Annotated in this window: 52 protein-coding genes, 2 tRNA genes and 2 riboswitches (2 of these 56 cut by a window edge); of the genes, 15 read left to right on the forward strand and 39 right to left on the reverse strand. The window is 63.4% G+C overall.

What is annotated here, in order from left to right; translation table 11 throughout:
- Positions 1 to 183 carry the start of a response regulator transcription factor gene (locus JY96_RS02010; protein WP_035034535.1) on the reverse strand. The gene continues 444 nt to the left of window position 1, outside the view, so 183 of the gene's 627 nt are visible here — the first part of the coding sequence; it begins with the start codon at positions 181 to 183; its stop codon lies off the left edge, out of view.
- Positions 180 to 2,204: a sensor histidine kinase gene (locus JY96_RS02015; protein WP_052162039.1), complete on the reverse strand. Its 2,025-nt coding sequence runs from the start codon at positions 2,202 to 2,204 to the stop codon at positions 180 to 182. Before JY96_RS02015 ends, JY96_RS02010 begins: the two co-directional genes overlap by 4 nt.
- A gap of 127 nt (positions 2,205 to 2,331) precedes the next feature.
- On the opposite strand from JY96_RS02015, the gene JY96_RS02020 reads away from it, so the two are divergent.
- The 7 genes from JY96_RS02020 to JY96_RS21865 all read left to right on the forward strand — a co-directional run bounded on the left by JY96_RS02020 (position 2,332) and on the right by JY96_RS21865 (position 13,409).
- A complete protein-coding gene (locus tag JY96_RS02020) occupies positions 2,332 to 3,360 on the forward strand; it encodes a TRAP transporter substrate-binding protein (RefSeq protein WP_200883423.1) in 1,029 nt (342 codons plus the stop codon).
- Positions 3,361 to 3,431: 71 nt separating this feature from the next.
- The gene (locus JY96_RS02025; RefSeq protein WP_035034539.1) at positions 3,432 to 4,031 is read left to right on the forward strand and encodes a TRAP transporter small permease; all 600 of its coding nucleotides are present in this window, start codon (positions 3,432 to 3,434) and stop codon (positions 4,029 to 4,031) included.
- Positions 4,032 to 4,042: 11 nt separating this feature from the next.
- Positions 4,043 to 5,323 (forward strand): TRAP transporter large permease, encoded by a 1,281-nt coding sequence (locus JY96_RS02030; protein ID WP_035034541.1) that lies wholly within the window; start codon positions 4,043 to 4,045, stop codon positions 5,321 to 5,323.
- 86 nt (positions 5,324 to 5,409) lie between these two features.
- A riboswitch (glycine riboswitch) is annotated at positions 5,410 to 5,522 on the forward strand.
- 26 nt (positions 5,523 to 5,548) lie between these two features.
- Positions 5,549 to 5,686, forward strand: a riboswitch (glycine riboswitch).
- A 96-nt stretch (positions 5,687 to 5,782) separates the two neighbouring features.
- Entirely contained in the window at positions 5,783 to 6,910 is a 1,128-nt protein-coding gene (gene gcvT / locus JY96_RS02035; RefSeq protein WP_035034542.1) for a glycine cleavage system aminomethyltransferase GcvT, read from the forward strand.
- Positions 6,911 to 7,011: 101 nt separating this feature from the next.
- Positions 7,012 to 7,386 carry a glycine cleavage system protein GcvH gene (gene gcvH, locus JY96_RS02040; protein ID WP_035034544.1) on the forward strand — a complete coding sequence of 125 codons (375 nt, stop codon included), beginning with the start codon at positions 7,012 to 7,014 and terminating at the stop codon, positions 7,384 to 7,386.
- A 110-nt stretch (positions 7,387 to 7,496) separates the two neighbouring features.
- Entirely contained in the window at positions 7,497 to 10,403 is a 2,907-nt protein-coding gene (gene gcvP, locus JY96_RS02045) for an aminomethyl-transferring glycine dehydrogenase (RefSeq protein WP_035034547.1), read from the forward strand.
- Between the two features lie 279 nt (positions 10,404 to 10,682).
- The gene (locus JY96_RS21865; protein WP_052162040.1) at positions 10,683 to 13,409 is read left to right on the forward strand and encodes an ATP-binding protein; all 2,727 of its coding nucleotides are present in this window, start codon (positions 10,683 to 10,685) and stop codon (positions 13,407 to 13,409) included.
- On the opposite strand, the gene JY96_RS02055 is transcribed toward JY96_RS21865, so the two are convergent.
- A complete protein-coding gene (locus tag JY96_RS02055) occupies positions 13,403 to 14,221 on the reverse strand; it encodes a pyruvate, water dikinase regulatory protein (protein WP_035034550.1) in 819 nt (272 codons plus the stop codon). The two genes, JY96_RS21865 and JY96_RS02055, sit on opposite strands and share 7 nt — an antisense overlap.
- Before the next feature lie 241 nt (positions 14,222 to 14,462).
- Here JY96_RS02055 and ppsA point away from each other — a divergent pair, with 241 nt between their 5' ends.
- From ppsA to dnaB, 6 genes are all read left to right on the forward strand, one after another.
- Complete coding sequence (ppsA, locus tag JY96_RS02060) at positions 14,463 to 16,877, forward strand: phosphoenolpyruvate synthase (protein ID WP_035034552.1); 2,415 nt, start codon at positions 14,463 to 14,465, stop codon at positions 16,875 to 16,877.
- A 195-nt stretch (positions 16,878 to 17,072) separates the two neighbouring features.
- Complete coding sequence (rpsF, locus tag JY96_RS02065; protein WP_035034554.1) at positions 17,073 to 17,438, forward strand: 30S ribosomal protein S6; 366 nt, start codon at positions 17,073 to 17,075, stop codon at positions 17,436 to 17,438.
- A 43-nt stretch (positions 17,439 to 17,481) separates the two neighbouring features.
- Positions 17,482 to 17,772: a primosomal replication protein N gene (gene priB, locus JY96_RS02070; RefSeq protein WP_035034557.1), complete on the forward strand. Its 291-nt coding sequence runs from the start codon at positions 17,482 to 17,484 to the stop codon at positions 17,770 to 17,772.
- A 30-nt stretch (positions 17,773 to 17,802) separates the two neighbouring features.
- Positions 17,803 to 18,096, forward strand: a complete 294-nt coding sequence (gene rpsR, locus JY96_RS02075) for a 30S ribosomal protein S18 (RefSeq protein ID WP_035034561.1) — start codon at positions 17,803 to 17,805, stop codon at positions 18,094 to 18,096.
- Between the two features lie 13 nt (positions 18,097 to 18,109).
- Complete coding sequence (gene rplI, locus JY96_RS02080) at positions 18,110 to 18,562, forward strand: 50S ribosomal protein L9 (RefSeq protein WP_035034564.1); 453 nt, start codon at positions 18,110 to 18,112, stop codon at positions 18,560 to 18,562.
- 204 nt (positions 18,563 to 18,766) lie between these two features.
- Positions 18,767 to 20,206, forward strand: coding sequence for a replicative DNA helicase (gene dnaB, locus JY96_RS02085; RefSeq protein WP_035040807.1), 1,440 nt, complete (start codon positions 18,767 to 18,769; stop codon positions 20,204 to 20,206).
- 63 nt (positions 20,207 to 20,269) lie between these two features.
- Here the strand turns inward: dnaB and trxC are convergent, their stop codons facing one another.
- The 19 genes from trxC to rnr form a co-directional block, all read right to left on the reverse strand.
- Positions 20,270 to 20,710 carry a thioredoxin TrxC gene (gene trxC / locus JY96_RS02090; RefSeq protein ID WP_035034568.1) on the reverse strand — a complete coding sequence of 147 codons (441 nt, stop codon included), beginning with the start codon at positions 20,708 to 20,710 and terminating at the stop codon, positions 20,270 to 20,272.
- A gap of 72 nt (positions 20,711 to 20,782) precedes the next feature.
- Complete coding sequence (locus tag JY96_RS02095; RefSeq protein WP_052162041.1) at positions 20,783 to 21,481, reverse strand: Bax inhibitor-1/YccA family protein; 699 nt, start codon at positions 21,479 to 21,481, stop codon at positions 20,783 to 20,785.
- Between the two features lie 195 nt (positions 21,482 to 21,676).
- On the reverse strand, positions 21,677 to 22,504 hold the full coding sequence (locus JY96_RS02100) for an RNA methyltransferase (RefSeq protein ID WP_035034569.1): 828 nt from the start codon (positions 22,502 to 22,504) through the stop codon (positions 21,677 to 21,679).
- 30 nt (positions 22,505 to 22,534) lie between these two features.
- Positions 22,535 to 23,239 carry a ribonuclease HII gene (gene rnhB, locus JY96_RS02105; RefSeq protein ID WP_081960960.1) on the reverse strand — a complete coding sequence of 235 codons (705 nt, stop codon included), beginning with the start codon at positions 23,237 to 23,239 and terminating at the stop codon, positions 22,535 to 22,537.
- A complete protein-coding gene (gene lpxB, locus JY96_RS02110) occupies positions 23,208 to 24,359 on the reverse strand; it encodes a lipid-A-disaccharide synthase (protein WP_081960961.1) in 1,152 nt (383 codons plus the stop codon). Before lpxB ends, rnhB begins: the two co-directional genes overlap by 32 nt.
- 5 nt (positions 24,360 to 24,364) lie before the next feature.
- The gene (gene lpxA / locus JY96_RS02115; RefSeq protein ID WP_035034571.1) at positions 24,365 to 25,153 is read right to left on the reverse strand and encodes an acyl-ACP--UDP-N-acetylglucosamine O-acyltransferase; all 789 of its coding nucleotides are present in this window, start codon (positions 25,151 to 25,153) and stop codon (positions 24,365 to 24,367) included.
- 7 nt (positions 25,154 to 25,160) lie between these two features.
- Positions 25,161 to 25,601 (reverse strand): 3-hydroxyacyl-ACP dehydratase FabZ, encoded by a 441-nt coding sequence (gene fabZ, locus JY96_RS02120; RefSeq protein WP_035034573.1) that lies wholly within the window; start codon positions 25,599 to 25,601, stop codon positions 25,161 to 25,163.
- A complete protein-coding gene (lpxD, locus tag JY96_RS02125) occupies positions 25,598 to 26,626 on the reverse strand; it encodes a UDP-3-O-(3-hydroxymyristoyl)glucosamine N-acyltransferase (RefSeq protein ID WP_035040819.1) in 1,029 nt (342 codons plus the stop codon). The genes fabZ and lpxD overlap by 4 nt, the downstream gene beginning before the upstream one ends.
- 56 nt (positions 26,627 to 26,682) lie before the next feature.
- On the reverse strand, positions 26,683 to 27,192 hold the full coding sequence (locus tag JY96_RS02130; RefSeq protein WP_035034575.1) for an OmpH family outer membrane protein: 510 nt from the start codon (positions 27,190 to 27,192) through the stop codon (positions 26,683 to 26,685).
- Positions 27,193 to 27,194: 2 nt separating this feature from the next.
- A complete protein-coding gene (gene bamA / locus JY96_RS02135; protein WP_052162042.1) occupies positions 27,195 to 29,483 on the reverse strand; it encodes an outer membrane protein assembly factor BamA in 2,289 nt (762 codons plus the stop codon).
- A 26-nt stretch (positions 29,484 to 29,509) separates the two neighbouring features.
- A complete protein-coding gene (rseP, locus tag JY96_RS02140; RefSeq protein ID WP_035034577.1) occupies positions 29,510 to 30,919 on the reverse strand; it encodes an RIP metalloprotease RseP in 1,410 nt (469 codons plus the stop codon).
- Between the two features lie 58 nt (positions 30,920 to 30,977).
- Positions 30,978 to 32,183, reverse strand: a complete 1,206-nt coding sequence (gene ispC / locus JY96_RS02145; RefSeq protein ID WP_035034579.1) for a 1-deoxy-D-xylulose-5-phosphate reductoisomerase — start codon at positions 32,181 to 32,183, stop codon at positions 30,978 to 30,980.
- Positions 32,176 to 33,099, reverse strand: coding sequence for a phosphatidate cytidylyltransferase (locus JY96_RS02150; protein WP_035034582.1), 924 nt, complete (start codon positions 33,097 to 33,099; stop codon positions 32,176 to 32,178). The genes ispC and JY96_RS02150 overlap by 8 nt, the downstream gene beginning before the upstream one ends.
- Before the next feature lie 14 nt (positions 33,100 to 33,113).
- Positions 33,114 to 33,899, reverse strand: a complete 786-nt coding sequence (gene uppS, locus JY96_RS02155) for a polyprenyl diphosphate synthase (RefSeq protein WP_081961550.1) — start codon at positions 33,897 to 33,899, stop codon at positions 33,114 to 33,116.
- A 113-nt stretch (positions 33,900 to 34,012) separates the two neighbouring features.
- On the reverse strand, positions 34,013 to 34,573 hold the full coding sequence (frr, locus tag JY96_RS02160; RefSeq protein ID WP_035034584.1) for a ribosome recycling factor: 561 nt from the start codon (positions 34,571 to 34,573) through the stop codon (positions 34,013 to 34,015).
- 88 nt (positions 34,574 to 34,661) lie between these two features.
- Positions 34,662 to 35,372 carry a UMP kinase gene (pyrH, locus tag JY96_RS02165; protein ID WP_035034586.1) on the reverse strand — a complete coding sequence of 237 codons (711 nt, stop codon included), beginning with the start codon at positions 35,370 to 35,372 and terminating at the stop codon, positions 34,662 to 34,664.
- Between the two features lie 202 nt (positions 35,373 to 35,574).
- Complete coding sequence (gene tsf / locus JY96_RS02170) at positions 35,575 to 36,471, reverse strand: translation elongation factor Ts (protein ID WP_035034589.1); 897 nt, start codon at positions 36,469 to 36,471, stop codon at positions 35,575 to 35,577.
- Between the two features lie 107 nt (positions 36,472 to 36,578).
- The gene (gene rpsB / locus JY96_RS02175) at positions 36,579 to 37,325 is read right to left on the reverse strand and encodes a 30S ribosomal protein S2 (protein WP_035034590.1); all 747 of its coding nucleotides are present in this window, start codon (positions 37,323 to 37,325) and stop codon (positions 36,579 to 36,581) included.
- Positions 37,326 to 37,487: 162 nt separating this feature from the next.
- A complete protein-coding gene (rnr, locus tag JY96_RS02180) occupies positions 37,488 to 39,845 on the reverse strand; it encodes a ribonuclease R (protein WP_035034592.1) in 2,358 nt (785 codons plus the stop codon).
- Positions 39,846 to 39,980: 135 nt separating this feature from the next.
- Between rnr and JY96_RS02185 the strand changes: the two genes are divergently transcribed.
- Positions 39,981 to 40,065: transfer RNA gene (locus tag JY96_RS02185), tRNA-Leu, on the forward strand.
- A 425-nt stretch (positions 40,066 to 40,490) separates the two neighbouring features.
- Positions 40,491 to 40,575, forward strand: a tRNA-Leu gene (locus JY96_RS02190).
- Positions 40,576 to 40,734: 159 nt separating this feature from the next.
- Here the strand turns inward: JY96_RS02190 and JY96_RS02195 are convergent.
- The 17 genes from JY96_RS02195 to ndk form a co-directional block, all read right to left on the reverse strand.
- Complete coding sequence (locus JY96_RS02195; RefSeq protein WP_035040827.1) at positions 40,735 to 41,256, reverse strand: phosphoribosyltransferase; 522 nt, start codon at positions 41,254 to 41,256, stop codon at positions 40,735 to 40,737.
- A 62-nt stretch (positions 41,257 to 41,318) separates the two neighbouring features.
- Positions 41,319 to 42,674, reverse strand: coding sequence for an adenylosuccinate synthase (locus JY96_RS02200; protein ID WP_052162044.1), 1,356 nt, complete (start codon positions 42,672 to 42,674; stop codon positions 41,319 to 41,321).
- A gap of 36 nt (positions 42,675 to 42,710) precedes the next feature.
- Positions 42,711 to 43,904: an ATP phosphoribosyltransferase regulatory subunit gene (locus tag JY96_RS02205; protein ID WP_035034598.1), complete on the reverse strand. Its 1,194-nt coding sequence runs from the start codon at positions 43,902 to 43,904 to the stop codon at positions 42,711 to 42,713.
- 123 nt (positions 43,905 to 44,027) lie between these two features.
- Entirely contained in the window at positions 44,028 to 44,222 is a 195-nt protein-coding gene (locus tag JY96_RS02210) for a DUF2065 family protein (RefSeq protein ID WP_035034600.1), read from the reverse strand.
- A 24-nt stretch (positions 44,223 to 44,246) separates the two neighbouring features.
- Positions 44,247 to 45,137, reverse strand: coding sequence for a protease modulator HflC (gene hflC / locus JY96_RS02215; protein WP_035034604.1), 891 nt, complete (start codon positions 45,135 to 45,137; stop codon positions 44,247 to 44,249).
- Positions 45,138 to 45,169: 32 nt separating this feature from the next.
- The gene (gene hflK / locus JY96_RS02220) at positions 45,170 to 46,369 is read right to left on the reverse strand and encodes an FtsH protease activity modulator HflK (protein WP_035040830.1); all 1,200 of its coding nucleotides are present in this window, start codon (positions 46,367 to 46,369) and stop codon (positions 45,170 to 45,172) included.
- Between the two features lie 179 nt (positions 46,370 to 46,548).
- Complete coding sequence (hflX, locus tag JY96_RS02225; RefSeq protein ID WP_152606336.1) at positions 46,549 to 47,751, reverse strand: GTPase HflX; 1,203 nt, start codon at positions 47,749 to 47,751, stop codon at positions 46,549 to 46,551.
- 106 nt (positions 47,752 to 47,857) lie between these two features.
- Entirely contained in the window at positions 47,858 to 48,097 is a 240-nt protein-coding gene (gene hfq / locus JY96_RS02230) for an RNA chaperone Hfq (protein ID WP_035034608.1), read from the reverse strand.
- A gap of 135 nt (positions 48,098 to 48,232) precedes the next feature.
- Positions 48,233 to 49,597, reverse strand: a complete 1,365-nt coding sequence (gene der, locus JY96_RS02235; protein ID WP_035034610.1) for a ribosome biogenesis GTPase Der — start codon at positions 49,595 to 49,597, stop codon at positions 48,233 to 48,235.
- An 18-nt stretch (positions 49,598 to 49,615) separates the two neighbouring features.
- On the reverse strand, positions 49,616 to 50,776 hold the full coding sequence (gene bamB / locus JY96_RS02240) for an outer membrane protein assembly factor BamB (protein ID WP_081960963.1): 1,161 nt from the start codon (positions 50,774 to 50,776) through the stop codon (positions 49,616 to 49,618).
- A gap of 90 nt (positions 50,777 to 50,866) precedes the next feature.
- Positions 50,867 to 51,541: a tetratricopeptide repeat protein gene (locus JY96_RS02245; RefSeq protein ID WP_035034615.1), complete on the reverse strand. Its 675-nt coding sequence runs from the start codon at positions 51,539 to 51,541 to the stop codon at positions 50,867 to 50,869.
- Between the two features lie 36 nt (positions 51,542 to 51,577).
- The gene (hisS, locus tag JY96_RS02250; protein WP_035034616.1) at positions 51,578 to 52,879 is read right to left on the reverse strand and encodes a histidine--tRNA ligase; all 1,302 of its coding nucleotides are present in this window, start codon (positions 52,877 to 52,879) and stop codon (positions 51,578 to 51,580) included.
- Between the two features lie 26 nt (positions 52,880 to 52,905).
- Entirely contained in the window at positions 52,906 to 54,189 is a 1,284-nt protein-coding gene (ispG, locus tag JY96_RS02255; RefSeq protein WP_035034617.1) for a flavodoxin-dependent (E)-4-hydroxy-3-methylbut-2-enyl-diphosphate synthase, read from the reverse strand.
- Positions 54,186 to 55,208, reverse strand: coding sequence for a helix-turn-helix domain-containing protein (locus tag JY96_RS21870; protein WP_052162046.1), 1,023 nt, complete (start codon positions 55,206 to 55,208; stop codon positions 54,186 to 54,188). Before JY96_RS21870 ends, ispG begins: the two co-directional genes overlap by 4 nt.
- Positions 55,201 to 56,025, reverse strand: coding sequence for a type IV pilus biogenesis/stability protein PilW (gene pilW / locus JY96_RS02265; RefSeq protein ID WP_035034618.1), 825 nt, complete (start codon positions 56,023 to 56,025; stop codon positions 55,201 to 55,203). Before pilW ends, JY96_RS21870 begins: the two co-directional genes overlap by 8 nt.
- 58 nt (positions 56,026 to 56,083) lie before the next feature.
- Positions 56,084 to 57,226 (reverse strand): 23S rRNA (adenine(2503)-C(2))-methyltransferase RlmN, encoded by a 1,143-nt coding sequence (gene rlmN / locus JY96_RS02270; protein WP_052162047.1) that lies wholly within the window; start codon positions 57,224 to 57,226, stop codon positions 56,084 to 56,086.
- Between the two features lie 26 nt (positions 57,227 to 57,252).
- A protein-coding gene (ndk, locus tag JY96_RS02275; RefSeq protein ID WP_035034619.1) for a nucleoside-diphosphate kinase crosses the window boundary here: on the reverse strand, positions 57,253 to 57,671 show its 3' portion. Its footprint extends 7 nt past the window's final position; the window shows 419 of its 426 coding nt (coding positions 8–426); the start codon falls outside the window, past its right edge; it ends in the stop codon at positions 57,253 to 57,255.

The raw sequence follows: 57,671 nt of genomic DNA on the forward strand, positions 1-57,671 counted from the left end.
CACGAACACACCGGGCATGGGCTGACTGGAGCGAGCCAGGAAATCCAGCAAGGCCAGCCCGCCATCAAACGCATGCACCACCAGGCCGCGTGAGCCCAGCAGAAACACCAGTGCGTCACGCACCACGGCTTCGTCATCCACCAGGTACACCACACCCTTGTCCTTCAATGGCACGGCATTCATGCGTCCACCTCCCTTGAATCAGCTTGATCTACACCGTGGTCAGCCGCGTCGATGGGCAGGCTGAAGGAGAACACGGCGCCGCGCTCTGGCGCCTCCTCGGCATCCAGCACCCCATAGTGCAACTCGATGATGGAGCGGCAGATCGCCAGCCCCATGCCCATGCCCTCGGCCTTGGTTGAATAAAACGGCGCAAACAGGCGATCACCACGCTGGCCTTGCAAGCCGGGGCCGTTGTCGGTCACGGACACGCGCACGAAGCGCCCTGCTGGCGCCGCAGACACGTGGATGCGCCGCTCGCCCGCTTGCGTGGACAAGGCATCGCTGGCGTTGCGCACCAGGTTGACGACCACCTGCTCAATCAGCACGGGGTCGGCCACCACCTCAGGCAAATGCGGATCACCCTGGATGCTCACATGCACATCATGCCGAGACAGGTCACGCTTGAGCAATGACACGCCCGATTCGATCACCCCCATGATGTTGCAGGGCTCGCGTCGAGGCTCGCGTCGCGTCAGGAACTCGCGGATGCGCTTGACGATGCGCCCGGCATGCGCCGCCTGTTCGCCCATGCGCTGCAGGGCCTTCATGATCTGCGGGTCCATGTCGTCGCGCGCGCCCAGCGCATTGAGCAAGCCGGCGTTGTAGCTGGCAATGGCCGACAAGGGCTGGTTGAGCTCGTGCGCCAGCGTGGAGGCCACTTCGCCCAGCATGGTCAGGCGTGCGTGGTGCGCCATGGTTTCCATCTGCTTGCGCTCGCGTTCCTCCATGTGCTTGCGCTCGGTCACGTTGAGCACGGAGGCCATCCAGCCGATCTGCATGCCCTTGGCGTCCACCAGGGGCGCCTCGAACACCATGACGTCCACCTCGGTGCCGTCCCGATGCTGCCAGCGCGATTCGTAGCCTTCCCGCGGCGCCTTGCCCGCCATGTTGCGCAAGTGGCGGCTCATGCTTTGCTCCAGCTCGTGCGGCACCCAGTAAGGCATTGGCGGCATCAAGCCGATCAGCTCGTCAGGCTGGTACCCGACCATGTCGGCCATGGTCTTGTTGACGTACACAAGGCGCCCCTGCATGTCCCGGGCGCGGATGCCCACGGCCAGCGAGTCCTCCATGGCCGAGCGCCAGGCGGCCTCGGTGCGCCAGGCTTCTTCGGCCCGGGACACGCTGTGCATCTGCTTCCGGAGCATGACACTGGCAATGCCCAGCAGCACCACGAAGCCCCCCATCAAGGCCATGGGCATGGTGCGCCACCAGGGGGTGATGCGTTCGCGAGAAGCCAGCTCCAGCCAGGCATTGGGCAAGGAGGGGGCCATCGACACGCGGTACCAGGCCTGCATGGGGTGCCGCGGGCCATCCACTGTCGAGGCAATCACCTCGTCAGATTCATCCACCAGCCGGATGTCGTACTTGGCAGCGAGCCACCACGGCACCTTCTGGCGCAGCAGCGCGCCGGCCGAGTAACGCGCCACCAGCATGCCACCCGGGTGCTCATCGTGCCCCGCCAGCGAAACGGACAGGTGCCCCGCCATGCCCACCTCGTCACCGATGTTGCGCGCGGCGTCATGTGCCGGCATGGAATCATCAGGCACGTGCGCCAGAATGCGCCCATCGTCCCCCAGCCAGGTCAGGCTGACCCAGAAGCGCCGCAGCCCGTCGAGCACCAGCGCATGCCGCGCGAAAGCGTCCTGGCTCATGGGCCTGGACTGGATGACATCTGCCAGCGCGCGCAGCTTGTTGGTCTCTTCGTCCAGCCGGTTGGTGATCTGCGCCTCCAGCGACAAGGCGTCCGAGATCATGTCGGCGCGCTGCGCCTCGCGATCGGCCACCTCCTTGGCCTGCAACCAGATCATGACGCCGGCCACCAGCAGCACGGACAGCACAAGCGGCCAGGCCCACAGAGAGGGCATCAAGGCAAAGCGGGAGCCCAGCAGGTGCAACCTCGGGCGCGGTGGCACGGCCAGAGCGGGACGCTCGGGCACACGCACGCCAGGCGCACGGCGATCGACCTTGTCCTTGTTTGTCATGCGCCCAGTCTAGATGGCCCGCACCCGGTGCAACCCTAGGGTGATGCACGAATGTGGATGTCCACAATTTGCCGCAGGCACCTGAAGCTGAACAATGGGCCATCCAAAACGCCCCGGAGACACCCCCATGTTCAAGCTGAAGACTGCCTCCTCTCTGCGCCGCAGCATGCTCACCCTGGCCGCGTCCATGGCCCTGCTGCCTGCCGCATTTGCCCAATCCCCCATCATCATCAAGTTCAGCCACGTGGTGGCCGTGGACACCCCCAAGGGCAAGGCTGCCGAGTTCTTCGCCAAGCGTGCGGCCGAGTTGACCAAAGGCCGCGTCAAGGTCGAGGTCTACCCCAACAGCCAGCTCTACAAGGACAAGGAAGAGATGGAAGCCCTGCAATTGGGCTCCGTCCAGATGCTGGCACCCTCGCTGTCCAAATTCGCACCGCTGGGCGTGAAGGAATTCGAAGTCTTCGACCTGCCCTTCATCTTCGACGACTACCCTTCCCTGCACAAGGTCACGAACGGCCCCATCGGCCAGGGCCTGCTGCGCAAGCTGGAAACGCGCGGCATCCACGGCCTGGCCTACTGGGACAACGGCTTCAAGGTCATGTCCGCCAACAGGCCTCTCAAGACCGTCGAAGACTACAAGGGCCTGAAGATGCGCATCCAGTCCTCCAAGGTGCTGGATGCTGAAATGCGCGCGCTGGGTGCCCTGCCCCAGGTGCTGGCCTTCTCCGAAACCTACCAGGCCCTGCAGACGGGGGTGGTCGACGGCACCGAGAACCCGCCTTCCAACCTGTACACCCAGAAGATGCATGAGGTGCAAAAGCACGTCAGCGTCACCAACCACGGCTACCTGGGTTACGCCGTGGTCGTGAACAAGAAGTTCTGGGACGGCCTGCCCTCGGACATCCGCGTCGCACTGAGCAAGGCCATGGCCGAAGCCACCCAGGTGGCCAACGACGTGGCCTTCCAGGACAACCAGGAGGCCCTGGCCAAGGTGCAGGCCTCGGGCAAGACGGTGGTCTACAAGCCCACGATCGGCGAGCGCTTCCTGCTCAAGAAGGCGCTGATGCCCGTGCACAAGCAGATGGCCTCGCGTATCGGTGAAGACGTCATCCAGTCCATCTACAAGGAAACCAACTTCGATCCCAGCAAGATGTGATCGAAGCGGGATGACACCAGGACTCAGCCCACGCCACGACGTGGGCTTTTTCATACCGAGGAGATGCCATCATGAAATGGCTTGACCACCTGGAAGAGTGGCTGATCGCGACCTTCATGGGCGCCGCCACACTGATCATTTTTGTGTCCGTGCTGCACCGTTACGCGGTTGGCTTCAACAGCCCCATACAGGACTGGCTGCTGACACTGAACTTCGCCTGGGCCCAGGAGGCCACCATCTACCTGTTCGTCTGGATGGCCAAGTTCGGCGCAGCCTATGGCGTGCGCACCGGCATCCACGTCGGGGTGGACGTACTGATCAACCAGCTGTCGCCGCCCAGGCGCAAGTTCTTCGTGTTGTTCGGCCTGCTGGCGGGCGCCCTGTTCACCGGCACCATCGCCACCATGGGCGCGAGTTTCGTGTGGCACAACGGTGCGCACTACGCGTTCTACAACGCCTTCCACCTCGACATGACCGACCTGATCGAAGGCCCCACCACACCCGATCTGGAATGGCCGACCTGGATCATCTACATGGCGATCCCGCTGGGCTCATCCCTGATGTGCTTCCGCTTCCTGCAGGTGGCCTGGAACTTCACCCGCACGGGTGAACTGCCTCACCACGACCATGGCCATGTGGATGGCCTCGACGACGAAGTGGCCAAGGCCTGAAGGAGCAGCACATGAACGGCATCATCATTTTCGCTGTGCTGCTCGCACTGATGCTCACGGGCATGCCCGTGTCCATCTCGCTGGGCCTCACGGTTCTCACCTTCATCTTCGGCTTCACACAAGTACCGCTGGAATCGGTCGCGCTCAAGCTGTTCACCGGCATCGAGAAGTTCGAGATCATGGCGATCCCCTTCTTCATCCTGGCCGGCAACTTCCTGACGCACGGCGGCGTCGCGCGGCGCATGATCAACTTCGCCACCAGCATGGTGGGGCACTGGCACGGTGGGCTGGCCTTGGCTGGCGTGGTGGCCTGCGCCTTGTTCGCTGCAGTGTCGGGCTCTTCGCCTGCCACGGTGGTGGCCATCGGCTCGATCCTGCTGCCGGCCATGGCCAAGGCGGGTTTTCCCAACAAGTTCGGCGCGGGCGTGGTCACCACCTCGGGCGCACTGGGCATCCTGATCCCACCCTCCATCGTGATGGTGATGTATTCGGTGTCCACCAACACCTCGGTCGGGGCGCTGTTCCTGGCTGGCGTCGTCCCTGGCGCCCTGCTGGCCTTGATGCTGGGCTTCACCACCTGGTGGCGTGCACGCAAGTTCGGTTACCCGCGCCAGCCCAAGGCCACGTTTGCGCAGCGCTTCAAGGCCTTCAAGGAGTCCTTCTGGGGTTTGCTGTTGATCGTGGTGGTGATGGGCGGGATCTACACCGGCATCTTCACCCCCACTGAGGCTGCCGCCATGGCCGCGGTGTACGCCTTCTTCATCGCCGTGTTCGTCTACAAGGACATGGGCTTGAAGGACGTGCCCCGCGTGCTACTGAACTCGGCCAACATGAGCGCGATGCTGCTCTACATCATCACCAACGCGGTGCTGTTCAGCTTCGTGCTGGCCAATGAGAACATCCCGCAGCAACTGGCCGACTGGCTGGTCGGCATGGGCCTGGGCCAGATCGCCTTCCTGCTGGTGGTCAACATCCTGCTGCTGGTGGCGGGCAACTTCATGGAACCGTCGTCGATCGTGCTGATCATGGCGCCCATCCTGTTCCCCGTGGCCACCAAGCTGGGCATCGACCCCATCCACTTCGGCATCCTGATCGTGGTCAACATGGAAGTCGGCATGTGCCACCCGCCGGTGGGGTTGAACCTGTATGTGGCCTCGGGCATCACCAAGATGGGCATCACCGAGTTGACCGTGGCCGTCTGGCCCTGGCTGTTGACCATGCTGGTCTTCCTGGGCCTGGTGACCTACTGGCCGGGCCTGTCCTTGTGGCTGCCCCACCTGCTGATGCAATAAGCCACCCTGCGCCCCCCTCAAAGCCGCGTCCGCGACCCGCTGACGCGGCTTTTTTCACACGCGAAGCCGACACGGGCTGATACACTCGCGGCTTGTCAGGAGAGAGCCGACGCCACCGTGCCGAGGCCGCCGAAGGCGCAGGGCCCACCAACGCGAGTTGGCCGCCCGAACGCTCAGGCAAAAGGACTGGCAAACATGGCGGCCAGGCTGATGAAGCCCACCACCATGATCCTCACTGGAGAGAGCCTGGTGACCTTGCTGCAAGCGAGGTGAGCCCGGCCACCGAAGGGGCAAGCCCACAACGCCGCGATCAGGTCGCAGCGAGGGGTCAATCTCTCAGGTAAAGCGGACAGAGAGGGCAGCACCGGAAACGGTTTCAGCTGGGTGGATCACCTGGTCGAAAGCGGGTCTGGATCCACTCAGATTGCCCTCCCGCTGGCCTCGCAGCCAGCTACTGCCATGTCCGCTGACACCACCGCAACCCTGTTGAAGACACCTCTGCACGCCCTGCACATCGAACTGGGCGCCAAGATGGTGCCCTTTGGCGGCTACGACATGCCCGTGCAGTACGCCACCGGCATCCTCAACGAGCACAAGCACACCCGCGCCGCCGCTGGCCTGTTTGACGTCTCGCACATGGGCCAGGTGCTGCTCAAGGGTGAAGGCGCCGACGCCGCGCTCGAGTCCCTGGTGCCGGTGGACATCGTCGACCTGCCCAAGTTCAAGCAGCGCTACGCCCTGTTCACGAACGAGCAAGGCGGCATCCTGGACGACCTGATGGTCACCCGCCGCGAGAACGACCTGTTCGTGGTCGTGAACGCCGCCTGCAAGGTGCAGGACATCGCCCACATGCAACAGCACATCGGCGGCCGCTGCACCGTGCAGCCCCTGCCTGACCAGGCCCTGCTGGCCCTGCAAGGCCCGCAAGCCGTGACGGCCCTGGCCCGCCTGAACGCCGATGTGCAGAAGCTCACCTTCATGACCGGCGGCCACTTCGTGCTCGACGGCATCGATTGCTTCCTGACCCGCTCGGGCTACACCGGCGAAGACGGCTTCGAGATTTCCGTGCCCGCCGACAAGGCCGAGCAACTGGCCCGCGCCCTGCTGGCCCAACCCGAAGTCAAGCCCATCGGCCTGGGTGCCCGCGACACCCTGCGCCTGGAAGCCGGCCTGTGCCTGTACGGCCACGACATCGACACCAGCACCACGCCCGTTGAAGGCAGCATCACCTGGGCCATCCAGAAGGTGCGCCGCGCCGGTGGCGCACGCGCTGGCGGCTACCCCGGTGCCAGCGTGATTGACGGCCAGCTGGCCAATGGCGCTGCACGCAAGCGTGTGGGCCTGATCAGCACCGAACGTATGCCAGTGCGTGAAGGCGCCAAGGTGGTCAATGCCGACGGACAAGAAATCGGCATCGTCACCAGCGGCTCGCCCAGCCCCAGCCTGGGCCAACCGATCGCGCTGGCTTACCTGGCCACGCCGCAGGCCGCCGTGGGCACCCCGGTTTTCGCCATCGTGCGCGACAAGCGTGTCGCCATGACCGTGACCACCCTGCCCTTCGTGCCCAACCGCTACTACCGCGGCTGAAAACACCGCGCCGGCCCGGCCTGAGCATGGCACCCTGAGCCATACTCTCGCCCGTTCGGCACACAAGCACCCTTTTATCCCATCTATCCAGGACGTCCAACATGACCATCAAGTACACGCCCGACCACGAATGGCTGCAAATCGAAGCTGACGGCACCGCCACCGTCGGCATCACCCACCACGCTCAGGACGCCCTGGGCGACGTGGTGTTCGTGGACCTGCCCGCCGTGGGCACCACCTTCAACCCCAAGGACGTGGCCGGCGTGGTCGAGTCCGTGAAGGCTGCCGCAGACGTCTACATGCCCGTGACCGGTGAAATCACCGCCGTCAACGAAGCCCTGCGCGACGACCCCTCGCTGGCCAACAGCGACCCCACCGGCGCCGGCTGGTTCTTCAAGGTCAAGCTGTCCAACCCCGCCGAGCTCGACGCCCTGCTGGACAAGACCGCTTACGACGACCTGCTGAAAAACGCCTGATCGCCCACAGCGATCCGAGGGTGGCCCGCCTCAGTGCGGCCGCCCGCCGGGCACCGGCTTGACCGCGTGCCCACACCGTGCCCCTAGAGCTTTGCCTGCCGCCGAACGCCATGCTGAACACCCACCTGCCCACCCTCGCTGAACTCGAAAACGCGACCGAATTCCAGGCCCGCCACCTTGGCCCCTGGGACGAAGAGCAGCAACACATGCTCAGTGCCATCGGCGTGGCCTCGCGGCAAGCCCTGATCGACGGCATCGTGCCGGCCAGCATCAAGCGCGGCAACCCCATGGAGCTGCCCGCCCCGCTGACCGAAGCCCAGGCGCTGGCCGAGCTCAAGGCCATCGCGCAGCAGAACAAGCTGATGCGCAACTTCATCGGCCAGGGCTACTACGGCACCCTGACACCCGGCGTCATCCTGCGCAACATCCTCGAGAACCCCGCCTGGTACACCGCCTACACGCCCTACCAGGCCGAAATCTCGCAAGGCCGCATGGAAGCGCTGATCAACTTCCAGACCATGGTCACCGACCTGACGGGCATGGCGATTGCCAACGCCTCCATGCTGGACGAGGCCACGGCAGCTGCTGAAGCCATGACGCTGGCCGCACGTGGCGGCAAGAGCAAGTCCACGCGCTTCGTGGTCTGCCATGACGTGTTCCCCCAGACGCTGGAAGTGATCCAGACGCGCGCCAAGCCGCTGGGCATCACCGTGGACCTGGTGCACGCCGCCCAACTGGCCGAGCACCTGCAAACCAACGACTGCTTCGCCGCGCTGATGCAGTACCCCGGCGTCAATGGCCAGGTGCGTGACCTGCGCCCCTTGATCGACGCGCTGCACGCCAAGGGCGCCATGGCCATCGTGGCCGCCGACCTGCTGGCCCTGACCCTGCTGACGCCTCCGGGTGAACTGGGCGCCGACATCGCCTGCGGCACCACCCAGCGTTTCGGCATGCCCATGGGCAACGGTGGCCCGCACGCTGCCTACATGGCCACCAAGGACGAACTCAAGCGCTCCATGCCCGGCCGCCTGGTCGGCGTGAGTGTCGATAGCCACGGTGACCCGGCCTACCGCCTGGCCCTGCAAACCCGCGAGCAGCACATCCGCCGCGAGAAGGCCACCTCCAACATCTGTACCGCCCAGGTGCTACCCGCTGTGGTGGCCAGCATGTACGCGGTCTACCACGGCCCTGAAGGCCTCAAGCGCATTGCCCTGCGTGTGGCCAGCTACGCCTCCATCCTGGCTGAAGGCCTCAAGGCCATGGGCCGCAAGGTGGTTCACACCACCTGGTTCGACACGGTTCAGGTGCTGACAGAAGACCGCGAAACCGTGCTGGCCGATGCCGTCAAGTTGGGCATCAACCTGCGCGACGCCAGCAACGACAGCGTGACCATCTCGCTGGACGAAACCACCACCCGCAACGACATCATCGACCTGTGGACGGTGTTCTCCGGCGGCAAGCCGCTGCCTTCGTTTGCCGCGTTTGAGAACGGCGTGGCCCTGGGCCTGCCCGCCAACCTGCGCCGCGACAGCGCCTTCCTGACGCACCCGGTGTTCAACAGCCACCACAGCGAAACGGAAATGCTGCGCTACCTGCGCGGCCTGGCCGACAAGGACCTGGCCCTGGACCGCACCATGATCCCGCTGGGTTCGTGCACCATGAAGCTCAACGCCACCAGCGAGATGATCCCCATCACCTGGCCCGAGTTCGCGCACATCCACCCCTTCGCACCGCGCGACCAGCTCAAGGGCTACGAGCTGCTCAATGAAGAGCTGTGCGCCTGGCTGTGCCAGGCCACGGGCTACGCCGGCATCAGCCTGCAACCCAATGCCGGCTCGCAAGGCGAATACGCTGGTTTGCTGGTCATCAAGGCCTATCACGAATCCAAGGGCCAGGGCCACCGTGACATCTGCCTGATCCCCGAATCGGCCCACGGCACCAACCCCGCCAGCGCCCACATGGCCGGCATGAAGGTGGTGGTCACCAAGTGCGACACCGATGGCAACGTGGACCTGGACGACCTCAAGGTCAAGTGCGAGCAACACAGCGCCAACCTGGCTGCCGTGATGATCACCTACCCCTCGACCTACGGCGTGTTCGAAACCCGCGTGACCGAGCTGTGCAAGCTGGTGCACAAGCACGGCGGCCGCGTCTACGTGGACGGCGCCAACATGAACGCCCTGGTCGGCCTGGCCGCACCGGGCCAGTTCGGCGGCGACGTCAGCCACCTGAACCTGCATAAGACCTTCTGCATCCCGCACGGCGGTGGCGGCCCCGGCGTCGGCCCCGTCTGCGTGGTTGAAGACCTGGCGCCCTTCCTGCCCGCGCACCGCTCGGCCGGCATCGGTTCTGAAGTGCAGGTCGGCGCTGTGTCAGCCGCCCCGCTGGGCAACGCTGCCGTGCTGCCCATCAGCTGGATGTACATCCGCATGATGGGTGCCGATGGCCTGAAGGCCGCCACCGAAGTGGCCATCCTCAACGCCAACTACGTGGCCGCCCGCCTGGCTGACCACTACGACATCCACTTCAGCGGTGGCAGCCAGACCATCAAGGGTGGCGGCGTGGCCCACGAGTGCATCCTGGACCTGCGCCCCTTGAAGGACAGCAGCGGCGTCGCCGCCGAAGACGTGGCCAAGCGCCTGATCGACTACGGCTTCCATGCACCCACGCTGAGCTTCCCTGTGGCCGGCACCTTGATGGTCGAACCGACCGAGAGCGAATCCAAGGCGGAACTGGACCGCTTCTGCGACGCCATGATCGCCATCCGCGAGGAAATTCGCCTGGTGGAACAAGGCAAGCTGCCGCAGGACGACAACCCCTTGAAGAACGCGCCGCACACCGCCGCCAGCCTGCTCAAGGCCGAGTGGCCGCACGCCTACAGCCGAGAACTGGCCGCCTACCCTGTGGCCAGCCTGCGCAAGCAGAAGTACTGGTCGCCCGTGGGCCGCGTGGACAACGTCCATGGCGACCGCAACCTGTTCTGCTCCTGCGTGCCGGTGAGCGACTACCAGGGCTGATCCGGCGCTGGCCGCATCTGCGCGCCTGAGCCTCCACACGCCAACTGGCCCACCCGGGACACCCGTCCTCGGTGGGCCAGACTGTTTCCTGCCGCCAACAACGCGCAGATTTCAGGTCGGCACATTGCCAAGCTGACACTTAACCGCTAATGTGAGCCATCCGATCCGGGTTCATCGGACAGGCTGCTTTACCCGATTTCCGAATTCCAGAACCCCATCAGCCCAGTAAAGCGGCAGGCCCCCTCCAGCCGCGCATCAAGCTCCCTTTCAAGGAGGCATATGCAGGCCCTGACGGAGATCGACGCGCCCACCCTGCGGTTCATGCCGACAGACGATGGGTTGAAGATGGCACTGTCCGCCGCACAGGCGGGCTTGTGGGAATGGCATCTGGGCACCAACCTCAATGCCTGGTCTGACGAGGTCTGGGCCTTGTTCGGCCTCCCACCCGATACGCCCCCCACCCAGGATGCCTGGCTTGCCAGCATCCACCCCGAGGACCGCGCACAAGCCAGGCAGCACGTCTTTGCCGCCAGAGAGCGGGGCGTCCCCTTCGAAATCGAGTGGCGCACCAACCCGTGCAGCGGCCCAGTGAGGTGGATCCTGTCGCGCGGCCAGCCAGGCCAGCCCAGGCCAGACGGCCAGGACACCTATACCGGCATCGTCATGGACATCACGGCCCGCAAGCAGGCCGAGAGTGCCGCCCTCAAGCTCACCGAATCCCTCGAAGAGCGTGTCAAGGAGCGCACCGCCGCGCTAGGCGAACACGAACGCCTGCTGCAAAACATCCTGGACGGCATTCCCGGCCTGATCGGCTACTGGACCAAAGACCTGCACAACCGCTTCGCCAACAAGGCCTACCTGGACTGGTTTGGCATGTCGGCCGACCAACTGCGCAACTTGCACATCAAAGACCTGCTCGGGCCGACACTCTTCGAGCAAAACTGGCCCTACATGCAGGAGGCGCTCAAAGGCCATTCTCAGCGCTTTGAGCGGCTGCTCCCCATCCCGAAACAACCCGGCCGCCATCGTCACAGCGAAGCCCACTACCTGCCCGACATCGTCAACGGCGTGGTACAGGGCTTTCTGGTCATCGTGTTCGACATCAGCCAGATCAAGCAGGCCGAACTGGCCGCCGAGGCGGCCAACCAGGCCAAGAGCGAGTTCCTGGCCAACATCAGCCACGAGGTGCGCACGCCTTTGAACGCCATGTTCGGGCTTGCGCAGGTCGGGGCGCGCCAGGCCATCGGTACCCCACAGGCCAGGACCTTCGAGCAGATACTCGACTCGGCCCAGCACCTGCTCACCCTGGTCAACGACGTGCTGGATTTCTCCCGGATCGAATCGGGCAAGCTCAACCTGCACTACGAGCGCATCAACCTCGGCCAGGTGCTGGAACACGTGCTCACGCTCAAGGCCATCCTGGCCCAGGCCAAGGGCCTGCCGCTGATCATCCACGAGTCGGCCGACGTCCCGCAGTACTTCCATGGCGACGCCACGCGGCTGTCGCAGATCCTGTTGAACCTGCTGTCCAACGCCATCAAGTTCACCGACACCGGGCAGGTCAGCATCCACCTGGATTACGTCGCCCCTGACCTCATCATGGAGGTCACCGACACAGGGATCGGCATGTCCGAGGACAAGCTCCTGCAGCTGTTCCAGCCCTTTGTGCAGGTGCATGGCCATCACCCAGCGCAATCGGGCGGCACCGGCCTGGGCCTGGCCATCTGCAAACGGCTGGTGGAAATGATGCGCGGCCACATCCAGGTCCGCAGCCAACCGGGCGAAGGCACCACGTTCACGGTCAAGTTGCCGGTGTTGCACCCCGAAGGCGGCGACGTTCGCCACATTCGCCACGTGGCCATGGTCGGCAGCCCCACGCCAGCCTCCAGTGCGCTGACCGAGTCCCTGCGAGACAGGGCGCTGAAGGTCACCCACAGCGCCGCGCTCCCCTTGCCACCAGGCAGCCAGCCCGACGTGATCATCCTGTCTTCAGACGCCTTGCCCCGATGCGCGCCAGAAGAGATCCGCCGCAATATCGCACTCGGGCACACGGTGCTGGTCAACGCCCCCGCCAGCACGGTGGTCGAGCTGCCGCAGCCCCTCCAGAATGAACTCCCGGTGGTGGCCGGCCCCCTGAGCCCCTTGCGCCTGCTCAACGCCATCAAGACCAAGCTGAACCGAACGGCCGTGAGCAGCAGCCAGCGCCTGGCGCACATCCGTGTGCTGGCCGCTGAAGACAACCCCGTCAATCGCCTGGTGCTGCAACAGATGCTGGAGCAGGAAGGCGCCATCGTCACCTTCGCCTTCGACGGTGCCCATGCACTGGAGCAGGTCCGCGTCCATGGGCCATCGAGCTTCGACGTCGTGCTGTGCGACATCCAGATGCCCGTCATGGACGGCTACCAGGCTGCCCAGGCGCTGGGCCACATCGCCCCTTCGCTGCCTGTCATCGGCCTGACCGCGCACGCCTTCGACACGGCCAAACAACAAGCCCGACGGGCCGGCATGGTGGGCTATGTCACCAAACCCTATATGCTGGATACTCTGGTCGACGAAATACGCCGCTTTGCTCGTTGGCGCCCGGGAGATGCCCCGCAGGCCGACAACGTGGCAGCCCAAGCAACGATGAGCACCGAGCCCGATATGCAGCAGGACATCACCGACTGGCAGGCCATGCAGCAGTATTACCAGGCGCAGCCCCAACTGCTGGACCGCCTGATCGCCATGCTGGGCGACACCCTCAGCGAGATCCAGCAGGAGCTGGAGCACACCATCCAGAACCAGAACCTGGAACAGCTGGCCAAGATCGCCCACAACATCAAGGGCACGGCCCTGAACCTGCACACCCCTGAACTGGCGCGGCTCGCCGTGCAAACCCAGGAGCAGGCCCGCCAAGGTGACAGCGACACACTGCGCACGGCCGAGGACCTGTCAAAACGCCTGAGCCACTTCATCGAGATGGCCACGCATCACCAGGGGCAGAAACGCCAAGGCGCGGATCAATAGATCAGCCGATCCGGCCTGATGTCGCGCAGGATGGTCGTGGCGATCTCTTCGATCGACTTGTGCGTGGACGACAGCCAGTCGATGCCCTCGCGGCGCATCATGGACTCGGCCTGCGCCACCTCCAGCCGGCAATTCTCCAGGCTGGCGTACTTGCTGCCGGGCCGGCGCTCATTGCGGATCTGGCTCAAGCGACTGGGCTCGATCGTCAGACCGAAGCACTTCTTCTTGTAAGGCTTGAGCATCGAAGGCAGGAAGCCGCGGTCGAAGTCCTCCGGGATCAGCGGCACGTTGGCCGCCTTGATGCCATGCTGCATCGCCAGGTACAGAGAGGTTGGCGTCTTGCCACAACGGCTCACGCCCACCAGCACCACATCGGCCAACTCCAGGCTGCGTGAAGACTGGCCATCATCGTGCTCCAGCGCAAAATTGATCGCCTCGATGCGGTCGTTGTATTCCTGGTCCACGCTGGCGTCGCTGAAGCGGCCCACCCGGTGGTTGGACTTCATGCTGAACTCTTCTTCAAGCGGCTCGACGAAGGTCTTGATCACGTCGAACACGCGCGCGTCGCAGCCCTTGAGAATGGCCAGCACATCGTCGTTGGCCAGGGTGGTGAACACGATGGGCCGCTTGCCTTCACGCTGCCCTGCCGCATTGATTTCACGCACCACCTGATGCGCCTTGTCCACGGTGTCGATGAAGGGCCGACGCACGTGCCGGGGCTTGATGGCGAATTGGGCCAGGATGGAGTTCCCCATCGTTTCGGCCGTGATACCTGTGCCATCCGACACGAAAAACACACTGCGATCAGACATATGCAGACAAAAGAAGAAAAGCCCCCTCAAGTGGACGTGTCAGCTTTGCACGCAAACACCCGTTCACTGGTCGGAGGAATTGAGCTTGATGAGCGCACGATCATAGGCCTGACCCTACAATCAGTCCATCTCGTGTCCACAGCTGTTGTCAGATGTGTGGCAAAGGTCGTCCAACAACTCCAACAGACCTGAGCCCACCCGTGGATGCCAAACAGATTTTTTTCACCATCCTGGAGCTTTTATGACCAACCGCTTTGAGCCGACCGCCCTGGTCGTGCCCTTCGAGCAACTGCGCATGTCCGATGTCGAGATCGTCGGCGGCAAGAACGCCTCGCTGGGCGAAATGATCTCGCAATTGCCCACCGGCCCCAACGGTGTGCGCGTGCCCACGGGCTTTGCCACCACGGCCCACGCCTTCCGCGAATTCCTCAAGCACGATGGCCTGGCTGACCGCATCAGCAAGCGCCTGGCCGCGCTCAACACCGAAGACGTGCGCGCCCTGGCCGAAGCCGGTGCCGAAATCCGTGGCTGGGTCGAAGCCCAGCCCTTCCCCGCCGACCTGGAAAAGGCCATCCGCGGCGCCTTCGCGACCTTGGCTGGTGACAACCTGCAGGCCTCGTTCGCCGTGCGTTCTTCTGCCACGGCCGAAGACCTGCCTGACGCCTCCTTTGCAGGCCAGCAAGAGACCTTCCTGAACGTCGTCGGCATCGAAGACGTGCTGCACAAGATGAAGGAAGTGTTCGCCTCGCTGTACAACGACCGCGCCATCTCCTACCGCGTGCACAAGGGCTTTGCGCATGACGTCGTCGCCTTGTCGGCCGGCGTTCAACGCATGGTGCGTTCCGACCTGGGTGCCGCCGGCGTGATGTTCACCATCGACACCGAATCGGGCTTCCAGGACGTGGTCTTCATCACCTCCAGCTACGGCCTGGGCGAAACCGTGGTGCAAGGCGCCGTCAACCCCGACGAGTTCTACGTGCACAAGCCCGCCCTGAAGGCCGGCAAGCAGGCCGTGATCCGCCGCAACCTGGGCTCCAAGCTGCTGAAGATGGAGTTCGCCACGCCTGAAGAAAAGGCTGCATCCGGCAAGCTGGTCAAGACCGTGGACACCACCGTCGAAGCCCGCAACCGCTACAGCCTGAGCAACGAGGACGTGACCGAGCTGGCCCGCTACGCCCTGATCATCGAGCAGCACTACGGCCGCCCGATGGACATCGAATGGGGCAAGGACGGCACCGACGGCAAGCTGTACATCCTCCAGGCCCGTCCTGAGACGGTCAAGAGCCAGATGCAAGGCAAGGTCGAGCAGCGCTACAAGCTCAAGAGCACCGGCACCATCCTGGCCGAGGGCCGCGCCATTGGCCAGAAGATCGGCACCGGTCCCGTGCGCATCGTGCACAACATCTCCGAGATGGACACCGTCAAGCCCGGCGACGTGCTGGTCACCGACATGACCGACCCCAACTGGGAACCCGTGATGAAGCGCGCCAGCGCCATCGTCACGAACCGTGGCGGTCGTACCTGCCACGCCGCCATCATCGCGCGTGAACTCGGCATCCCGGCCGTGGTGGGCTGCGGTAACGCCACCGAGCGCCTGACCGACGGCACCCTGGTGACCGTGGCCTGCTCCGAAGGCGACACCGGCTACATCTACGAAGGCCTGCTGGAAACCGAAGTCACCGAGGTCAAGCGTGGCGAGATGCCCCACATCGGCCTGAAGATCATGATGAACGTGGGCAACCCCCAGCTGGCGTTCGACTTCGCCCAGATGCCCAACAACGGCGTGGGCCTGGCCCGCCTCGAGTTCATCATCAACAACAACATCGGCGTCCACCCCAAGGCGATCCTGGACTATCCGAACATCGACACCGACCTGAAGAAGGCCGTCGAGTCCGTGGCCCGTGGCCACGCCTCGCCTCGCGCTTTCTACGTGGACAAGCTGGCTGAAGGCATTGCGACGATCGCCGCCGCCTTCTGGCCCAAGCCCGTCATCGTGCGCCTGTCGGACTTCAAGTCCAACGAGTACAAGAAGCTCATCGGTGGTTCGCGCTACGAGCCGGAAGAAGAAAACCCCATGCTGGGTTTCCGCGGTGCCTCGCGCTACATCAGCGCCGAGTTCGGCGAAGCCTTCGCCATGGAGTGCGAAGCCCTCAAGCGCGTGCGCAATGACATGGGCCTGAGCAACATCGAGATCATGGTGCCCTTCGTGCGCACTTTGAAGCAGGCCGAGCGCGTGACCAACATGCTGGCCGACCATGGTCTGGTGCGCGCCTCCAAGGGCGGTACGGACGGCCTGCGCGTCATCATGATGTGCGAAGTGCCGTCCAACGCCATCCTGGCCGAGCAGTTCCTGGAGTACTTCGACGGCATGTCCATCGGCTCGAACGACCTGACCCAGCTCACCCTGGGCCTGGACCGCGATTCCGGCCTGGAACTGCTGGCCCACGACTTCGACGAACGCGACCCGGCTGTCAAAGCCATGATCTCGCGTGCGATTGCCGCCTGCCGCGCACACGGCAAGTACATCGGCATCTGCGGCCAGGGCCCTTCGGACCACCCCGACTTTGCCGAATGGCTGGCCGCCGAGGGCATCGTCTCGATCTCGCTGAACCCCGACACCGTGGTCGAAACCTGGCAGCGCCTGGCCGCCAAATAAGGTTTTCGGACAAAACGGCCGGATTTCCTTGCGAAATCCGGCGCCGCAAGCGTCAGACGCCACCTCCGGGTGGCGTTTTCACTGCTACAATCGCAGGCTTTTCCGCCAGTTGCTCATTTCTTGAGCAGCCCTTGCCGTCTACGGGTTTGACGCTTCGTGGCGGCTTCCATCAACTGGAATCCACAAGGAGTATCCATGCGTCACTATGAAATCGTCGTGCTGATCCACCCGGATCAAAGCGAGCAAGTTCCCGCCATGCTGGAACGCTACAAGGCCCTGATCGCCTCCACCGGCGGCCAGGTTCACCGTCTTGAAGACTGGGGCCGCCGTCAGCTGGCATACCAGATCAACAAGCTGGCCAAGGCTCACTACCTGTGCCTGAACATCGAAACCAGCAAGGAAACCCTGGCTGAGCTCGAAACCGGCTTCAAGTTCAACGACGCCGTGCTGCGTCACCTCACCGTGCTGAAGGACAAGGCTGAAACCGCTCCTTCCGTGATGATGAAGCAAGTTGAGCGTGAAGAGGCCCGCAAGGCCCAGCAGGAGCAAGCCGCTGCCTGATTGATGCCGCAAGGCATTGACAGACATCGCGACCGCGTCGTTCATGAACCGTGTGCTGATCACAGCCCAGATCATTGAACGCAGCGCGCTGAGATACACCCCCGCCGGCCTGCCCGCACTCGACGTCGTGCTTCAGCACGAATCCGATGTGACCGAGGCGCAGCTTCCCCGCAAGGTCAAGCTGGAAATGAAGGCCGTGGCGATTGGTCCGATTGCAGAGCAATTGAACCGAAAGCCGGTTGGCGAGCCATTGGGCATCGTCGGCTTCCTGGGTGCTCCGCGCAACGGCCGTGGCGTGCTGCTCCACATCACCGAACTCAACGACATCGTTTAAACACATCCATTCGGATACTGAGAGGTCATCATGGCTGCTCCCCGCTCCAAGAACGGCAAGTTCTCCAAAGACCGCAAGGGCAAGCGCAACACGCAATCCCTGCTGTTCCGTCGCAAGCGCTTCTGCCGCTTCACCGTCGCCAACGTCGAACAGATCGACTACAAGGACGTTGACACCCTGCGCGACTTCATCGCTGAAAACGGCAAGATCATCCCCGCACGCCTGACCGGCACCCGCGCGATCTACCAGCGTCAGCTGACCACCGCCATCAAGCGCGCTCGCTTCCTGGCCCTGCTGCCTTACAGCGACCAGCACCGCGTCTAAGGAGTTCTCTGTCATGCAAATCATCCTCCTCGAAAAAGTCGCCAACCTGGGCAACCTGGGTGATGTGGTCCGCGTGAAGGACGGTTACGCTCGTAACTTCCTGATCCCCACAGGCCAGGCTCGTCGCGCCACCGAAAAGGCCGTCGCCGAATTCGAAGCCCGTCGCGCTGAACTGGAAAAGGTTCAAGCTGAAAAGCTGGCCGCCGCTCAAGCCATGGGCGAGAAGCTGTCTGGCAAGACTGTCACCGTCAGCCAGAAGGCTGGCGTGGACGGCCGCCTGTTCGGCTCGGTCACCAACTTCGACATCGCTGAAGGCCTCAAGGCTGCCGGCTTCGAAGTGGCCAAGCACCAGATCCGCCTGCCTAACGGTCCTCTGAAGACCGTGGGCGAGCACCCTGTGTCGCTGTCGCTGCACACCGACGTGGTCGCCGAGATCACCGTCGCTGTGGTGGGCGAAACCGCCTAAGCATCAGGTCTCACCAGACCACGCGAACCCGGTGCGCTGCGCCGGATTCGCCCCAGGAAGCCGGCCTTGCGCCGGCTTTCTCATTGGGCGCGCAGCTTATCCACGCCAATCCCCAAGCTATCCCAGGGTTGCCCACAGACTTGCCCACATGTACACAGCTTTATCCACATGTGCGCCGCGCCGGCAACCTTATGATTGATGACCATGGCCGCAGTTCTCCCGACACCCTTCTCCCCATCCGGTTTGAGTGCCTCGATTGGCGCCGATGAGATCGCCAAGCTGCGGGTGCCGCCGCACTCCATCGAAGCCGAGCAGAGCGTGCTGGGCGGCTTGCTGCTGGACAACAGCGCCTGGGACCGTGCCTCGGATCTGCTGACCGACAGCGACTTCTACCGCCATGAGCACCAGCTCATCTTCACGGCCATCCAGCAACTGATCAACGCCTCCAAGCCCGCCGACGTGATCACGGTCTTCGAGCAGCTGCAGATGCAAGGCAAGGCCGCGGATGTGCCTGGCGGCTTGATGTACCTGAATGCCCTGGCCCAATCGGTGCCCAGCGCGGCCAACATGCGCCGCTACGCGGAAATCGTGCGCGAACGCGCGGTGCTGCGCAAGCTGGTTTCGGTCAGCGACGAAATCGCCACCAACGCCTTCAGCCCCAACGGCAAGTCCGTGGCCGACCAGCTCGACGAAGCCGAAGCCAAGATCATGAAGATCGGCGAGGAAGGCAACAAGGGCAAGCAAGGCTTCCACTCGATGGACGGCCTGGTGGTGGACCTGCTGGACCGCGTCCAGGAGCTGGCCGACAACGGCTCGGAAGACGTCACCGGTGTGCGCACCGGCTTCATCGAAATGGACAAGATGACGGCCGGCCTGCAAAAGGGCGACCTGATCATTCTGGCCGCCCGCCCCTCCATGGGTAAGACGGCTTTTGCACTGAACATCGGCGAAAACGTGGCGGTCAACGAAGGCCTGCCGGTGGCCGTGTTCTCCATGGAAATGGGCGCCTCTCAGCTGGCGCTGCGTATGGTCGGCTCCATTGGCCGCATCAACCAGCAGAACCTGCGTACCGGCCGCCTGAGCGACGATGAATGGGGGCGCCTGAGCGAGACGGTCGAGAAGCTGCGCACGGCCAACGTCTTCATCGACGAAACACCTGGCCTGTCACCCAATGAATTGCGCGCCCGCGCGCGCCGCCTGGCCCGTCAGTTCGGCGGCACGCTGGGCCTGATCATCATCGACTATCTGCAGCTGATGAGCGGCTCGGGCGGCAACGAGGAAAACCGCGCCACCGTGATCGGTGAAATCTCGCGAGGCCTCAAAGCGCTGGCCAAAGAGTTGCAGTGCCCGGTGATCGCGCTGTCGCAGTTGAACCGCTCGGTCGAAACCCGCCCTGACAAGCGCCCCATGATGTCCGACCTTCGCGAATCAGGCGCCATCGAGCAGGATGCGGACGTGATCATGTTCATCTACCGCGACGAGTACTACAACAAGGAGTCCAAGATTCCCGGCGTCGCCGAGATCATCATCGGCAAGCAGCGTAACGGCCCGGTCGGCAGCTTGCATCTGGCCTTCCTGAAATCGAACACGCGCTTCGAAAACCTGGCACCTGGCACTCACATCGGTGAGGGTGACCAGTATTGACCTTCTCCATTGCGGCGGCAGTACCTTACGGTGCCTTTCGGGGTGCCGTTTTTTTTGAGAGGCTCAATGGCCGTGGCGCGCCAGCCAGGCCTTCAACTGCGCAGGCTGCAAGGCGCCGGACACGCGGTCAATCTCGCGGCCATTGGCGAACAGCGCCAGCGTCGGGATGCTGCGGATGTTGTAGCGCGCCGCCAGCTGTTGCTCGGCTTCGGTGTCGACCTTAGCGAACAGCACGCGGCCCTTGTAGCTGCCCGCCATCTGCGCGAACACGGGGGCGAACATCTTGCAGGGGCCGCACCAGGGCGCCCAGAAGTCGACCAGCACGGGCAACTGGTTGCGCGTGACAAATCGCTCGAAGTTCTGGGTCTGGAGATTGAGCGCTTGCCCGGGCAAGAGGCTCTGCGCGCATTTGCCACACTGAGGCTGGTCATGGACACGATCAGCCGGCACGCGGTTGATCGCCTGACAGTGTGGGCAAACCAGTTCAAGAGAAGAAGCAGACATGGGGTTCTCCGTGAGAGCTATACCCCATGTCGTATCGATTCACGCCAATTCAAGAGGCGCAGACCGATTGGCTCAATCGTCGTTGCCAGTCAGCGCCATCAGCAGCTGCAGCAGCGACACGAAGACGTTGTAGACGTCCAGGTAGATGGCCAAGGTTGCCATCACGTAGTTGGTTTCGCCGCCGTCGATGATGCGCTTGAGGTCATACAGCATGTAGGCCGAGAAGATCACGATGGCCATGGCCGACACAGCCAGCATCAGCGCAGGCATCTGCAGCCAGATGTTGGCCACCGAGGCCACCAGGATCACGATCAGGCCCACGAACAACCACTTGCCCATGTTGGACAGATCGGTCTTGATCGTGCTGGCCAGAGCCGACATGCCCAGGAACACGGCGCCGGTACCGCCAAAGGCCATGCCGATGAGGGCGCCGCCATTGGAGCGCCCCATGGCCATGCCCACGATGCCCGACAGCATCAAACCAGCGAAAAAGGTATAGCCCAGCAGCAGCAGGACGCCTGCGCCTGAATCCTTGAACTTGTTGATGCCGAAGAAAAAGGCCATGGAGATGCCCATCAGCACCATGAAGGCCATCAGCGGGCGACCCGCAAACATGCCCATCACGTTCATCGACACGCCCAGCCAGGCGCCGACCACGGTGGGCAACATCGACAAGGCCAGCAAGGCATACGTGTTGCGCAGCACCCGCTGACGGTCCACGCCCATCGAAGAGCCATAAACAACATCAAGGGGTTTCAACGAACGGTCCATGTTTCCTCCGGAAAACGCAAAAGAAGTCAGGTCAGGCTGACCTTCCTTGGAACCTGCCAGGCAGGCAGAGGTTCCACAAAGATTGTAGGCGGCTTGTGTCAACCCCAAACGCCCGGCGCAGTATCTGCGGGCCGGTCAGGGGTTTTTCAAGCACGATTTCATGTGGTGAGAGCCCGCAAGCCGCCCCAGACAGCCTCAGGCGGCCAGGCGACGTCGCAGTGACTCGTACAGGCACACCGCCGCCGCGGCCGCCACGTTGAGCGACTCCTCGCCGCCCGGCTGGGGAATGGCCACCCTCAGCGCACAGCGGGCCATGACGGCTTCGGCGACACCCTGCCCCTCGTGCCCCATCACCCAGGCGCAGGGGTCAGGCAGCGGCGCGGAAGGCAAGAGCTGATCGGTGTGCGAGCTGGTGGCCACAAGGGGCACACCGAGCTCAGCCAGATCATCGGCCACCACCTGCTCAACCAGATGCAGCGCAAAGTGCGCGCCCATGCCCGCACGCAAGACCTTGGGCGACCACAAGGCCGCCGTGCCCTTGAACGCCACCACCTGCTGAAACCCCATGGCCGATGCGCTGCGCAGGATGCTGCCGACATTGCCGGCGTCCTGAACACGGTCCAGCACCACCGAACGCAAGCCCGAGCGGATGCCGGCATCAACCGCCCCTTCATCGGGGCGAGACAGCAGGAAGCCCAGATGCGCATGGGACTCCAGCCCGCTGAACACCTTCCACAAGGCTTGCGGCACCACCACCACCTTGTCGGCCTGGCGAGCCAGCTCGCTCAGCTTGCGCGCCAGCTCGTCATGCCCCGCCGCCGTGCCATGCTCACCCAGCCACGCCGTATCGGCGATCACGGCCAAGGCCACGGGCACGCCACGCGCCAGACAGGCCGAACACAGGTGGTCGCCCTCCAGCCAGACTTCGCCCAGCTTGCGGTAGGCGGACGGGTCCTGCGCGTGCTTGCGAAGGCGTTGCACCAGCGGGTTGTCGCGCGAGGTGATCAGTTGGGTGATGCTCATCAAAATCAGGCCATCCAGGTGGCGCAGCGGTCAGCGAGGCTGAACCAGGGAGGGATCAGGCGCCAGGCCCAGCGCAACCTTCACGGGCCCGAAGCTGCGGCGGTGCGCCGGGGTCGCGCCGTGCAGACGCAACGCGGCCACATGGTCGGCCGTGGGGTAGCCCTTGTGGGCATCGAAACCGTATTGCGGATAGGCCTCGTGCAACTGTACGCACAAACGGTCGCGGTGCACCTTGGCCAGGATGGATGCCGCAGAAATCGCCTGCACTTTCGAGTCGCCCTTGACGATGGCCTGCGCCGGCACATTGAGCACGGGCACACGGTTGCCGTCCACCTGCACCATGGCCGGCTTCAGGCGCAGGCCTTCCACCGCACGGCGCATGGCCAGCATGGTGGCCTGCAGGATGTTGATCTCATCGATCTCCTCGACCGTGGCCTCGGCAATGCAACAACACAGCGCCTTGGCGCGGATCTCGTCATACAGGCGCTCGCGCTGGCGCGCGGTGAGCTTCTTGGAGTCCGCCAGACCGACGATGGGCTGCTCGTCGTCCAGGATGACAGCAGCGGCCACCACCGGGCCGGCCAGCGGGCCGCGGCCGGCCTCGTCCACGCCTGCGAGCAGGCCCGCCGAGTCTGCGGGCCACAACAGATCCAGCTGCTGCGGCACGAGCAGCTCGACGCCCGTACGCGCCGTCCTGGCGCCCTTAACGGCTTTCGATGACTTGGGCGATGGCATCGCTGGCAGCCCGGGCGGTATCGCGCCTCAGGGTGTGGTGAAGTTCAAGGAAACGTTGTTGCACCGACTGGGCTCGGGCAGGCTGATCCAGCCAGGCCAGCACATCCGAAGCCAGTTGCTCGGGGTTGGCCTCGTGCTGCAGGCGCTCAGGCACGACGAAGTCGGACAACAGGATATTGGGCAAGCCGACCCACGGCAGGTAGGCCATGCGCTTCATGATGGGCCAGCTCAAGGCGCTGATCTTGTAGGCGATCACCATGGGGCGCTTGAACAAGGCCGCCTCCAGCGTGGCCGTGCCGCTCGCAATCAGCGTGACATCACAAGCGGCCAGCGCTTCGTGCGATTGCCCGTCAAGCAGGGTCAAGGCAGCCTTGGGCGCATGCTCGGCCACCATGGGCTCAACCAGCGCACGCATGCCGGGCACGATGGGCAACAGGAAGCGCAGATCAGGCCGTTGCTGGCTCAAACGCGCCACGGTCTGCAGGAAGGTGGGCGCAATGTGGCGGATCTCGCCACCGCGGCTGCCTGGCAATACGGCCACGACCTGGGCATCGGCGCTCAAACCCAGCTTGGCACGCGCCGCTTCACGCGGCACCTCCAGCGGGATCGTGTCGGCCAGCGGGTGCCCCACATAACTGGCCGCGATGCCCTTGTCCTGGTACAGCTTGGGCTCGAAGGGGAACAGGCACAGCATGTGGTCCACCGAACGGTGGATCTTGTTGATGCGCCCGCCTCGCCAGGCCCAGATGGACGGGCTGACGAAGTGCACGGTCTTGATGCCTTGTGCTTTCAGGCGCGCTTCCAGGCCCAGGTTGAAGTCCGGCGCGTCCACCCCGATGAACACATCAGGGCGCTCCTGCAGCAGGCGCGCCGCCAGTTGCTCACGGATGCCCCATATCTCGCGAAAGCGCCGCAGCACTTCGAGGTTGAAGCCGTGGACGGCCAGTTTTTCGTAAGGCCAATGCGCCTGGAAACCATGGGCTGCCATCTTCGGGCCGCCAATGCCTGATGCCGTCAGATCAGGCCAGCGTGCGCGCATGCCCCCCAGCAGCAAACCAGCCAGCAGGTCGCCGGAGGTTTCGCCGGCCACCATGGCCACGCGTGGACCCGTCATCGCCATGCCGCTCAACGCACGATGCCGCGCGAGGCATCCGCCAGAAAGGCCAGCATCATGTCGATGTCGGCATCTGCTTCAGGCACCTGCCCACGCAGCGCAGCGATCTCGGCCTTGGATGCCTCCAGCGTCAGCCCCTTGCGGTACAGCAGCTTGTACATCTGCTTGAGCGTGCTCAGACGCTCGGCTGAATAACCGCGGCGGCGAGGGCCTTCCTGGTGCACGTTCTGGGCTTGGGCTGGGTTGCCTGCGGCTTGCACGAAGGGCGGCAAGTCTTGCGACAAGCGGGTCTGGAAACCCAGCATGGCGAAGTCGCCAATGCGCACGAACTGGTGCACACCACTGATGCCACCGATCAGCGTGTGGTTGCCCACGGTCACGTGGCCGGCGAACTGCACGGAGTTGGCGATCACGTTGTCGTTGCCGATCACGCAGTCATGCGCCACGTGCACATAGGCCATGATCCAGTTGTCATCGCCGATCTGCGTGACACCCTTGTCCTGCACCGTACCGGTGTTGAAGGTGGTGAATTCGCGGATGGTGTTGCGGTCACCAATGATCAGTTTGGTGGGCTCGCCCGCGTACTTCTTGTCTTGTGGGGCAGCGCCCAGCGAGGCGAACTGGAAGATGCGGTTGTCGCGCCCGATCGTGGTGTGGCCCTCGATCACGCAATGCGAGCCGACCGACGAGCCTTCACCGATGGTGACATGGGGCCCGATGGTCGTGTAGGCGCCCACCGAGACCGAATCGGCCAGCCTGGCCTGCGGGTCAACGATGGCGGTTGGGTGAATGCTTGCCATGACGGGATCAGGCCACCTTGCGCACGGTGCACATGATCTGCGCGGACACAGCCAGCTCTTCACCCACGAAGGCCTGGGCATTGAACTTGTAGATGCCAGCCTTGTTGCGGTCCATCTGCACATCTAGGATCAACTGGTCACCGGGCTCCACGGGGCGCTTGAAACGCGCACCGTCGATGCCGACGAAGTAGTAGACCGAGTTTTCATCGGCGCCCTCGCCCATCGCATCAAAAGCCAGCAAGGCAGCAGCCTGCGCCAGGGCTTCGAGCATCAGCACGCCGGGCATCACCGGGCGCGTGGGGAAATGGCCCTGGAAGAACGGCTCGTTGATGGTCACGTTCTTCAAGGCGCGGATTCGCACGTTTTTTTCGATTTCCAGCACGCGGTCGACCAGCAGGAAGGGGTAGCGGTGCGGGAGCTTGTCGAGGATCTTGTGGATGTCCATCACGATTTGATCTGTTTCTCTAGGGTACGGATGCGATCACGCAGGGCATGAAGCTGGCGCAGCGTGGCCGCGTTCTTCTCCCAGGATGCGTTCTCGTCGAATGGGAAGACCCCGCTGTACACGCCGGGCTTGTTGATGGAGCGCGAAATCAGCGTGCCCGAGGACACGTGCACATTGTCCGCCAGGCTCAGGTGGCCAAGGATCATGCCTGCGCCCCCCACCGTGCAATGGGCGCCAATGTGCGCACTGCCCGCCACGCCCACGCAGCCAGCCATGGCCGAGTGCTCGCCGATGTGCACGTTGTGCGCGATCTGGACCAGGTTGTCGAGCTTGACGCCCTTCTCGATCACGGTGTCTTCGATGGCGCCGCGGTCGACACAGGTATTTGCACCCAGTTCGACATCGTCGCCGATGCGCACGGCACCGAGCTGCTCGATCTTTTCCCAGGTGCCTTTGTTGGGGGCAAAACCAAAGCCGTCCGCGCCGATCACCACGCCACTGTGGAAGATGCAGCGCTGGCCCACCACACAATCGAAGCCCAGCGTGACGTGGGCCGCCAGACGCGTCTGTGCGCCCACGCGGGCACGCTCGCCGACCACGCAGTGCGGGCCGATGATCACGTCGTCACCGATCACGGCACCCGCCTCGATGACCGCCAGTGGGCCGATGGTCACGCCCAGCCCCAGTACCGCGCTCGGGTCGACCACAGCCGACGGATGCACACCAGCAGCTGGTCGAGGCCGCACACGCTGAGCCCACCACTGTGTCAGGCGAGCGAAATACAGATAGGGGTCGTCCGTGACGATGGCCGCACCGCGTGCCACGGCCTCATCCTTGGCCGCAGGGCTCACGATCACGCAGGTGGCCTGCGTCGTCAGCAACTGGCTGCGGTACTTCGGGTTGGACAGGAAGGAGATCGCCGCCACCCGGTCCGTGTCGAGCGGGCCGATGTTCTGGATGGGCGTCTCGCGGTCGCCGTACAGCTCACCGCCCAGCGCGTCCACAAGCTGACCCAGCGTGGTGCTCAGGCGGGGCGCCGCACGGTCTGAAAGAGAGGTCGTGTCAGGCGCTGGAGATGAGCCGTTCACTTGCTCGATCCGCCATTCAAGGCCTTGATGACCTTGTCGGTGATGTCCACGCGCGGGCCGGCAAACACGGCTTCCTGCAGGATCAGGTCGAACTTCTCCTGGTCGAATATCTGCTTGACGACGCGGTTCGCGCGGTCCAGCACGCTGGAGAGCTCTTCGTTCTTGCGCTGGTTGAGGTCTTCCTGGAACTCGCGGCGCTTGCGCTGCAGCTCGCGGTCCTGGTCCACCAGGTCACGCTGGCGGCGAACCCGCTCGCCCTCGCCCAGGGTGGGCGCATCCTTCTCGAAACGATCGGAGGCGCTCTTGAGGCGGGACTCGGCCTCGCTCAGTTCTTTCTCGCGCCGATTGAACTCGGCTTCGAGCTTGGTCTGTGCGGCCTTGGCCGGCACCGCGTCACGCAGGACGCGGTCCAGGTTCACAAAACCGATCTTGAGTTCCTGGCTGTGAGCCGCCACCGCGCCCATGAGCAGGGCGCTGGCGACCAGTGTCTTGAAAATCGATTTCATGATCAGAATGCCGTGCCGATCTGGAACTGGAGTTTCTGGATTTTATCTTGATCGAAGTAGCGGAACGGCTTGCCGTAGCTCAGCTTGAGCGGGCCGACCGGCGACACCCAGCTGATACCGACACCAGCCGAGGCCCGGAAGTCCTTCCAGCGAACCGCTTCGGTCTCACCCCAGACGTTACCCGCATCCACGTAACCGAACAAGCGCAGCGTGCGGTCATTGCCCGCGCCGGGGAACGGCACGTAGAGTTCGGTGTTGAGGTTGATGCGCTTGTTGCCGCCCACATAGGCGCCTTCGATGTCCACAGGGCCCAGAGAGCCTTGCTCGAAGCCACGCACGGTACCCAGACCACCACCGGTGAAGTTCTTGAACACAGGGTAAGGCTTGCCTGACAGGCCCGTGCCGTAGCCGAACTCGCCGTTGAAACCCAGCGTGTAGCGGTTGGTCAGCGGCAGGTATTGCTGGAACTGGTAGTCGCTGCGCAGGTAGCGCGTGTCGCCGGCCACACCCCATTCCAGGTTGACGCGCTGGTAGCGACCGCTGGTGGGCGCGATCGTGCTGTCGCGCGCATCACGCGCCCAGCCCACCGTCAGGGGCACGGACAGGCTGCGCTCGCCGAAGATTTCGCGGTGCAACTGGTAGCTCACGGGCAAGCCCGTGGTGCCATGGATGGCCGTCTGCTCGGCACCGGCGCCAAAGAACACCGTGTCGAACTCGGTGTAGGGCACGCCGAAACGCACGGCCGCACCGGGGGTGACGATCTCGTAGTCACCACCTTGTGTGCTCAAGGGGCGGGAGGTGCGGTAGAACACGTCGTAGGAGCGCGAGATACCGTTGTCCGTGAAGTACGGGTCCACCGTGCTGACGACAATGGTGCGGTTGTACTTGCTGGTGTTGAGCTCCACCCCCAGGTAGTTACCGGTGCCGAAGACGTTGTCCTGCTTGACCGATGCGGTCAGGGTGAACTTCTCGGCGCTGGAGAAGCCTGCACCCAGCATCAGGTTGCCGGTGGGCTTTTCTTCCACCGTGATGGTGAGGTCGACCTGGTCGGCCGTGCCGGGCACCTCGGTCGTTTCGATGTTGACCTGCTTGAAGTAGCCCAGACGGTCCACGCGGTCGCGCGACAGCTTGATCTTCTGGCCGTCGTACCAGGCGGCTTCGAACTGGCGGAACTCGCGGCGGATCACTTCATCGCGCGTGCGGGAGTTACCGGCCACGTTGACGCGGCGCACATAAACGCGGCGCTGAGGCTGCGCCACCAGCACGGCCACGGCCTGGCCCTTGTCACGGTCCAGCTCGGGGCGGAAGTCCACCTTGGCAAAGGCATAACCGAATGCCGCAAAGCGATCCGTGAAGGCCTTGATCGTCGAGGCCACGTCCTCGGCGCGGTAGGCCTCGCCGGGCTTGATGGTGATCAGCTTGCGGAAGGTTTCTTCCTTGCCCAGGTAGTCGCCATCCAGCTTGACACCGGTGATCACATAGCGTGGCCCTTCGGTCACGTTGATCGCAATCGAGATGTCCTGCTTGTCTGGCGAGATCGCCACCTGGGTGGACTCGATCTTGAACTCCAGGTAACCACGGTTCAGGTAGTAGGCCTTGATGGACTCCAGGTCGGCATTGAGCTTGGAGCGCGCGTACTGGTCGGACTTGGTGTACCAGGTCAGGTAGCCACCCGTCGTCAAGTCCATCTGCGACAGCAAGGTGCTTTCCGAGAAGGCCTGGTTGCCGGTGATGCGGATGCTTTTGATCTTGGTGACCTCGCCTTCGGTCACGGTGAAGGTCACGTTCACGCGGTTGCGCTCGGCGGGCGTGATCGTGGTGACCACTTCGACGCCGTACAGGCTGCGCGTGAGGTACTGGCGCTTGAGCTCCTGCTCGGCGCGGTCGGCCAGTGCGCGGTCAAAGGGCTGGCCTTCGCCAATGCCGACGTCCTTCAGCGCCTTGACCAGGTTGTCCTTGTCGAACTCCTTGGTGCCGACGAACTCCACGCGGGAGATCACGGGGCGCTCTTCCACGACCACGACCACCACGTTGCCGTCGATCTGGATGCGCACGTCCTTGAACAGGCCAGTGGCAAACAAGGAGCGCAAGCCCGCCGCGCCCTTGTCATCGGTATAGGTGTCGCCTACCCGGAAAGGCAAGGAGGCAAACACGGTGCCGGCGTCGGCACGCTGAAGGCCTTCTACGCGGATGTCCTTGAGCACGAAGGGCTCGACAGCCCATGCAGCCTGGAACAAGGAGGATGCCAGCAAGGCAGCGAGCAGGGTCGGCTTGAACCGGACAGCAGTCATGGAAGGAATTTGCATGCGGAAATAACTCAGTGCGCGCCCATCAGGCGCGCCAGGTCGTTGTAGAGGGCCAGTGACATCATCATCAACATGATGGCGACGCCACCACGTTGCAGGCGTTCCAGCCAACGTTCAGAGACGGGCCGGCCCGTGACACCTTCGAAAAGATAATACATGAGGTGCCCACCATCGAGGACCGGCAGCGGCAGCAAATTCAGCACCCCCAGGCTGACACTGACCAGCGCGAGGAAACCCACGTAGTAGGCCCAGCCCAGGCGCACGGACTGCCCGGCGTAGTCGGCAATCGTCAAAGGCCCGCTCAGATTCTTCAGGGACGCCTGCCCAATCAGCATCTTGCCCAGCATGTTCAGGCTCAGCACCGAGACATCCCAGGTCTTGACCACGGCGCGCTGCATGCCATCGAGCAGGCCATAACGCACCGTCACCGTCGCGGCCGGCCCGCCCAGGGCGGCGTCGATGCGAGGCAACATCTGCCCTTCCACCTGCTTCATCACCGGCAGCACGTGTAAATCCAGTACCTGCCCGCCGCGCTCGATGTGCATGGTCATGGGCAAGGCCTGACCTTTGTTCTGGCTCTCGCGGATGATGCGCAACAGATGGGATACGTCAGTAGGCGCCTGGCCATTGACGTCCAGCACGCGGTCACCGCTGAGCAGCCCCGCCTTCTGGGCCGCGCCACCATCGAGCACCTTGCTGATGATGGGTTCGGCATAAGGCCCGGTCAGGCCGATGCGACTCATCAGCTCGCCATCCACCTCCGAGGCACTGATCTGGCTGAGCTTGAGCCGCAGGAGGCGCTCGCCACCAGCAGGCTGGTCTGGGCTGCTCCTGGACTGCACACGCAAGACCAGATCCTGCCCCTTGAGTGCATGCTGGGTCAGGCGCCACTGCAGGTCGTTCATGGAGCGCACCGCGCACCACGTGGCGCCCTCACCAGAATCGGCGCCGTCAGGCTTGAGGGCGATGATTTCGTCGCGCACCTGCAAACCCGCCTGAGCGGCCAGGCTGCCGGCCTTCGGCTGCGCGAACCAGGGGCGCAACTCGGACACACCGGCCCAGTTCACGCAGGCGTACAAGAGCACCGCCAAGGCCAGGTTGGCCAGCGGGCCCGCCGACACCACGAACGCCCGCTGCGGCAAAGGCTTGCGGTTGAATGCCCGGTGCAACTCGGCCGGGTCCACCGCGCCCTCGCGCTCGTCGAGCATCTTGACGTAGCCGCCCAAGGGCAAGGCCGACACCACGAACTCGGTCTCCCCCCGCATGCGGGACCACAGCACGCGCCCGAAACCCATCGAAAAGCGCAACACCTTGACATTGCACGCCACGGCAGCCCGGTAATGGCCGTACTCATGGATGACCACCAGCACCCCGATGGTCACGATGAACGCCAGCGCTTTGATCAAGAAGGTGATCAGCATCGCCCTACTCCTTGGAACACGGCCACATAGACATCCGATGCGGTGGGTCGCAGCACGCTCAGCGCGCCAACCCCATCACCACCGACTCTGCCACACGGCGAGCCTGCGCATCCAGCGACAGCAAACCCTCTACCGACTCGACGGCGCCGGCGGGCACCACGCAATCGGACAAGGCCTGCAGGTTCACGTGATGGATCTGATCAAAACGGATGCGACGGTTCAGGAAGGCATCCACCGCCACCTCATTGGCCGCGTTGAGCACACAGGTGCTGCCAGGCGCGGCACGCAAGGTCTGCCAGGCCAGTTGCAGCCCGGGGTAGCGAGCGGCGTCCGGCGGCTCGAAGGTCAGGGCCGCCAGCCGGCTGAAATCGAGCAGATCGGCACCCGACTCGATGCGCTGCGGCCATGACAGGCCATAGGCAATGGGCACGCGCATATCGGGTGTACCCAGTTGGGCCAGCACGGAACGGTCGCGGCACACCACCATGGAGTGGATGATGCTCTGCGGATGCAGGACCACGCGGATCTGATCGGGTTCCAGGTTGAACAACCAGCGCGCTTCGATCACCTCCAGCGCCTTGTTCATCATGGTGGCCGAGTCCACCGAAATCTTGCGCCCCATGACCCAGTTCGGGTGCGCGCAAGCCTGCTCGGGCGTGATGTCTGCGAATGTGGCGGGGTCGCGCTGGCGGAAGGGCCCGCCCGATGCGGTCAGCACGATGTGATCAATGCGCGAAGCCCAGGTCGACGGGTCTTCTGGCAGGCACTGGAAGATGGCGGAATGCTCGCTGTCGATTGGCAGCAAGGTGGCACCACCGTCCTTGACGGCCTGCATGAACAGCTTGCCGCCGACAACCAGGGCCTCCTTGTTGGCCAGCAAGAGCCGCTTGCCTGCACGCGCTGCTGCCAGACAAGGCGCCAGCCCGGCGGCACCCACAATGGCGCCCATCACGACGTCCACATCAGGGTGCGCGGCGATGTCGCACAGAGCTTGCTCGCCACCAAGCACTTCCGTGCGCAGGCCTGCGGCACGCACCTTGTCGCGCAATTGCGCGGCCACGGGCTCCGACGACATCACGGCAAACCGAGGCTGATGCTTGACGCACTGCGCCAGCAGTTCATCGACACGAGAGGCGCCGCTCAGCGCCCAGACCTCGAACCGCTCGGGGTGGCGTGCAGCCACATCGAGCGTGTTGGTCCCGATGGAGCCCGTCGCACCAAGGATGCACAGGCGTTGAGGGCGGCTGGAAAGGTGGTCAACCATGGCACAAGGTCATCAAAGCCAGCGACAAAGGCAGCACCGGCAACAGGGCATCGATGCGATCCAGCACCCCGCCATGGCCCGGCAGCAACTGGCTGCTGTCCTTGGCACCGGCCTGGCGTTTGATCAGGGACTCGAACAGGTCGCCCACCACGCTCATGGCAGCGAGGAACGCCAGTGCCACCAGCATACCGGCGGGCCCCAGCCCCATCAACAAACGACTGTAAAGACTGGGGGCATCCACCCCGATGTTGCGGTCGATCCAGATCCAGATGACGGACAGCAGGGCCACGGCCAGCATGCCGGACCACACGCCCTCCCAGCTCTTGCCCGGGCTGATGGAGGGCGCCAGCTTGTTCTTGCCAAAGGCACGTCCACCAAAATACGCCCCGATGTCGGCCGCCCAGACCAGGCAGAACACCGACAGCAGGTAGTTCAAGCCTTGTGCCTTGCTTTCAACCAGCGCCAGCCAGGCCAGCATCAGCAAACCCAGGCCCAGCAGGCGGCGCAGCAGCTGCGGCACCTGCTTCCAGTATTCGGTACCGAAGCGCAACACAGCCGCGCCACCTGGCACCCAGACGGCCACAGCCACCAGCCAGATGACCGCGGGCGTGGCAAAACCGACCAGGGGGTGCCCCCAACCGTGCACATGCCCGACCGACTCCGATACGGCAGACAGTTGCGCCCCCCAAACGGAGAGCCCCAGAGACTGCGCCACGAACAGGCAGGCCCCTGCGACGGCCGCCCCCATCATCACGGCTCGCGCGCCAGGCGCTTCATTCAGACGGGACCACTCCCAACCTGCCGCGGAGATGAACACCAGCGTCAGGATGGCAAACGGCCAGGCGGCCTGTGCAGCCAGCGTCGGCAGCAGGATGGCTACCAGGATCAGCGCGGTAATGACACGTTGCTTGAGCATCTGCCTGTCCCCAGTCAAACCGAGCCGAAAGCGCCAGCTTCGCCGTCACCGGCACCACCACTGCCGATGGCGCCCTCACCTTCACCGGACGCCCCCACATCGCCAAAGCGACGCTCGCGCCGGACGTAACTGGCAAGGGCCTTGTCCAGCTCCCGCTCGTCAAAGTCAGGCCACAGGCAATCGGTGAAATACAGCTCGGCATACGCGCTCTGCCACAGCAGGAAGTTGGACAAGCGCACCTCGCCCCCCGTGCGGATGAACAGATCCGGGTCAGGTGCGTAGTTCATGGCCATATAGCGCGACAACGTGGTCTCATCCATTTGATCGGCCTGAACGCCCGCCCGCATGGCCTGGCGCGCTGCCTGAACAATGTCCCAGCGACCGCCATAGTTGAAAGCGACCGTCAGGATCAGGCGCGTGTTGTGGATCGTTGCGTTCTGGGCTTCCAGCAAGGCGTTGCGCACTTTCTCGGACACATTGGCCAGATCGCCCACGACGCGGATGCGCACGCCGTCCGCCTTGAGCTTGATCAGGTGCTTGGACAAGGCCACCAGCAACAGGCTCATCAGACCAGAGACTTCCTCCTCGGGCCGTTTCCAGTTCTCGGACGAGAAAGCAAACACCGTGAGGAAACCAATGTGCCGGTCAGCCGCGGTCTGCACCACTTTGACCAGTGCGTCCACCCCCGCCTTGTGCCCCACACCGCGTGGCATGAAACGTTTGCGAGCCCAACGCCCATTGCCATCCATGACGATCGCAACATGACGAGGAACCGGATCAACAGCGGGAGACTTGGCCATCAGCGCAACAAAGGTGAGAGGGTTCACCGCGCCAGCAACAAGGCGCGCCAGAAACACAGCGAGGCGGCAATGCCGCCTCAGACTGCGTCGAGATTATGACAAAGCGCCGCAGCTTAAACGGCCAGCACTTCGGCTTCTTTGGAGGCCACCAGCTTGTCGATCTCGGCGATCGTCTTGTCGGTGAGCTTCTGAACGTCGTCCTGCGAACGGCGATCCTCGTCTTCGGTGATTTCCTTGTCCTTGAGCAGGCGTTTGGCGTGCTCGTTGGCATCGCGCCGCAGATTACGCACGGCCACTTTCGCGTCTTCGCCAGCGCTCTTGACCACCTTGGTCAGCTCCTTGCGTCGCTCTTCGGTCAGCGGCGGCATCGGCACACGGATCAGATCGCCCTGCGTCGATGGGTTCAGGCCCAGATCCGATTCGCGGATGGCCTTCTCGATCTTGGCGCCCATGCCCTTTTCCCAAGGCTGGACGCTGATGGTGCGGGCGTCCAGCAAGGACACATTGGCCACCTGGCTGATCGGCACCAGCGAACCGTAGTAGTCCACCTGAACCTGATCCAGGATGCCTGGATGGGCGCGACCGGTACGGATCTTGGCCAGTTCGTTCTTGAAGGCCTCGATCGACTTGAGCATTTTCTGCTCGGCGTTTTTCTTGATTTCTGCGATGCTCATGGAGAACTCCGTGCGAATGTTTTACAGCCTGACAAACGCGTGAGTGAAAAAACCAGACGACAAAACCGTGGATCGGCAAGCCGCCCGATCAGACGTGAACCAGGGTACCTTCGTCTTCACCCAGCACGACACGCTTGAGCGCACCGGGCTTGAAGATCGAGAACACTTTCAAGGGCAGATTCTGGTCGCGACACAGCGCAAAGGCGGTGGCATCCAGCACCTGCAGGTTCTTGATCAGGGCCTCGTCAAACGTGATGCTGCCATAACGCGTGGCCGAGGGATCCTTCTTGGGGTCCGCGGTGTACACGCCGTCCACCTTGGTGGCCTTGAGCATGATCTCTGCGCCAATTTCGGCGCCGCGCAGGGCCGCAGCGGTATCCGTCGTGAAGAAGGGGTTACCGGTACCGGCAGCGAACACCACCACCTTGCCCTCTTCGAGGTACTGCAAGGCCTTGGGGCGCACATAGGGCTCGACCACCTGGTCGATGCTGATGGCCGACATGACGCGCGCGGTCATGCCTTCCTGGCGCATGGTGTCAGCCAGCGCCAGCGAATTCATTACCGTGGCCAGCATGCCCATGTAGTCGGCCGTGGCGCGGTCCATACCGACCGAGCCACCCGCCACGCCGCGGAAGATGTTGCCGCCGCCGATCACCACCGCCACCTGGGTGCCCAGGGCCGTCACCTCTTGGATTTCCTTGACCATGCGAACGATGGTCGCGCGGTTGATGCCATAAGCATCATCGCCCATGAGGGCTTCACCAGAAAGTTTCAAGAGGATGCGCTTGTAGGCGGGCATTCGAACGTCCTTGTTTGATGACTTGCGGCAAGCTCAAAGGTTATCGCAACTTTGAACCTGCCCAGACCTGTGGTCTTTGAAAGACTGGCCGCGCGATGGTTCCACCAACCGGCGACCTTTGTTGTGTAAAGCCCCTGCCACTGCTGGCAGAGCAAAGCCGCATAGCACAAGGGGGCCAGAAGCCCCCTTGTTTTGCGTCGGGTTACTGACCCTTGGCTGCGGCCACCGTGGCGGCCACTTCAGCAGCAAAGTCGTCTTGCTTCTTCTCGATGCCCTCGCCCACGATGAACATCGTGAAGCTCTTGATCGAGGTGTTGGTCGACTTCAGGTACTGCTCGACGGTCTGCTTGCCGTCAGCGGCCTTCACGAAGACCTGGTTCAGCAGCGACACTTCCTTGAGGTACTTCTGAACAGCGCCTTCGATCATCTTGGCGGCGATGTCAGCCGGCTTGCCGGACTCGGCAGCCTTGGCCGTGGCCACGCTGCGCTCGGTCTCGATCAGAGCGGCAGGCACATCGGCCGACGACAGCGACACGGGCTTCATCGCGGCGATGTGCATGGCGACGTCCTTGGCGGCCACGTCGTCACCGTCGAACTCCACGACCACACCAATGCGGGCGCCGTGCAGGTAGGCAGCCAGCTTGCCGCCGTCAGCGTAACGCTTGAAGCGACGGATGGACATGTTCTCGCCGATCTTGCCGATCAGGCCCTTGCGAACTTCTTCCACCGTGGGGCCGAAACCGTCTTGCGACAGGGGCAGCTCGCCGATGGCAGCGACGTCAGCAGGATTGTTCTTGGCGATCAGCTCGGCCACCGACTTGGCAAAAGCCAGGAAGGATTCGTTCTTGGAGACGAAGTCGGTTTCGCAGTTGATTTCGACCAGGGCACCGGTGGCGCCGGACACGGCGGCAGACACGACGCCTTCGGCGGTCACGCGGGTAGCAGCCTTGGAGGCCTTGCTGCCCAGCTTGACGCGCAGGATCTCTTCAGCCTTGGCGAAGTCGCCATCGGCCTCGGTCAGCGCCTTCTTGCACTCCATCATGGGAGCATCGGTCTTGGCGCGCAGTTCGGCGACCATGCTGGCGGTAATAGCAGCCATTTGCTTTCTCCGTTTGATTCAGGTGCGGTGTCATCACCGCATCACAAGAAAATCTGTTTGAAAAAAAGGGGCTGATCGTCAGCCCCTTCTTCTTGAGTCAAGGCAGCTTAAGCAGCTTCGTTGACTTCCACGAACTCGTCGTCGCCACCGGCAGCAGCGGCAACCACTTCGTTCACGGCGTTGGCCTTGCCTTCCAGCACGGCGTCAGCCACGGCCTTGGCGTACAGCGCCACAGCCTTGGAGGAGTCGTCGTTACCGGGGATGACGTAGTCGATGCCTTCGGGCGAGTGGTTGGTGTCCACCACGCCAATCACGGGGATGCCCAGCTTCTTGGCTTCGGCGATGGCGATCTTGTGGTAACCGACGTCGATCACGAACAGGGCGTCAGGCAGGGCGTTCATGTCCTGAATGCCGCCGATGTCCTTTTCCAGCTTGGCCAGCTCACGTTGGAACAGCAGGCCTTCCTTCTTCTTCAGGTTGTCCAGGCCGGCTTCGACTTGAACCTGCATGTCCTTGAGCTTCTTCAGCGAACCCTTGACGGTCTTGAAGTTGGTCAGCATGCCGCCCAGCCAACGCTGGTTCACGAAAGGCACGCCAGCGCGTTCAGCTTCCAGGGCGATGGTGTCGCGAGCTTGACGCTTGGTGCCGATCATCATCACGGTGCCGCGGCGAGCCGACAGCTGCTTGATGAACTTCAGAGCCTCTTCGAACGCAGGCTGCGTCTTCTCGAGGTTGATGATGTGGATCTTGTTGCGATGGCCGAAGATATACGGGGCCATCTTGGGGTTCCAGAAGCGGGTTTGGTGACCGAAGTGGACACCGGCTTCCAGCATTTCGCGCATGGATACGGACATGGAATGCTCCAGAGGTTGGTTCTAGAAGCCGTCAGCGATCTCAGGGGGCGGTACAGGCCAGCAATTGACCTTGAACCCCGCTGCGACACCTTGGGAATTGACGGCTTCGCGAGTAATTTGCCCGAACCATTTCAGGCAAACTCTGGCATTCTAGCATGAATCTCAGCGCTTACCCTTGCCACTCTTTCGGCTGGCCGTCTTTTTGCCCGCCGTCTTGGCTGCGCGCCCCGAACTCGCCGAACGCGGTGCTGCGGACTCAGGTGCGACGTTGTGCGCCCTGCCCTTGACAACCGCCTTGCCGCCCTTGCCCGCCGACTTCCCGGCGCGTTTGGCCTCACGGTCCGCCTCCTGGATATCGGCCAGCTCCTCCTGAGCAGACATGTCGCCAGCCCAGGGCGCATCCCCACCGCGACCTCGGCGACGCGCGTTCGCCGGCGCACCAGCAGGCCGCAACTCGGCGCCCTCTCTCACCATGCGGAAATCGATCTTGCGGGTATCCAGGTCGACTCGGCTAACCTGCACGCGCACACGGGTGCCGACGCTGTAGCGCACGCCCGTGCGCTCGCCGCGCAACTCCTGGCGCGCCTCATCAAACCGGTAGTACTCGCCGCCCAGCTCGGTGATGTGAATCAGCCCTTCGACATACAAGCCATCAAGCTGCACGAACAAGCCGAAGCTGGTGGCCGCCGTCACCGTGCCGCCATACTCCTCGCCCAGGCGCTCGCGCATGAACATGCACTTGAGCCAGGCCTCCACGTCACGCGAGGCCTCATCGGCACGGCGCTCATTGGCACTGCAGTGAATGCCCACCGTCTCCCAGGCCGCCAACTCTTCAGGTGGCAACTTGATGCGCGACGCGGCCTTGGTCGGCGCTGCAGGCAAGCCCTTGGCAGGCGCGCCCGGCTTGCCACCCGGCTTGCGCTTGAAACTCCCGACTGACGACACCACCCCGGGCGGCACCTTCAGGCCATAACGGCCACTGCCCAGCAGCGCCTTGATCACACGGTGCACCAGCAAGTCCGGATAACGGCGGATCGGGCTGGTGAAGTGGGTGTAAGCCTCGTAGGCCAGACCAAAGTGGCCACTGTTGACGGGCGTGTACATGGCTTGCTGCATCGAGCGCAGCAGCATGGTGTGGATCTGCGTGGCATCCGGCCGGTCCTTGGTGGCTTGCGCAATCGCCTGGAAATCGCCCGGTGTCGGCTCCTCGCCCAGGCTCAAACCGAGCCCCAGGGCCTTCAGGTAGTTCTTGAGCAAAGCCCGCTTCTCGGGGGTCGGCCCCTCGTGAACGCGGAACAGCGACGGGTGCTTGGCGCGCGAGATGAAATCAGCCGAGCACACATTGGCCGCCAGCATGGCCTCTTCGATCAGACGGTGCGCTTCGGTGCGCACACGCGGCACGATCTTGGCGATGCGGCCGTTGTCATCACACACGATCTGCGTTTCGGTGGTGTCAAAGTCCACCGCACCGCGGCTGGAGCGCGACTTCAACAGCGCACGGTAAACCTCATACAAGTGCAGCAGATGGGGCACCAGCTCGCCCCGCTTTTGCGCCTCGGGGCCACGCGTGTTCCCCAGGATCGCCGCCACCTCGGTATAGGTGAAGCGCGCATGCGAATTGATCACAGCCGGATAGAACTGGTAGGCGTGCACCTCACCATCGTCCTTGACCAGCATGTCGCACACCATCGACAAGCGCTCGACTTCCGGATTGAGCGAGCACAGCCCGTTGGACAACTTCTCCGGCAGCATCGGGATGACGCGCCGAGGGAAGTAGACCGAGGTTGCACGCTCGTAGGCATCGCGGTCCAGCGGGTCGCCAGGCTTCACGTAGTGACTCACATCGGCGATGGCCACCAGCAGACGCCAGCCATTCGGCGCCTTGGAGCGGCCTATGGTGGCCGGCTGGCAATACACCGCATCGTCAAAGTCGCGCGCGTCCTCGCCGTCGATGGTGACCAACGGCACATCGGTCAGGTCAATGCGCCCCTTCTTGTCAGCTGCACGCAGCTTCTCCGGCAGCTTCGCCGCCTGCGCCAGCGTGTCTTCGTTGAATCGATGCGGCACCTCGTACTTGCGCACCGCAATCTCGATTTCCATGCCGGGGTCATCAATGCCCCCCAGCACCTCCGTGACGCGCCCCACGGGCTGCGCATGGAGCGACGGCGCCTCGGTGAGCTCGACCGCCACCACCTGCCCAGGCTCGGCATTGGCCGTGGCTTTCGCCGGGATCAGGATGTCTCGGCCAAACCTTCTGTCTTCCGGTGCCACCAGCCAGGCCCCACCCTCGTGCAGCAGCCGGCCGATGATCGGCGTCTTGCGCCGCTCAACGATCTCAAGGACCAAGCCCTCAGGGCGCCCCTTGCGGTCAAAGCGCACCACGCGAACCTTGACCCGATCCCGGTGCATGACCGAGCGCATTTCCTGAGGCGACAGGTAGATGCTCGCATCGCCTTCATCAGGTTGAACGAAGCCGTGCCCGTCACGGTGGCCCTGTACAGTGCCGATCACTTCGCTCATGAGGTTCACAAAATTTTGAGAGGGTGTTGTCATAGTCATCATTTTGATGCTAGAATTGCATTCTTCGCTGATGACTGAAGCACATATTTCACAGTGTGAGTAGTGTGCGAACAGTCAGAAGCTAAAAAAGTACCTGCCCAGGTGGCGGAATTGGTAGACGCACTAGTTTCAGGTACTAGCGGGTAACTCCGTGGAGGTTCGAGTCCTCTCCTGGGCACCAATTGAAAAGCCGCTTCGATCTCTGCATCGAAGCGGCTTTTTCTTTGCCTGATGCAGCACATGGCGCCAGTCATGACTTCAATCTTGCATGCTGTCAACGCAGCGCCCTGCTTACGGAGCGCCGGGCCGCGGCGATTGCGCCATCCATGATGCGCATGCGATGAAATTAAAAAGCTGGTAATCATCAAATCTGCAAATGCCAAGCCAGCGTACACCGTTTCTCAGGCCACAACATCGCCTGTGGCACTTGTCGCACACCCGGCAAGGATCGATACGCCCAGTCTGCTGGCACTGACAGGCCAGCCAGGCAGTTGAATTCATCTTTTTTGATGCAACTGAGCCACATAGCCAGGAAACAGAAAAACTCATGCTATAGTCATGGTCTCGATGACGCGCTGGCAACAACGCAGATTCAAAAAAGTACCTGCCCAGGTGGCGGAATTGGTAGACGCACTAGTTTCAGGTACTAGCGGGTAACTCCGTGGAGGTTCGAGTCCTCTCCTGGGCACCAATTGAGAAGCCGCTTCGATATCAAAGTCGAAGCGGCTTTTTCATTTGCACCGCTCCAGGTGCAACACCATGGCACCTCGCCAAGCATCGGCAGCGCAAGGCATGAAAAAAGCAGCCCGAGGGCTGCTTTCTAACGGAGAGCTCAGGGCCGATGGCCTGATCAGAGCTTGTAGCGCTTCATCAGCGCCTCCGGCCGGAGGGTGTCATAGTCCTCGAAAGGCTGATGGATCCAGGGGCTGGTGGGCAGCGTCTCGACGTAATAGTCAGGCGTGTAGCTGGACACACCCTTCACCCAGATCACGGCTGAGCGCAGCTCCGTGATGGCCGGCATGCTGCGCAGGCGGTCCACCACGGCACGCAAGGTCACGCCGGAATCAGCCAGGTCGTCCACCAGCAGCACGCGGCCAGCCAGTTCACCTTTGGGCATGGTGATGTACTTGGCCATGTCCAGGCGCCCCTGCAAGGTGCCGCCGTCATCACGGTAGGAACTGGTCGACATGATGCCCAACGGGCGATCAAAGATGCGAGAAAGCACATCACCAGGCCGCATCCCGCCACGCGCCAGACACAGGATCTGATCGAACTGCCAACCCGAGGTGTGCACCTTCAGGGCCAGACGTTCCGTCAACTGGTGGTACTCCTCCCAGGAGACATACAGATGCTTGCCGTCGTCAGTGAGCATGAGAACTTCCTTCTTGCTGGATTGCGATGGGTTGAGCTTGGGACCTGCTTGCATCAGCCGTGTCAGCCCTTGTAAGGGTGACGCAGCAGGATGGTGTGATCACGATCCGGGCCGGTGGACACCATGTCGATGGGCGCACCGATGAACGCTTGCACGCGCTCCAGGTAAGCGCGCGCATTGGCCGGGAGCTTGTCCCACTCGGTGATGCCGAAGGTGGTGCCTTCCCAGCCAGGGAAGGTTTCATAGATGGGCTCGCAGGCGATGATCTCGTCGGCATCCAGCGGGAGGATGTCCACACGCTGGCCATTGAGCATGTAGCCCGTGCACACGTTGATTTCCTTGAGACCGTCCAGCACGTCCAGCTTGGTGATGCACAAGCCGGAGATGCCGTTGATCAGCACGGAGCGCTTGAGCGCTGCGGCATCCAGCCAGCCGCAGCGGCGGGCGCGGCCAGTCACCGTGCCACGCTCCTGACCCACGGTAGACAGGTGATAGCCCACCGTATCGGGCGTTTCCCAATCCAGCTCGGTCGGGAAGGGGCCGCTGCCCACGCGCGTGGTGTAAGCCTTGGTGATGCCCAGGATGTAGTGCAGCTTGTCAGGGCCCACGCCAGAACCTGCGGCGGCGTTGCCGGCCACGCAGTTGCTGGAGGTCACGTAAGGATAGGTGCCGTGGTCGATGTCCAGCAGCGTACCTTGCGCGCCTTCGAACAGCACGCTGCCGCCAGCCACGTTGTGGCCATGGATCTTCACGCCGACGTCGGCCAGCATGGGCAGGATCTGCTCGGCGGCCTTCATGGCCTGGTCGTAGATGGGCTGGAATGCCAGCGCTTCGGACTTGAGGTAGCCCTGGAGCGCGAAGTTGTGCAACTCCAGCAACTCCTTGAGCTTGGCGGCAAAGCGCTCGGGGTGCTTCAGATCCTGCACGCGCAGGGCACGGCGCGCCACCTTGTCTTCGTAAGCAGGGCCAATGCCTTTGCCCGTGGTGCCGATCTTGCCGCTGCCACTGGTTTCACGCAGTGCTTCGCGGGCCTTGTCGACCTGCACGTGGAAAGGCAGGATCAGGGGGCAGGATTCGCTGATGAACAGGCGCGAGCGCACATTCAGGCCAGCGGCCTCCAGGCGCTCGATCTCGGACAGCAGGTGGGTGGGGTCCACCACCACGCCGTTGCCGATGTAGCAGGCCACACCGTCGCGCATGATGCCCGAGGGGATCAGTTGCAGCGCGGTTTTCTTGCCGTTGATGACCAGGGTGTGGCCAGCGTTGTGGCCACCCTGGAAGCGGACGACAGCAGCTGCATGGTCGGTCAACCAGTCAACGACTTTGCCCTTGCCTTCGTCACCCCATTGGGTGCCGACGACCACGACGTTACGAGCGGAAGCGGTGCCGGGACGAGCCGACGCGGAAGTGCTTTGCATGGCGGATTCCTGTTTCGCAGAGAAGGGCCGGGGCGCTTAGAGCGCGCGCACCGACCAGCGTCCATCGACCAGCGCGAGTTCGCGATCGCAGTCGAATTCCTGGACGTCGTGTTCATGTCCGGGCAGCACGCACACGACGGTGTGGCCCTGCCCTCTCAGTGCGCGCACAGCCTCGCGCAAGGCGGGATCTTCACCCCAGGGTGCACGCACAGCCGAACGCACAGACAGCCCCTGGAGGCCAGCCAGCAGATCAGCCAGGATCTTCAGGTCGAGACTGAAGCCCACGGCGGGGCGACGACGGCCAAAGACCGCCCCCACCTCGTCGTAGCGGCCACCACGCACCAGGGCATCTGCATGCCCCTTGGCGTAAATGGCAAAACGGGTGCCGCTGTAGTAGGCGTACCCGCTCAGGTCGGACAAATCAAAGCCCACAGCCACATTGGGTTGCGCCTGACGCAACTGCTTGGCCAGCCAGGCGAGATCGTTCAGTGCGACATCAACCAGGGCATGACGGGGCAAGGCCTCGCGCGCCTGGGCCAGCACCTCTTCACCACCGAAGAGGCTGGTCAAACGCACCAGCACATCGGCGGCCGCGGGCACCGAAGCCAGGGCACCCTGCTTGGCCAGTTCGCGCAGCGTGCCGACGTCCTTGGCGGTCAGGGCCGCGATCAGGGCGTTGTGCAGGCTGGCATCCAGCGAGGGCACGCCCAGGCCAGCCAGCACGCCGTTGACCAGTCGCACATCGGCCAGGTCGATCACCAGGCCGCTCAGTCCAGTTGCCTGCAGGCCTTCCAGCGCCAGCTCCGTGGCTTCCAGATCGGCCTCCAGCCCGGCATGGCCGTAAATCTCGGCACCAAGCTGCAAGGGCTCACGGCTTGCATGCGGGCTGGCCGGGCGCGTATGCAGCACGGGGCCGCAGTAGCACAGACGGGTCACGCCGTCGCGGTTGAGCAGGTGGGCATCAATGCGAGCGACTTGAGGCGTGGCATCAGCCCGCACACCCAGGGTACGACCGCTGAGCTGGTCAACCAGCTTGAAAGTCTTGAGGTCCAGTGCGTGGCCGGTGCCAGACAGCAGCGACTCGATGTGCTCGAGCAGCGGCGGCATGACCAGCTCATAGCCATAGCTGCGGGCCGCGTCCAGCCAGACACGGCGCAGCTCTTCCACGCGACGCGCCTGCGCAGGCAAGACGTCAGCAATGTGCTCTGGCAACAGCCAAGCAGACGACATAAGAAAACGTGTGGGGGTTAAAAACGGGATTCTACAGGGGGAAGACGTCGGTTTCACAAACCGCGAACATCTTCCCCGTGAACCAAGGCTCGGCTGGCGCGTCAAAGCGCCGCTCTGGCAGGCTCAATCGCCCATCTGAATGAGCCAGAGCATGATCAGCCCGGCCACCATGCTGATCAGGCCGATGGCCCTCACCTGCTGGTCACTCAGGCGCAGCAATTGCTCGAACATGCGGCGCCAGCCGGCCGGATTGATGGCTGGCATCAGGCCTTCCAACACCAGCAGCAAGGCCAGCGCGATCCAGATCGCATCGGACATGGGTGCGTTCGACTGACGAGCAGATTACTTGCGCGCCGGTGCAGCCGGCGTGCCGCTGCCACGCATGGCCTTGAAAAACTCGCTGCTGGGATCCAGCACCATCACGTCAGACTTGCTGCGGAAGGTCGAGCGATAGGCTTCCAGGCTGCGGTAGAACTGCGCAAACTGCGGATCCTTGCCGAAGGCTTCCGCATAGATGGCAGACGCCTTGGCGTCACCATCACCCTTGATCTTTTGCGCATCACGGTAGGCTTCGGCCACGATGATTTCACGTTGACGATCGGCGTCAGCGCGGATCTTTTCGCCTTCAGCGCCACCGGTCGAGCGCAGCTCGTTGGCGGCACGCTTGCGCTCGGACTCCATACGGCGGTAGACCGAATCGGTGATGTTGGCGGAGAAGTCAACGCGCTTGATGCGCACGTCCACCACCTCGATGCCAAAGGACTTGGCGTCATCCGCCAGGCGCTTGACCACCGCCTGCATGACCTTTTCACGCTCGGACGAGAGCATGTTGGCCACCGTGCGCTTGGTCACCTCTTCGTTGAGCGCGGCCTGCACGATCGGCGACAGGCGGTTCTCGGCGTTGCGCATGTCGACGCCGTTGTTGCGGATGAACTGCTTGGGCTCGACGATGCGCCACTTGACCAGCCAGTCAATGACCAGGCTCTTCTTCTCAGCCGTGAAAATGGGCCGCGACTCGGTGCTGTCCAGGGTCTGGATGCGACGATCCAGGAAGACAACGTTTTGAAACGGCGCGGGCAATTTGACCTTCAGGCCCGGTTCGCTGATCACGGCCTTGATCTCGCCCAAGGCGTAGACCACGGCAAACTGCCGCTGATCGACCACAAACAAGGTCGAGGCCGCGATGATGATGGCCAGCACAACGCCGCCCAGGATGATGCCAAATCGATTCATGTCAGATTCCTTGCCTGTCCTTGCTGTGCGGCTCAACGAGCTTCACGGTCGCGGCTGCGCAGACCGTCTCGTGACCGGACATCCTGGTTGACGGCTGCGGCGCTCGACGATGCCGGCACATCGGTACCGGCGCTGCCACTTTGCGGCGCTGCAGGCACCGGGGTCACAGGAACCGCCCCACCCGAGGAAGACATCTGCATGATCTTGTCCAGGGGCAGGTACAGCAGGTTGGAGCCCTGGCGGGAGTCCACCATCACTTTGGTGACGTTGCTGTAGATCTGCTGCATGGTGTCGATGTAGAGGCGATCGCGCGTCACGCCGGGCGCCTTCTGGTACTCGGCCAGCACGGCCTTGAAGCGCTGCGCATCACCTTCGGCCTGCGCCACCACGCGGGCCGCATAACCAGCCGCTTCCTCGCGCAGACGCGCGGCTGTACCTTGCGCCTTGGGGATCACATCGTTGGCGTAGGCCTGGCCTTCGTTCTTGAGGCGTTCACGATCGGCACCGGCCTTGAATGCATCATCAAAAGCTGTCTGCACCTGCTCGGGCGCCTGCACGCTTTGCACATTGACGTTCACGACGGTGACGCCTGCCTTGAGCTTGTTGACCTGGTTCTGGATCGACTTGACCAGTTCGGCGGCGATGGCGTCACGTTGCTCGTACAGCACGGAATCCATGGTGCTGTTGCCGACGATCTCACGTACCGCCGACTCGGCGGCCTGCAGCACGGCCTCATCGGAGTTGCGGTTCTCGAACAGGTACTGACGGGCATCAGACAGTCGGTATTGCACCGTGAAGCGGATGTCGACGATGTTCTCGTCGCGGGTCAGCATGGACGAGTCACGCAGGCCGGTCGCCTGCATCACCGAATTGCTGCCGACATCGATGGAGCGCAACTGGGTGAGGTTGACCACTTCATGGCTCTGGATGGGGAAAGGCGCACGCCACTGGAAGCCGGCATCGACCTTGTGGCTGTAGCTGCCAAAGGTCATGATCACGGCCTGCTGGCCTTCCTGCACGATGAAGAAGCCGCTACCCAGCCAGATCACGGCCACCAGGCCCAGCACCAGGCCAATACCGATGCCCGCGCCGGTCGGATCCGGCGTCATGCTGCCACCAGGACCATTGTCGCCACCACCGTTGCGACCGGAAAAGATGTTGCTGAGCTTGCGATTGAGGTCGCGCCACAGTTCGTCCAGATCGGGCGGACCGTCATTGCGCTCGCTCATCATGCCCTGCGGCTTGGCCAGCCCCGGGACAGCCTGACGCACCGCCTGAGCAGCCAGCCAGCCGACCCGACGGGCCATGCCGGTGGCGCAAGCGGCCACGAGCCAGGCCGCATGAGGCACGGCACTCATCACCCAGGTACGACCTTGTTCAGGCTGAGCGCCTGTTTCCAGGGATTGCATGTTCATGTTCGGACTGTCGGAAAGTCAGGGCGCTCCGGGCTGGGCGCCTCTGCATCGATGGGATTGTGCATGCCGAAACGGGGATCCGACGGCGTATTGTCATTGGGAGCGTCCCCAAGGCCATGCAAGGCCGCTTCAGCGAGTACCGCGCGCAACACATCCAGCCCCTCGCCCTTGAGGGCGCTGACAAAGACGCGTATGCAGCGGCGCCCCGAAGGCAGCTCGTAAAGATCGCGCTCGTGACGCGGTTGCTGGTGCTCAGGCAGGCAATCGCTCTTGTTGAACACCAGCACCTGGGGGAGTTGGCCTGCGCCGATGCTGTCGAGCACACGCAGCACCTCGTCGATCTGCTCGTGCAGCACGGGGCTGGCGGCGTCGACCACGTGCAGCAGCAGATCGGCCTCGGCCGCTTCCTGCAAGGTGGCTTCAAAAGACTCCACCAGCGAGTGAGGCAGATCGCGAATGAACCCGACCGTGTCGGACAGCGTCACGCTGCGCTGGGCCTCTGCCAGAAAGAGCTGGCGGGTGGTGGTGTCCAGCGTGGCAAACAGCTGGTTGGCCGCGTAGGTGCCCGCCTTGGTCAAGGCATTGAACAGGGTGGACTTGCCAGCATTGGTGTAGCCCACCAGGGACACGCGGAACGTGCCAGTGCGCTCGCGGGAGCGGCGCTGGGTGTTGCGTTGCCGCTTGACCTTGATCAGGCTGTCCTTGAGCGACTTGATCTTGGTCTCGATCATCCGGCGGTCCAGTTCGAGCTGGGTTTCGCCGGGACCACCGCGGTGCCCCACGCCGCCGCGCTGGCGCTCCAGGTGGGACCAACGGCGAACGAGCCGCGTCGACAGATATTGCAGGCGCGCCAGTTCGACCTGCAGCTTGCCTTCGTGGCTGCGGGCGCGCGCACCAAAAATTTCGAGAATCAGGCCCGTGCGGTCCAGCACCTCGACGCCGAGATGGCGCTCCAGGTTACGTTGCTGGGCGGGAGAAAGCGCCTGATCGAAGATCACACCGTGAGCCTGGTACAGGTCCACGATCGATTTGATCTCATCGGCCTTGCCGGAGCCCACAAACAAGCGGGCATCGGGTGCCTTGCGCTTGGCGGTCACCTTGGCAACAGGCATGTCGCCAGCGGACTCGGCCAGCAAGGCCAGTTCGTCAAGCGTGGGGTCGAATGACGACCCGGGGCCCAAATCGACCCCTACCAGCACGACCCTGGGGTCCTGAGAAGCGTTCAGCACAGACGTTGAAGAGGTCGTCAAGGCGTCAGTCAGGTCTGGGGTCGGCTGGTTGAGTGGGACTGCTCAGCAATGCTGATCAGTCCTCGGTCGTTTCGCTGGCGTGGAAGTTGACTGCACGCCCAGGCACGACCGTGGAGATGGCGTGCTTGTAGACCATTTGTGTCACCGTGTTGCGAAGCAACACGACGTACTGGTCAAACGATTCGATGTGGCCCTGGAGTTTGATGCCGTTGACCAGGTAAATGGACACCGGCACATGTTCTCTGCGCAAAAGGTTCAGGAACGGGTCTTGTAAAAGTTGCCCTTTGTTGCTCACGATATGCTCCGTGTTGAAAAGTTTCGGATTTGCCACCTTAACACAGTCCCCGCCGCGTATCCGGCTTGGGTTATGTGATGGAGGGTGTTGGCTGGGGTTAATTGCCCTTTTCGGCACCATCCAAAAAGGTGGGGGTCATTCGTCCTTGTCGGCAAACGGATTCTGCGACGACTTGAACTCGATGCGCAAGGGCGTGCCACTGAGCTTGAAATGCTCGCGGAACCGCCCTTCCAGGTAACGTTTGTAGGCCGCGCTGATGTGCTCCAGCGAATTGCCATGGATGACGATGATGGGCGGGTTCTGACCACCCTGGTGGGCGTAGCGCAGCTTGGGGCGATAGGCACCGGCCAGCTTGGGCTGCTGGAACTGCACCGCCTCTTGCAGCAGGCGTGTGAGCACCGGCGTGGGCAGCTTCTTGGTGGCCGAGTTCCAGGCTGCCGTGATCGCCTTCCACAGAGGGCCCAGACCCTGGCGCTTGATGGCCGAGATGTGCAGCACGGGCGCGAACTTCAGGAAGGCCAGGCGCTGCTCGATCGAGCGCTGCAGCATCTCGCGCTGGTAGCTGTCGACCGCATCCCACTTGTTGATGGCGATCACCACGGCACGGCCGGACTCCAGCACGAAGCCGGCGATGTGCGCGTCTTGCTCGGTCACGCCCTGTGTGGCGTCCACCAGCAGCAACACGACGTTGGCATCCGAGATCGCCTGCAGGGTCTTGACCACGGAGAATTTCTCGATGGCCTCGAAGACCTTGCCCTTGCGGCGCAGGCCTGCGGTATCGATCAACTCGAAGCGCTTGCCCTCGCGCTCGAAGGGCACGCTGATGGCGTCACGGGTGGTACCCGGCATGTCGAAGGCCACCAGGCGCTCTTCACCCAGCCAGGTGTTGATCAGGGTGGACTTGCCTACGTTCGGGCGCCCTGCCACGGCCAGACGGATGGGCTTGTCCAGATCCATCTCGCGCCAGTCACGGCCTTCGGGCAATTCGTCTTCTTCGTCCTCTTCAGGGAAGAAGCCTTCCAGTGCCATGTCGACCAGGCTGCGAATGCCCTGGCCGTGCGCAGCAGACACGGGAATCGGCTCACCGATGCCGAGCTCATAGAACTCGGCCAGTTGCGGCCCGGACTGCATCCCCTCGGCCTTGTTCGCAGCCAGCAGCACTTTCTTGTTGGCGGTGCGCAGGTACTTGGCGATGTCGTGGTCTTGTGCGGACAAGCCATTGCGGGCGTCCACCACAAAGACCACCGCATCGGCCTCAGCCACGGCCTGGCGGGTCTGCTTGGCCATCTCCTTGAAGATGCCGGCCGTGCATTCAGGCTCGAAACCGCCGGTGTCGATGACGATGAACTCGTGCGAGCCCAACTTGCCCTCGCCATAGTGACGGTCGCGGGTCAGGCCGGCAAAGTCGGCCACGATGGCATCGCGGCTCTTGGTCATCCGGTTGAACAACGTCGATTTGCCGACGTTGGGTCGTCCGACCAAGGCAATAACTGGTTTCATGAAATTTCAGCTAACAGATCAGTTGGCGCGCAGGGCGTACAGCGTGCCCTTGCGGGTGACGACCAGCAGGGTCTGGTCCACCACGACAGGCGCGGCTACCAGCGCACTGTCCAGTTCGGTACGGGCCAGCGTGCGGCCATCTTCAGACGCCAGCACATGCAGGTAACCGTCGTAGTCACCCACGACCACGCGGTTGCCCCAGATGGCCGGGGCGCTCAGGTTGCGATAGGTGAAGCGGTCCACCCGCCAGAGCAGGTCGCCGTTTTCAGCCTTCCAGGCACTCAGGCGGTCGGCACCATCGCTGCCCACCACCATGCGTTCGTTCGCAGCGACTGCCTGGCGCCCGGCCTGCGGACGCGTCCAGCGCAAGGAGCCACGGTTCAACTCCATGCACGCGACGGACAGCTGGAACGCGCGCACGCAAGCCTCGTCATCAACACGGGCCAGCGGGCCAACCAGATCAGCCAGGCGCTCGACCTCGTTGGTGCCGCGGGGCGTGCCCACGTTCACGTCAAAGCGCACGCTTCCCTTGAGCGGATCGAGCCCCACCAGACGGGCGCCCTGCCCCACCAGCAAGGTGTCGCGGAAGGCCGTGATCACGCCAGATGTGGCCAGCGCCAGAGGCTCGCCACCGGGGCGCTGGTACTGCCACAACCACCGGCCGTCCAGCACATCGTACGCGCGCACGCTGCGGTCCACGGCCTGCACGAACACGCGCTCGCCCGCCACCAAAGGTGCCGTGATGACACGCCCCGGCAGGCGCTCGCGCCACAGGAGCTTGCCCTGGTCAAAAGCCAGCAGTTCATTGGCCTGCGTGACCACCGCGGCATAACGCCCGTCGCTGCCTACCACGGCAGACAGATCGGCGTGAGCCTGGGCTCGCCAGCGCTCTTTGCCCGTGGCAATGTCGAAGGAGACGATGTCACCATCGGTGCTGGCCGTGGTGACCACGCCATTGCTGACAGCCAGGTTCAGTTGGCCGTCGACGGACCCTACACGCTGAGACCAGGCCGTCGTCAAACGCAGGGCCGGCGCGCTCAGGGACTCCAGGGACGCCGGCGAGGGCTTGCTGGATCCGCAGGCCGCCAGCACGGCGACAACAGCGCAGGCCGCCGCCAGCTTCACGAAGCGCGAGGCTGAGGGAGTCAGGTTCACCAGTTTGGCACGGGTCAGGGTCATGTGTGCTGCCTAAGAAAGCGTCCGGAGTATTCGGTCAGGTCGAAACGATAGCAGGCTGATGGCGAGCCGATAAGGGGCCAGAGGCCGCTCTCAGTTGGCTGCAACGGCCTTGTTCTGGACAGGTGGAGCAGGAGGCTGCCCCAGCGCGGTCAATTTGCCCTCGATGAAGCGACGGTACTCCACCGTGGCATCCATGTTCTTCCAGGCCTCGGCATAAGCCTTGACGGCCTCGTCCTTTTTGCCTTGGGCCAGCAGCACATCGCCGCGGCGATCCTGCACCAGGGCCGCAAACTCGGCTGGCGTGTCTGCAGACAAAGTCTTCAGGGCTTCGTCGTACTGCTTTGCATCCATCTGGACACCTGCCAGGCGCAAACGCGCGATGGCAACCAGATTGGCGTTCTTGCCGCTGTCAACCAGCCACTGCAGGGCGGCCTTGCCCTGGTCCGCCTTCTGGTGCTCGACAGCCACCTTGGCCACCATCAAGGCCCCCTGCTCGGCAAACGTGGTGCCTGCGTACTTGCTCTTCAAGTCGGCAAAGGCCTGGATGGCCTTGTCGGTGTTGCCAGCACCGGCCGCACGGTCGAGCTCTTCATACAAGCCGCCGGCGCCGATGGCGCGCTGCTGTTGCCAGTACAGATAACCCGTCCAGGCAGCATAAGCGCCCAGGGCCAGCACCAGCACCCAGGTGATCAGGTTGCCGTATTGCTTCCAGAAGTGCTTGACCTGGTCAAGCTGTTCCTGCTGCTCAAGATCGTAGGTCGCCATGACGGTTCCCGTTTGTATGTGTGTAAAAGCCGTGGATTATGACTGGGGTGCGGACAGCAGGCTTGCCGCCCAATCACCCGCCCCCGCCAGGGAGCGTGAAACCTGCTCGCCACCATCTCGCAAAGGCTTGATGGCGACCTGCCCTTGTGCAACCTCGTCGGGCCCGAAGATCAGGGCGTAACGGGCACCGCTGGCGTCGGCCTTCTTGAACTGCGACTTGGGGCTGGCCGGGCCATCCTTGCCCGCGGGGTTGAGCACCACGCTCACCCCCTTGGCACGCAAAGCCTCGATGGTGGTCAGGACGGTGCTCAAGGGGGTGCCGTTGAACACCACTGCGAAAGCATCCGGTGCGCTGGAAGGCGCCTCGATGCCCACCTCCTGCAGCAGCAGCAGCAGACGCTCCATGCCCAGGCCCCAGCCCACAGCCGGCGCAGGCTTGCCACCCAGCTGCTCGATCAGGCCGTCGTAGCGACCACCACCACACACCGTGCCCTGGGCCCCAAGCTTGTCGGTCACCCACTCGAACACGGTCAGGTTGTAGTAGTCCATGCCGCGCACCAGGCGCGTGTTGACCTGGTAGGGCACACCAGCTGCGTCCAGCACGTGCTTGACGGCCGCAAAATGCGCCAGCGAGGCCTCGCCCAGGAAATCGATCAGCTTGGGCGCCCCCTCGACCATGGCCTGCATGGCAGGGTTCTTGGTGTCCAGGATCCGCAGCGGGTTCGTGTGCAGGCGACGGCGGGCGTCCTCGTCCAGGAGCTCGGCGTGCGATTCCAGATAAGTGATCAGCGCCGCACGGTGTGCCTTGCGCTCGTCCGGCTGACCCAGGCTGTTGATCTGCAACACCACGTCGTGCCCGACCTTCAGGCCCAGGTCACGCCACAAGGCCGCCGTCATCAGGATCAGCTCGGCATCAACGTCCGGGCCAGCAAAGCCCAGCACCTCGGCACCCACCTGATGGAACTGGCGATAACGCCCCTTTTGCGGGCGCTCGTGGCGGAACATCGGGCCGATGTAGTACAGGCGCTTGCCGCCTTCGTACAGGAAGTTGTGCTCGATGATGGCGCGCACCGAACCGGCCGTGCCTTCAGGGCGCAGCGTGAGCTTGTCGCCATTGAGGCTGTCTTCGAAGGAGTACATCTCCTTCTCGACGATGTCGGTCACCTCGCCCAGGCCGCGCACGAACAGGGCCGTGGGCTCGACGATGGGGGTTCGCATGTTCTGGTAGCCATAGCGGCGCATCACCTTGCGCACCACGTCTTCCAGCCACTCCCAGCGCGCCGATTCCGGCGGCAGGATGTCGTTCATGCCTTTGATGGCTTTCAGGATCTCGGCCATGTCTGTCTTCTTGTTGGTATGGGATCTCAGGCTTTTTGCCCAGTCTGGGCTGCCTCGCCAAAACGGCGTTCGATATAGCTCTGCACGAGCTGCTGGAACTCTTCGGCAATGCGTTCGCCACGCAGGGTCATGGCCTTTTCGCCGTCAATGAACACGGGCGCCGCAGGCGCTTCACCCGTGCCTGGCAAGCTGATGCCGATATCGGCATGCTTGCTCTCGCCCGGGCCATTGACGATGCAACCCATCACGGCCACCTTCATCTTTTCAACGCCGGGGTATTGGCTGCGCCAGGCAGGCATCTGCGCGCGCAGGAAATCGTCGATCTGCTTGGCCAGCTCCTGGAAGGTGGTGCTGGTGGTGCGGCCACAACCCGGGCAGGCCGTGACGCTGGGCACGAAGGTGCGCAGGCCGAGCGCCTGCAGGATCTCCAGCGCGACCACGACTTCTTGCGTGCGGGCCTCGCCGGGCTGCGGCGTCAGCGAAACGCGGATGGTGTCGCCAATGCCCTCTTGCAGCAGGATGGACAAGGCCGTGGCAGAAGCCACCGTGCCCTTGGTGCCCATGCCGGCCTCGGTCAGGCCCAGGTGCAAGGGGTAGTCGCAACGGGCGGCCAGGCCTCGGTAGACGCTGATCAGATCCTGCACGCCACTGACCTTGCACGACAGGATGATCTGCTCGGGCGCCATGCCCAGCTCCTGTGCAGCCTGGGCTGATTGCAAAGCCGAGCTGATGAGCGCCTGGTACATCACCTGCTGCGCATCCCAAGGGTCGGCGCTGCGAGCGTTCTCGTCCATCATGGAAGCGAGCAACTCCTGATCCAGGCTGCCCCAATTCACGCCGATGCGCACGACTTTGTTGTAGCGCATGGCGGCTTCGATCATCTGGCCGAACTGGCGGTCGCGCTTGTCACCCTTGCCAACGTTGCCCGGGTTGATGCGGTACTTGGACAGGGCCTCGGCGCATGCGGGGTATTCGGTCAGCAGGCGGTGGCCGTTGTAATGGAAATCTCCGACCAGCGGCACGTCGATGCCCATGCGGTCGAGCTGGTCACGCACGTGTGGCACGGCCTGCGCGGCTTCTGGCGTGTTGACGGTGATGCGTACCAGTTCCGAGCCGGCCTGCGCCAGCTCCTTGACCTGGATGGCGGTGCCGATGACGTCCACCGTATCAGTGTTGGTCATGGACTGCACGCGCACTGGCGCATCACCACCGATGGTGACCACGCGCGAGCCCCACACGACGCGGGCCTGACGCGAACGCCGCGCAGCAGGTCGGGCGACGTCAATGAGGCTGAGGTTTTCCAGTGTCATTTCAATTCCAGGCGGGCCACGTTGTTGCGTGTCGAGGCGGTCAGGTCAACCGGCTGGCCCTTGTAGCTCAACTGCACGCCAGGGGCATTGCCGATGCGCAGGCTCAGCGGCGCCACGCCATCCAGGGCCACTCGCTCGCCGGCCAGCACATTGCGCGACAAGAGCTTGGCGCCCTTGGCATCACGCACTTCGATCCAGGAAGCATCACGCACAGCCAGTACCAGCGTGTCACCGCCCGCGCTGCTTGCAGAGGGCGTGACAGACGCGGCCTGAGCCAGGCGAGGGTCAGCCGCCAGAACCGGCGCCGATGCCGGCGCCGCCGCGTCGGTTTTATCCAGCACCAAAGGCGCCAAACCACCCGAAGCTGCAGGGGCTACTGGGGGCAAGGCAACCGGCACCGACATCGAAGACGCAGCCTCCGGTGGCGCTGATGCAGGCGGCACATCCTCCGCCGCCGAAGCAGCCACCGGCGGTTCGAGTTGCGTGGCCGATGCAGCCTGCTCGGCCTTCGTCACCTCCGTGGGCCGCGGTGCCATCTGCAGCACCTTCTGGAACCAGGCTGGCGCCTCGATGGACTCAGGCAGGACGTAGATGACCAGGGAGCCAACCAGCAACAAGATTGGTGCCAGCCACTTGAAACTCAGCAAACTGGACCAGTCCCAGTGGTGATCAAACAGCGGTGAGCCTCCGCGCACATCCTTGAAGGGTTGATTCAAGGGCGGCTTGCCTTCAGCCAGCGCCGCAGGCCTGGCAGCGGGCAAGGCAGCCAGCACTTCGGACGGGTCGACCTTGAGTGCGCGGCAGACCGTCATCGCCAGGGCACGCGTGAAATTGGCATCGGGCAGCAGGTCAAATTGCCCCGACTCCAGCGCCTCCAGCTTGGCCGGCGTGACCTTGATGGTAGAAGCCAAGCCTTCCAGCGTCATGTTCTGGGCTTCACGTGCACGACGCAGGATCTCACCGGCGCTGCGGTTACCCGCATCCGGCGCAGACAGGATGATGGGCGTCGGCTCAGTCATCGAACTTCCCCAACTCCAGGGCATTGGCCTCGCGGGCTGTCGGGAATTTGCTGCGCAACTGGACCGCCAGCTCGTCACGGCCATTGGTGTTGCCCAGACGATGTTCGATGCGGATGGCCAGCCACAGGGACTCGGCCGTCACCTGGTTGGGCACGTTGTTGACGCGGCGGATATAGAAGCGCGCGCGCTCCAGTTCGCCACGGCGATAGAGCACCGCTGCCAGGTTATAGGCCGTTGCCGGATTGGAAGGATCCAGTTCATACGAATGCGCCAGGGTCTTTTCGGCCTCCGGGAACAACCCGGCGTTGATCTGGCAGACACCGCGGACCAGCAAGGTCTTGCTGGTGGCCACGGTCTGGGGCAAGGCTGCCGCACGCTCGAACAAGGCATCGGCCTCGGCGTACTGCCGCTTGCGACACAGGTACCAACCGTAGTTGTGCAGCACGCTGCCATTGCGCTCATCCAGCGACAGAGCCTGCTTGTAGTTCGACTCGGCGCGCTCGCTGTCACCCATGGCGTCATAGATCAGCGCACGCATCTCGTAGGCATCGGGCAAGGACGGATCAATGGCCACGGCCTGCTTGAGCTCATCCAGCGCGGTGTTGTATTGCCCTTGCGCGTAGTACGTGGAGGCCAGCTCCATGCGCAGGCGAGCGCGACGGCGAACGTCACCTTCGTCCGAGGCCGTGGTGATGTCTCCAGAAGACGACGATGCCCTGGGCATCGGGCCACCGGCACAGCCGCCCAGTTGCCCCAGTGCCATGACACAGGCACCCAGCCAGCAAGCTGTCAACACCACCGAGCGAAGCATCCTCATGCAGCAGTCTCCTAAGAAAGGGGTCCAGTGTAGAGGCTCCTGCGCCCCTCACTGCGCCTCAATGGGCGTGGCGATTGCGTTCCCCGGGCTTCGGGGCGGCCACCTTGGCCTCGACAGGTTGACGCAACATGCGGTCACGCGCATTGGTGCGATCCTGCACTTCGCCTGCCAGCTGGCCACAGGCCGCATCGATGTCATCACCGCGCGTCTTGCGCACCGTGGTGACGATGCCCGCATCGGCCAGCATCCGGGCAAAGGCCTGAACACGTGGCGCTTGAGAGCGGTGCAGACCCGATTGCGGGAAGGGGTTGAAGGGAATCAGGTTGAATTTGCAGTTGATGCGCCCCTTGACCAGGGTGATCAACTCACGGGCATGCTCGTCGGTGTCATTGACGCCATCGAGCATGCAGTATTCGAAGGTGATGAAATCACGCGGCGCAGCGGTCAGGTAATCACGGCAGGCGTCGAGCAACTCGTGGATCGGGTACTTCTTGTTGATCGGCACCAGCTCGTCGCGCAAGGCGTCGTTGGGCGCGTGCAGCGACACGGCCAGCGCGACCGGGCAGTCGTGCTTCAGGCGCTCGATCATGGGCACCACACCCGAGGTCGACACGGTGACGCGGCGGCGCGACAGACCATAACCGTGGTCATCGAGCATCACCTTCAAGGCCGGCACCAGCGCGTTGTAGTTCTGCAGCGGCTCACCCATGCCCATCATCACCACATTGCTGACGATGCGCTCGGTGGTACCCAGGCGCTGACGCAGGGCGTGCTCGGCGTGCCACAACTGGGCCAGGATCTCACCCGTGGTGAGATTGCGACTGAAGCCCTGGTGGCCGGTGGAGCAGAAACGGCAACCCACGGCACAACCCGCCTGCGATGAAATGCACAGCGTGGCGCGGTCGTCTTCGGGGATGTAGACACTTTCGACGGCATTGCCGCCGCCCACATCAAACAGCCACTTGATCGTGCCGTCTGACGAAACATGCTCGCTGATCACGGGCAGGCGCTTGAGGGTGGCGACACCCTGGAGCTTGCCGCGCAGCGACTTGGCGAGATCCGACATCTGATCGAAATCGGTCGCACCTTTTTGATGGATCCAGCGGAACAACTGGGTGGCGCGAAAACGCTTTTCACCCAGTTGCTCGCAGAACGCGGTCAACCCCTCAAGGTCATAGTCGAGCAGGTTGACGGCGTCCATACTTCTTCAACAACGCAAGCCGCCAATCAGCGGGCGTAGACGTTCAGAGCGGGGAAGAAGAAAGCGATTTCGACGGCAGCGGTTTCAGCGGCGTCGGAGCCGTGCACGGCGTTGGCATCGATGCTGTCAGCGAAGTCAGCGCGGATGGTGCCCTTCTCGGCCTTCTTCGGGTCGGTGGCGCCCATCAGGTCACGGTTCTTCAGGATGGCGCCTTCGCCTTCGAGCACTTGCACGAACACGGGGCCGGAGATCATGAAGCTCACCAGATCCTTGAAGAAAGGACGAGCGGCGTGCACAGCGTAGAAAGCCTCGGCTTCAGCTTGCGACAGTTGCACCAGCTTGGCAGCGGCGACCTTCAGGCCAGCGCCTTCGAAGCGGCTGATGATTTGGCCGATGACGTTCTTGGCAACGGCGTCGGGTTTGATGATCGAGAGGGTGCGTTCGA

The organism is Aquabacterium sp. NJ1 (genome assembly GCF_000768065.1).
Taxonomy (GTDB): domain Bacteria; phylum Pseudomonadota; class Gammaproteobacteria; order Burkholderiales; family Burkholderiaceae_C; genus Aquabacterium.

Bases quoted from the DNA above. Each gene is read 5' to 3' on its own strand.
- JY96_RS02150 (WP_035034582.1), bottom strand. From the start codon at position 33,099: ATGCTCAAGCAACGTGTCATTACCGCGCTGATCCTGGTAGCCATCCTG.
- rnr (WP_035034592.1), bottom strand. From the start codon at position 39,845: ATGAGCGAAGTGATCGGCACTGTACAGGGCCACCGTGACGGGCACGGC.
- JY96_RS02205 (WP_035034598.1), bottom strand. From the start codon at position 43,904: ATGTCGTCTGCTTGGCTGTTGCCAGAGCACATTGCTGACGTCTTGCCT.
- JY96_RS02100 (WP_035034569.1), bottom strand. From the start codon at position 22,504: ATGAGCATCACCCAACTGATCACCTCGCGCGACAACCCGCTGGTGCAA.
- pilW (WP_035034618.1), bottom strand. From the start codon at position 56,025: ATGAGGATGCTTCGCTCGGTGGTGTTGACAGCTTGCTGGCTGGGTGCC.
- rplI (WP_035034564.1), top strand. From the start codon at position 18,110: ATGCAAATCATCCTCCTCGAAAAAGTCGCCAACCTGGGCAACCTGGGT.
- gcvP (WP_035034547.1), top strand. From the start codon at position 7,497: ATGCTGAACACCCACCTGCCCACCCTCGCTGAACTCGAAAACGCGACC.
- rpsR (WP_035034561.1), top strand. From the start codon at position 17,803: ATGGCTGCTCCCCGCTCCAAGAACGGCAAGTTCTCCAAAGACCGCAAG.
- pyrH (WP_035034586.1), bottom strand. From the start codon at position 35,372: ATGCCCGCCTACAAGCGCATCCTCTTGAAACTTTCTGGTGAAGCCCTC.
- lpxB (WP_081960961.1), bottom strand. From the start codon at position 24,359: ATGGCGATGACGGGTCCACGCGTGGCCATGGTGGCCGGCGAAACCTCC.
- ispG (WP_035034617.1), bottom strand. From the start codon at position 54,189: ATGACACTGGAAAACCTCAGCCTCATTGACGTCGCCCGACCTGCTGCG.
- lpxA (WP_035034571.1), bottom strand. From the start codon at position 25,153: ATGGCAAGCATTCACCCAACCGCCATCGTTGACCCGCAGGCCAGGCTG.
- JY96_RS02015 (WP_052162039.1), bottom strand. From the start codon at position 2,204: ATGACAAACAAGGACAAGGTCGATCGCCGTGCGCCTGGCGTGCGTGTG.
- rnhB (WP_081960960.1), bottom strand. From the start codon at position 23,239: ATGCCATCGCCCAAGTCATCGAAAGCCGTTAAGGGCGCCAGGACGGCG.
- JY96_RS02130 (WP_035034575.1), bottom strand. From the start codon at position 27,192: ATGAAATCGATTTTCAAGACACTGGTCGCCAGCGCCCTGCTCATGGGC.
- rpsB (WP_035034590.1), bottom strand. From the start codon at position 37,325: ATGTCCGTATCCATGCGCGAAATGCTGGAAGCCGGTGTCCACTTCGGT.
- JY96_RS02055 (WP_035034550.1), bottom strand. From the start codon at position 14,221: ATGTCTGATCGCAGTGTGTTTTTCGTGTCGGATGGCACAGGTATCACG.
- uppS (WP_081961550.1), bottom strand. From the start codon at position 33,899: ATGGCCAAGTCTCCCGCTGTTGATCCGGTTCCTCGTCATGTTGCGATC.
- rseP (WP_035034577.1), bottom strand. From the start codon at position 30,919: ATGCTGATCACCTTCTTGATCAAAGCGCTGGCGTTCATCGTGACCATC.
- JY96_RS02200 (WP_052162044.1), bottom strand. From the start codon at position 42,674: ATGCAAAGCACTTCCGCGTCGGCTCGTCCCGGCACCGCTTCCGCTCGT.
- der (WP_035034610.1), bottom strand. From the start codon at position 49,597: ATGAAACCAGTTATTGCCTTGGTCGGACGACCCAACGTCGGCAAATCG.
- JY96_RS21865 (WP_052162040.1), top strand. From the start codon at position 10,683: ATGCAGGCCCTGACGGAGATCGACGCGCCCACCCTGCGGTTCATGCCG.
- hisS (WP_035034616.1), bottom strand. From the start codon at position 52,879: ATGGCCGAGATCCTGAAAGCCATCAAAGGCATGAACGACATCCTGCCG.
- JY96_RS02030 (WP_035034541.1), top strand. From the start codon at position 4,043: ATGAACGGCATCATCATTTTCGCTGTGCTGCTCGCACTGATGCTCACG.
- JY96_RS02195 (WP_035040827.1), bottom strand. From the start codon at position 41,256: ATGCTCACTGACGACGGCAAGCATCTGTATGTCTCCTGGGAGGAGTAC.
- bamA (WP_052162042.1), bottom strand. From the start codon at position 29,483: ATGACTGCTGTCCGGTTCAAGCCGACCCTGCTCGCTGCCTTGCTGGCA.
- ppsA (WP_035034552.1), top strand. From the start codon at position 14,463: ATGACCAACCGCTTTGAGCCGACCGCCCTGGTCGTGCCCTTCGAGCAA.
- JY96_RS02245 (WP_035034615.1), bottom strand. From the start codon at position 51,541: ATGGCGACCTACGATCTTGAGCAGCAGGAACAGCTTGACCAGGTCAAG.
- priB (WP_035034557.1), top strand. From the start codon at position 17,482: ATGAACCGTGTGCTGATCACAGCCCAGATCATTGAACGCAGCGCGCTG.
- hflK (WP_035040830.1), bottom strand. From the start codon at position 46,369: ATGATGAGCGAGCGCAATGACGGTCCGCCCGATCTGGACGAACTGTGG.
- JY96_RS02020 (WP_200883423.1), top strand. From the start codon at position 2,332: ATGTTCAAGCTGAAGACTGCCTCCTCTCTGCGCCGCAGCATGCTCACC.
- gcvT (WP_035034542.1), top strand. From the start codon at position 5,783: ATGTCCGCTGACACCACCGCAACCCTGTTGAAGACACCTCTGCACGCC.
- bamB (WP_081960963.1), bottom strand. From the start codon at position 50,776: ATGACCCTGACCCGTGCCAAACTGGTGAACCTGACTCCCTCAGCCTCG.
- rlmN (WP_052162047.1), bottom strand. From the start codon at position 57,226: ATGGACGCCGTCAACCTGCTCGACTATGACCTTGAGGGGTTGACCGCG.
- JY96_RS02210 (WP_035034600.1), bottom strand. From the start codon at position 44,222: ATGTCCGATGCGATCTGGATCGCGCTGGCCTTGCTGCTGGTGTTGGAA.
- JY96_RS21870 (WP_052162046.1), bottom strand. From the start codon at position 55,208: ATGACTGAGCCGACGCCCATCATCCTGTCTGCGCCGGATGCGGGTAAC.
- JY96_RS02025 (WP_035034539.1), top strand. From the start codon at position 3,432: ATGAAATGGCTTGACCACCTGGAAGAGTGGCTGATCGCGACCTTCATG.
- frr (WP_035034584.1), bottom strand. From the start codon at position 34,573: ATGAGCATCGCAGAAATCAAGAAAAACGCCGAGCAGAAAATGCTCAAG.
- tsf (WP_035034589.1), bottom strand. From the start codon at position 36,471: ATGGCTGCTATTACCGCCAGCATGGTCGCCGAACTGCGCGCCAAGACC.
- dnaB (WP_035040807.1), top strand. From the start codon at position 18,767: ATGGCCGCAGTTCTCCCGACACCCTTCTCCCCATCCGGTTTGAGTGCC.
- ispC (WP_035034579.1), bottom strand. From the start codon at position 32,183: ATGGTTGACCACCTTTCCAGCCGCCCTCAACGCCTGTGCATCCTTGGT.
- JY96_RS02095 (WP_052162041.1), bottom strand. From the start codon at position 21,481: ATGGACCGTTCGTTGAAACCCCTTGATGTTGTTTATGGCTCTTCGATG.
- hflC (WP_035034604.1), bottom strand. From the start codon at position 45,137: ATGAATCGATTTGGCATCATCCTGGGCGGCGTTGTGCTGGCCATCATC.
- gcvH (WP_035034544.1), top strand. From the start codon at position 7,012: ATGACCATCAAGTACACGCCCGACCACGAATGGCTGCAAATCGAAGCT.
- trxC (WP_035034568.1), bottom strand. From the start codon at position 20,710: ATGTCTGCTTCTTCTCTTGAACTGGTTTGCCCACACTGTCAGGCGATC.
- rpsF (WP_035034554.1), top strand. From the start codon at position 17,073: ATGCGTCACTATGAAATCGTCGTGCTGATCCACCCGGATCAAAGCGAG.